At 71.8% G+C, this 48,440-nt stretch carries 38 protein-coding genes and 1 tRNA gene; 17 read left to right on the top strand and 22 right to left on the bottom strand.

Features of this window, described 5'->3' with window-relative positions:
• Nucleotides 1–160 precede the first annotated feature (160 nt).
• Nucleotides 161–703: a bacterial proteasome activator family protein gene (locus ACLF6P_RS01605; RefSeq protein WP_415947462.1), complete on the bottom strand. Its 543-nt coding sequence runs from the start codon at nucleotides 701–703 to the stop codon at nucleotides 161–163.
• A 549-nt stretch (nucleotides 704–1,252) separates the two neighbouring features.
• On the opposite strand from ACLF6P_RS01605, the gene ACLF6P_RS01610 reads away from it, so the two are divergent.
• Nucleotides 1,253–1,522, top strand: coding sequence for a hypothetical protein (locus ACLF6P_RS01610; protein WP_415947463.1), 270 nt, complete (start codon nucleotides 1,253–1,255; stop codon nucleotides 1,520–1,522).
• 306 nt (nucleotides 1,523–1,828) lie between these two features.
• Here ACLF6P_RS01610 and ACLF6P_RS01615 read toward each other — a convergent pair whose 3' ends face one another.
• The 7 genes from ACLF6P_RS01615 to pdhA all read right to left on the bottom strand — a co-directional run bounded on the left by ACLF6P_RS01615 (nucleotide 1,829) and on the right by pdhA (nucleotide 10,488).
• Nucleotides 1,829–2,806, bottom strand: a complete 978-nt coding sequence (locus tag ACLF6P_RS01615) for an NAD(P)H-quinone oxidoreductase (protein ID WP_415947464.1) — start codon at nucleotides 2,804–2,806, stop codon at nucleotides 1,829–1,831.
• A gap of 31 nt (nucleotides 2,807–2,837) precedes the next feature.
• On the bottom strand, nucleotides 2,838–3,944 hold the full coding sequence (locus tag ACLF6P_RS01620) for a potassium channel family protein (RefSeq protein WP_415947465.1): 1,107 nt from the start codon (nucleotides 3,942–3,944) through the stop codon (nucleotides 2,838–2,840).
• Nucleotides 3,932–5,593: a molybdopterin molybdotransferase MoeA gene (locus ACLF6P_RS01625; RefSeq protein ID WP_415947466.1), complete on the bottom strand. Its 1,662-nt coding sequence runs from the start codon at nucleotides 5,591–5,593 to the stop codon at nucleotides 3,932–3,934. The genes ACLF6P_RS01620 and ACLF6P_RS01625 overlap by 13 nt, the downstream gene beginning before the upstream one ends.
• Nucleotides 5,590–6,606 (bottom strand): DUF6457 domain-containing protein, encoded by a 1,017-nt coding sequence (locus tag ACLF6P_RS01630; protein WP_415947467.1) that lies wholly within the window; start codon nucleotides 6,604–6,606, stop codon nucleotides 5,590–5,592. Before ACLF6P_RS01630 ends, ACLF6P_RS01625 begins: the two co-directional genes overlap by 4 nt.
• Before the next feature lie 140 nt (nucleotides 6,607–6,746).
• Nucleotides 6,747–8,276: a dihydrolipoamide acetyltransferase family protein gene (locus ACLF6P_RS01635; protein WP_415947468.1), complete on the bottom strand. Its 1,530-nt coding sequence runs from the start codon at nucleotides 8,274–8,276 to the stop codon at nucleotides 6,747–6,749.
• Nucleotides 8,276–9,361 carry an alpha-ketoacid dehydrogenase subunit beta gene (locus ACLF6P_RS01640; RefSeq protein WP_415947469.1) on the bottom strand — a complete coding sequence of 362 codons (1,086 nt, stop codon included), beginning with the start codon at nucleotides 9,359–9,361 and terminating at the stop codon, nucleotides 8,276–8,278. Before ACLF6P_RS01640 ends, ACLF6P_RS01635 begins: the two co-directional genes overlap by 1 nt.
• Nucleotides 9,358–10,488 (bottom strand): pyruvate dehydrogenase (acetyl-transferring) E1 component subunit alpha, encoded by a 1,131-nt coding sequence (pdhA, locus tag ACLF6P_RS01645; RefSeq protein WP_415947500.1) that lies wholly within the window; start codon nucleotides 10,486–10,488, stop codon nucleotides 9,358–9,360. The genes ACLF6P_RS01640 and pdhA overlap by 4 nt, the downstream gene beginning before the upstream one ends.
• A 230-nt stretch (nucleotides 10,489–10,718) precedes the next feature.
• On the opposite strand from pdhA, the gene ACLF6P_RS01650 reads away from it, so the two are divergent.
• On the top strand, nucleotides 10,719–11,276 hold the full coding sequence (locus tag ACLF6P_RS01650) for an Lrp/AsnC family transcriptional regulator (protein ID WP_415947470.1): 558 nt from the start codon (nucleotides 10,719–10,721) through the stop codon (nucleotides 11,274–11,276).
• 25 nt (nucleotides 11,277–11,301) lie between these two features.
• Here the strand turns inward: ACLF6P_RS01650 and ACLF6P_RS01655 are convergent, their stop codons facing one another.
• Nucleotides 11,302–11,994 (bottom strand): TetR/AcrR family transcriptional regulator, encoded by a 693-nt coding sequence (locus ACLF6P_RS01655; protein WP_415947471.1) that lies wholly within the window; start codon nucleotides 11,992–11,994, stop codon nucleotides 11,302–11,304.
• Nucleotides 11,991–13,559 carry a 3-hydroxyacyl-CoA dehydrogenase gene (locus ACLF6P_RS01660; RefSeq protein ID WP_415947472.1) on the bottom strand — a complete coding sequence of 523 codons (1,569 nt, stop codon included), beginning with the start codon at nucleotides 13,557–13,559 and terminating at the stop codon, nucleotides 11,991–11,993. Before ACLF6P_RS01660 ends, ACLF6P_RS01655 begins: the two co-directional genes overlap by 4 nt.
• A gap of 198 nt (nucleotides 13,560–13,757) precedes the next feature.
• On the opposite strand from ACLF6P_RS01660, the gene paaN reads away from it, so the two are divergent.
• Entirely contained in the window at nucleotides 13,758–15,479 is a 1,722-nt protein-coding gene (gene paaN / locus ACLF6P_RS01665) for a phenylacetic acid degradation protein PaaN (protein ID WP_415947473.1), read from the top strand.
• A 47-nt stretch (nucleotides 15,480–15,526) separates the two neighbouring features.
• On the opposite strand, the gene ACLF6P_RS01670 is transcribed toward paaN, so the two are convergent.
• The 3 genes from ACLF6P_RS01670 to ACLF6P_RS01680 all read right to left on the bottom strand — a co-directional run bounded on the left by ACLF6P_RS01670 (nucleotide 15,527) and on the right by ACLF6P_RS01680 (nucleotide 18,553).
• Nucleotides 15,527–16,306, bottom strand: coding sequence for a TrmH family RNA methyltransferase (locus ACLF6P_RS01670; protein WP_415947474.1), 780 nt, complete (start codon nucleotides 16,304–16,306; stop codon nucleotides 15,527–15,529).
• Between the two features lie 10 nt (nucleotides 16,307–16,316).
• Complete coding sequence (locus ACLF6P_RS01675; protein WP_415947501.1) at nucleotides 16,317–17,549, bottom strand: HTTM domain-containing protein; 1,233 nt, start codon at nucleotides 17,547–17,549, stop codon at nucleotides 16,317–16,319.
• Nucleotides 17,550–17,632: 83 nt separating this feature from the next.
• Nucleotides 17,633–18,553 (bottom strand): DUF5819 family protein, encoded by a 921-nt coding sequence (locus ACLF6P_RS01680; RefSeq protein ID WP_415947475.1) that lies wholly within the window; start codon nucleotides 18,551–18,553, stop codon nucleotides 17,633–17,635.
• A 267-nt stretch (nucleotides 18,554–18,820) separates the two neighbouring features.
• Between ACLF6P_RS01680 and paaA the strand changes: the two genes are divergently transcribed.
• From paaA to ACLF6P_RS01710, 6 genes are all read left to right on the top strand, one after another.
• Nucleotides 18,821–19,804: a 1,2-phenylacetyl-CoA epoxidase subunit PaaA gene (gene paaA, locus ACLF6P_RS01685; protein WP_415947476.1), complete on the top strand. Its 984-nt coding sequence runs from the start codon at nucleotides 18,821–18,823 to the stop codon at nucleotides 19,802–19,804.
• Nucleotides 19,801–20,085, top strand: a complete 285-nt coding sequence (paaB, locus tag ACLF6P_RS01690; RefSeq protein ID WP_415947477.1) for a 1,2-phenylacetyl-CoA epoxidase subunit PaaB — start codon at nucleotides 19,801–19,803, stop codon at nucleotides 20,083–20,085. The genes paaA and paaB overlap by 4 nt, the downstream gene beginning before the upstream one ends.
• The gene (paaC, locus tag ACLF6P_RS01695; RefSeq protein ID WP_415947478.1) at nucleotides 20,082–20,822 is read left to right on the top strand and encodes a 1,2-phenylacetyl-CoA epoxidase subunit PaaC; all 741 of its coding nucleotides are present in this window, start codon (nucleotides 20,082–20,084) and stop codon (nucleotides 20,820–20,822) included. Before paaB ends, paaC begins: the two co-directional genes overlap by 4 nt.
• Nucleotides 20,816–21,352 (top strand): 1,2-phenylacetyl-CoA epoxidase subunit PaaD, encoded by a 537-nt coding sequence (gene paaD, locus ACLF6P_RS01700; RefSeq protein ID WP_415947479.1) that lies wholly within the window; start codon nucleotides 20,816–20,818, stop codon nucleotides 21,350–21,352. The genes paaC and paaD overlap by 7 nt, the downstream gene beginning before the upstream one ends.
• Nucleotides 21,352–22,428 (top strand): 2Fe-2S iron-sulfur cluster-binding protein, encoded by a 1,077-nt coding sequence (locus ACLF6P_RS01705; RefSeq protein WP_415947480.1) that lies wholly within the window; start codon nucleotides 21,352–21,354, stop codon nucleotides 22,426–22,428. Before paaD ends, ACLF6P_RS01705 begins: the two co-directional genes overlap by 1 nt.
• Nucleotides 22,429–22,582: 154 nt before the next feature.
• On the top strand, nucleotides 22,583–23,716 hold the full coding sequence (locus ACLF6P_RS01710) for an acyl-CoA dehydrogenase family protein (protein WP_415947481.1): 1,134 nt from the start codon (nucleotides 22,583–22,585) through the stop codon (nucleotides 23,714–23,716).
• 109 nt (nucleotides 23,717–23,825) lie between these two features.
• Here ACLF6P_RS01710 and ACLF6P_RS01715 read toward each other — a convergent pair whose 3' ends face one another.
• The 6 genes from ACLF6P_RS01715 to aspT (ACLF6P_RS01740) form a co-directional block, all read right to left on the bottom strand.
• Complete coding sequence (locus ACLF6P_RS01715; RefSeq protein WP_415947482.1) at nucleotides 23,826–24,173, bottom strand: rhodanese-like domain-containing protein; 348 nt, start codon at nucleotides 24,171–24,173, stop codon at nucleotides 23,826–23,828.
• An 81-nt stretch (nucleotides 24,174–24,254) separates the two neighbouring features.
• The gene (locus ACLF6P_RS01720; RefSeq protein WP_415947483.1) at nucleotides 24,255–25,091 is read right to left on the bottom strand and encodes a J domain-containing protein; all 837 of its coding nucleotides are present in this window, start codon (nucleotides 25,089–25,091) and stop codon (nucleotides 24,255–24,257) included.
• 147 nt (nucleotides 25,092–25,238) lie between these two features.
• Nucleotides 25,239–26,756, bottom strand: a complete 1,518-nt coding sequence (locus ACLF6P_RS01725) for a DUF2252 domain-containing protein (protein ID WP_415947484.1) — start codon at nucleotides 26,754–26,756, stop codon at nucleotides 25,239–25,241.
• 134 nt (nucleotides 26,757–26,890) lie between these two features.
• Nucleotides 26,891–28,540 carry a bifunctional aspartate transaminase/aspartate 4-decarboxylase gene (locus ACLF6P_RS01730; RefSeq protein ID WP_415947485.1) on the bottom strand — a complete coding sequence of 550 codons (1,650 nt, stop codon included), beginning with the start codon at nucleotides 28,538–28,540 and terminating at the stop codon, nucleotides 26,891–26,893.
• Between the two features lie 120 nt (nucleotides 28,541–28,660).
• Complete coding sequence (aspT, locus tag ACLF6P_RS01735) at nucleotides 28,661–30,364, bottom strand: aspartate-alanine antiporter (protein WP_415947486.1); 1,704 nt, start codon at nucleotides 30,362–30,364, stop codon at nucleotides 28,661–28,663.
• Nucleotides 30,361–32,046: an aspartate-alanine antiporter gene (gene aspT, locus ACLF6P_RS01740; RefSeq protein ID WP_415947487.1), complete on the bottom strand. Its 1,686-nt coding sequence runs from the start codon at nucleotides 32,044–32,046 to the stop codon at nucleotides 30,361–30,363. Before aspT (ACLF6P_RS01740) ends, aspT (ACLF6P_RS01735) begins: the two co-directional genes overlap by 4 nt.
• A gap of 406 nt (nucleotides 32,047–32,452) precedes the next feature.
• Here aspT (ACLF6P_RS01740) and ACLF6P_RS01745 point away from each other — a divergent pair, with 406 nt between their 5' ends.
• The 6 genes from ACLF6P_RS01745 (at nucleotide 32,453) to ACLF6P_RS01770 (ending at nucleotide 38,553) form a co-directional block, all read left to right on the top strand.
• Entirely contained in the window at nucleotides 32,453–34,204 is a 1,752-nt protein-coding gene (locus ACLF6P_RS01745; RefSeq protein ID WP_415947488.1) for an ATP-binding protein, read from the top strand.
• Nucleotides 34,201–34,647: a roadblock/LC7 domain-containing protein gene (locus ACLF6P_RS01750; RefSeq protein ID WP_415947489.1), complete on the top strand. Its 447-nt coding sequence runs from the start codon at nucleotides 34,201–34,203 to the stop codon at nucleotides 34,645–34,647. The genes ACLF6P_RS01745 and ACLF6P_RS01750 overlap by 4 nt, the downstream gene beginning before the upstream one ends.
• Nucleotides 34,644–35,000, top strand: coding sequence for a DUF742 domain-containing protein (locus tag ACLF6P_RS01755; protein ID WP_415947490.1), 357 nt, complete (start codon nucleotides 34,644–34,646; stop codon nucleotides 34,998–35,000). Before ACLF6P_RS01750 ends, ACLF6P_RS01755 begins: the two co-directional genes overlap by 4 nt.
• Nucleotides 35,001–35,190: 190 nt before the next feature.
• A complete protein-coding gene (locus ACLF6P_RS01760; protein ID WP_415947503.1) occupies nucleotides 35,191–35,751 on the top strand; it encodes a GTP-binding protein in 561 nt (186 codons plus the stop codon).
• A complete protein-coding gene (locus tag ACLF6P_RS01765; protein ID WP_415947491.1) occupies nucleotides 35,748–37,196 on the top strand; it encodes a cytochrome P450 in 1,449 nt (482 codons plus the stop codon). The genes ACLF6P_RS01760 and ACLF6P_RS01765 overlap by 4 nt, the downstream gene beginning before the upstream one ends.
• A 106-nt stretch (nucleotides 37,197–37,302) precedes the next feature.
• Entirely contained in the window at nucleotides 37,303–38,553 is a 1,251-nt protein-coding gene (locus ACLF6P_RS01770) for a cytochrome P450 family protein (protein WP_415947493.1), read from the top strand.
• Nucleotides 38,554–38,589: 36 nt separating this feature from the next.
• Here ACLF6P_RS01770 and ACLF6P_RS01775 read toward each other — a convergent pair whose 3' ends face one another.
• On the bottom strand, nucleotides 38,590–43,608 hold the full coding sequence (locus ACLF6P_RS01775) for a DNA repair ATPase (protein ID WP_415947494.1): 5,019 nt from the start codon (nucleotides 43,606–43,608) through the stop codon (nucleotides 38,590–38,592).
• 133 nt (nucleotides 43,609–43,741) lie between these two features.
• A complete protein-coding gene (locus tag ACLF6P_RS01780) occupies nucleotides 43,742–45,814 on the bottom strand; it encodes an SPFH domain-containing protein (RefSeq protein WP_415947496.1) in 2,073 nt (690 codons plus the stop codon).
• 470 nt (nucleotides 45,815–46,284) lie between these two features.
• Between ACLF6P_RS01780 and ACLF6P_RS01785 the strand changes: the two genes are divergently transcribed.
• Nucleotides 46,285–47,352, top strand: a complete 1,068-nt coding sequence (locus ACLF6P_RS01785) for a PucR family transcriptional regulator (protein WP_415947498.1) — start codon at nucleotides 46,285–46,287, stop codon at nucleotides 47,350–47,352.
• A 91-nt stretch (nucleotides 47,353–47,443) separates the two neighbouring features.
• Here ACLF6P_RS01785 and ACLF6P_RS01790 read toward each other — a convergent pair.
• A tRNA-Leu gene (locus tag ACLF6P_RS01790) sits at nucleotides 47,444–47,527 on the bottom strand.
• A gap of 475 nt (nucleotides 47,528–48,002) precedes the next feature.
• Here ACLF6P_RS01790 and ACLF6P_RS01795 point away from each other — a divergent pair.
• The coding region (locus ACLF6P_RS01795; RefSeq protein WP_415947499.1) for a DUF3662 domain-containing protein at nucleotides 48,003–48,440 on the top strand (438 nt) is incomplete at its 3' end.

A 48,440-nucleotide genomic window follows, 5' to 3' on the forward strand; every position in this document is an offset into this window, starting at 1 on the left:
CGTTGATCACGCTGCCCCGCCGGGGATCCTCAAGATCCCCGACAGAGTCAGCGTCGAATCCTTCATCCGGCCGGGCCTCCCGCGTCACACTTCGACCTGAAACTCCCACCAGGCCTTCAAGGCGCCGCAGTCCGATGGCGGCCTGATCCGCCGGACACCCCTAGAGGTACGGGCCTCCGGTGCGGCCCGCCGTTCCGCCCTCTTCCTCCTCGTGGCCGCCGGCGCCCGGGGGCAGGGCGCGGCGCATCTGCTCCAACTGGGCGCGGGCCGCCATCTGCTGGGCGAACAGCGTGGTCTGGATGCCGTGGAAAAGACCCTCCAGCCAGCCGACCAACTGGGCCTGCGCGATCCGCAGTTCGGCATCCGTCGGGGTCGCCCCGTCGGTGAACGGGAGGCTCAGGCGCTCCAGTTCCTCGACCAGCTCGGGCGCGAGGCCGTCCTCGAGCTCCTTGACCGAACTCTTGTGAATGTCCTTGAGCCGCGCGCGGCTCGCCTCGTCCAGAGGTGCCGCCCGCACTTCCTCCAGAAGCTGCTTGATCATGCTGCCGATGCGCATGACCTTGGCGGGCTGCTCGACCATGTCCGTCACCGGGACCTCCCGGGACTCCTCGTCGCCATCGCCCCCGCCGAGAGCCATTCCGTCCTGGCCCACGACCAGGATCTGAGGGTTCTCCGGTGACCTGTCGTTCCTCGGCATCTCCATACCGCCATTCTGTCCCACACCGACCCCCCGCTGGGGCGGCACCCCACTGTCGGGTGACCAAGGCGCTCTGGGCACAACCGTCAGCGCCCGCCCGGGCTTCCAGGACAGACCCGGTCCAGCAATCTCAGCCCGCCCCGGAGCCCAGAACGAGCCCGGTCCAGCAATCTCAGCCCGTCCGGCGTTTGAGGACGAGCGCGTTCAGCGCGAGAGGGGGCAAGGGGCGAAGCCCCAGGTGTCCCACCCACCCCGTGGGTGCCCCGCACAAGCGGACCCGCCCACCCCTGGGCCCCGCCCACCCCGTGGGTGCCCCCAGAGGTCCGGGGGCTACGCCCCCGGCTTCGGGAAGGGGCGGGGTGGGGAAAAACTCATCCGCGCCGAAGCCGCACCGCCAGCGACCCCAGCCCCAACCCGATCAACACCAGCCCCGTGCCCAACGGCAGAACGACCGGGGCCGCATCCCCCCGCCCCATACCGGCCCCCGACGCACCGCCCATGTCCTGAGCCGCCGCACCCCGGGGAACCTGACCGAGACGCTGAGGCAAAGCCTCCGTGTCCACAGTGGACGTGGACGCGGGCGTCGCCCTCGGCACAACGGGCACGGACGTGGGCGTGGGCACAGGCGCGGACGTGGACGCGGGCACCGACATGGGCGCGGGCACCGACGTGGGCTCGGGCGCCGACGGCGGCTCCGACGACGCCCCCCGCCGCACCTCCCGCCCAGGCCGCTCCCGCCCCTCACCCGGCCGGCTCCCCGCCCTGGATGCCTCCACCCCGGGCGTGGCCGGCCGTTCGGAGCGGGCGGCCGACTCACCCACGTAGGAGCCGCTCCCATGCACCTGAGAGATCCCGTACGCCCGCGGGAGGGGCAGACAGACCAGCGCGACGGGCAGCAGGACGAGCCCCACCATCAGCAGCAGATCCCTGAACCGTCCGCTCATGGTCCGCCCCCTCCCGGTCCGGATCGCCAAGAACGCAAAGAACGCCAAGAAGCCGTACCGCCAGCGTCACATGACGTGAGATTTCCGGCATCTCGGCCGATTCTGGGCCACCAGGACCGGGGGGCGCCCGCACGGCGCATGCCTCAACCCACGACCGGCACCGCCTCAACGTATGACCCGCACCGCCTCAGCGAATGAGCAGCACCTTCCCCACATGCCCGCCCTGCTCCAGGACCCGGTGCGCCTCGGACGCCTCGCTCATCGGCAGCGTCCGGTCGATCACCGGCCTGATCCGCCCCGCGCCGATCAGCGGCCACACATGCTCCCGCACGGCCGCCACGATCGAGGCCTTCTCGCCGAGCGGACGCCCCCGCAGCGAGGTCGCGGTGATCGCGGCCCGCTTGCCGAGCAGCGTGTTGAGGTTCAGCTCGCCCTTCACCCCGCCCTGCAGCCCGATGATGGCGAGCCGACCGCTCACGGCCAGGGCCTGCACGTTCCGGTCGAGGTACTTCGCGCCCATGATGTCGAGGATGACGTCCGCGCCCGCGCCGTCCGTCGCGGCCTTCAGCTCTTCGACGAAGTCCTGTTCGCGGTAGTCGATCAGGATGTCCGCGCCGAGTTCCGCGCAGCGCTCCAGCTTCTCCTTGCCGCCCGCCGTCACCGCGACCCTCGCGCCCACGGCCTTCGCGAGCTGGATGGCCATCGTGCCGATGCCGCTGGCCCCGCCGTGCACCAACAGCGTCTCGCCGGGGCGCAGATGGGCCACCATGAACACGTTCGACCAGACGGTCGAGACGACCTCGGGCAGCGCGGCCGCGGTCACCAGGTCGACCCCGTCGGGAATCGGCAGCAACTGCCCGGCCGGTACGGCCACTTGCTCGGCGTAGCCGCCACCCGCGAGCAGCGCGCACACCTCGTCGCCGACCGCCCAGCCGCTCACGCCGGGCCCGAGTGCGGCGATCCGCCCGGAACACTCCAGGCCCGGGTACGGGGACGACCCGGGCGGCGGGTTGTAGAAGCCCTTGCGCTGCAGCAGATCGGCACGGTTGACCGCACTCGCGGCCACCTCGACGAGCACCTCGCCCTCGGCCGGCACGGGATCGGGGACCTCGGCCCACTGGAGCGCTTCGGGTCCACCGGGTTCAGGGATCGTGATCGCAAACATGAGGCCGAGGCTACTCGTCGGCCCCTGCCTCCTACTGCTGCGGCAACGGTCGCGTATCCGGCCGCTGCGGAGCCGAAGGCGTCGCGCGGACGATGGTGATGAGACGGTCCGTCAGCTCCAGTGGGGAGGCCGCCGGGTCGTCGTAGGCGAGCAGCCGGTGCCCGCGCAGAACGCTGACCACCAGGTCCTCCGTCTCGCGCACGCTCTTGCCGACCTCGGCCTTTATCACCGGCCGCTCCACCAGATCGAGCCCGGAGCCCTGCTGGATCAGGTCCTCCATGACCGTGCCCGCACTGGGGCTGAGCACCGAGAGGCCGAGCAGCCGCCCGGCCGCGCTCGCGCTGGTGATGACCGCGTCGGCGCCGGACTGGCTCAGGAGCGGTGCGTTCTCCTCCTCCCGTACCGCCGCGACGATCTTCGCGCGCCGGTTCAGCTGGCGGGCGGTGAGCGTGACCAGGACCGCCGTGTCGTCGCGCTGGGGTGCGACGACGATCTGGTTGGCCTTCTGCAACTCGGCGTGGAGCAGGACATCGCTGCGGGTCGCATCGCCGACGATGCCGACGAACCCCTCGGCGGTGGCCGCCTCGATCACCTTGCTGCTGGGGTCGACCACCACGATCTGCGTCTTCTTCAGACCCGTGGCGCACAGGGTCTGGATCGCCGAACGGCCCTTGGTACCGAAGCCGATGACGACGGTGTGGTCACGCAAGGAGGACCTCCAACGGTTCAGCCGCCACTCCTCCCGGGTGCGCTCGGTGAGGACCTCGAGAGTGGTGCCGACCAGGATGATCAGGAAGAACACACGCAGGGGTGTGACGATGAAGATGTTGACGATACGGGCGAAATCGCTGGCCGGGGCGATATCGCCGTAGCCGGTGGTGGAGAGGGTGACCGTCGCGTAGTAGAAGGCGTCGAGCAGGTCGACCTCGCCGTCGACGCTGTCGCTGTAGCCGCCGCGGTCCAGCCAGACGAGCATCGCTGTCGTGAACAGGATCGTCAGCGCCATGCCGACGCGCTTGGCGACCTGCCGCAGCGGCCGTTCGACGACGCGTTTGGGCAGATGGACGCGGGCGTTGACGAGGCGTTCCTCGGCCTCGCGCGCCATCACGTCTCTGCCGTGCTGTTTCACGTGAAACATCCCTCCGGTGACAGCTGCAACAGCGGTGACAGCGCCCATGGCAGGTCGAGGATCTCCAGTTCCTGCCCGGGCATCGCCCCGCCCGGCGGCACCACCGCGAGCGCGTCGGCGGCAGCGATCCCGCGCAGCATCGCGGGCCCGTTGTAGTGCAGCGGTACGGCTTGTTCCGGGCGCTCGCCACGCAGGACGACCGGCACGAGGCGGGTGTCGTACGGGTGGCCCTGGATCTCGTCCCGGGTGGGAGCGTAATACGGCGCGGGGGCCGGGCGGCCACCGAGGCGGCGCAGCAGCGGCTCGGCGAGGGTGAGCAGACCGGAGACCGCGGCGAGCGGGTTCCCGGGCAGGCCCACGAGGTGGCGGCCGCCGGGCAGAGCGGCCAGGAGCATCGGATGGCCGGGGCGCACCTGCACGCCGTCCACGAGGAGTTCGGCGCCGAGCCTGCGCAGGGTCGGGTGCACGTGGTCGACCGGTCCTGACGCGGTGCCGCCGGTAGTCACGACGAGGTCCGCGGGGGACTCCTCTACCGCCTTGAGCAGGGCGTTCGCATCGTCGCCGAGGCGCCGTACGGAGATCACCTCGGCGCCGAGGCTGCGCAGCCAGGGCGGCAGCATCGGGCCGAGTGCGTCCCGGATCAGCCCCTCCTGGGGAAGCCCCTCGGTCAGCAGCTCATCGCCCAGGATCAGCACCTCGGCCTTCGGCCGGGCGGCGACCTCGAGACTGTCGTAGCCCGCGGCGGCCGCGAGGCCGAGGACGGCGGGCGTGACCAGGGCGCCCGCGGGCAGCAACTGCTCACCGCTGCGGCACTCCTGGCCGCGCGGGCGGATGTCCTGGCCGGGCACGACCTCGCGCTGCGGGTGCAGCCCGCCGTGTTCGTCCATCACCCCGTGCTCGCTGCGCAGGACGGCCGTGGCCTCCTGCGGCACGCGGGCGCCGGTGGCGATCCGTACCGCCTCGCCGTCCGCAAGCGGACTGGGGCGGTCGTGCCCGGCGAGAAGCGCGTCGGGACGCACATCCCAGGGGCCCGGCCCCGCCACGGCCCAGCCGTCCATGGCGGAGGTGTCGAAGGAGGGGAGGTCGGTGAGGGCGGTGAGGGGGGTGGCGAGGGTGTGGCCGAGGCTCGCGTCGAGGGGGAGGGGGGTCGGGGTGGCGGTGTGGGTGTGGGAGCCCTGGGTGGTCCGGGGGGTGGCGAGGGAGCCCTGGGTGGTCCGGGGGGTGGCCTGGGTGGCCTGCGCGGCGGGTCGGGTGGCGCGGGCTGCCTCGGCGGCGGCTCGGGTGGCGCGGGTGCGGGCTTGCGGCCAGGGGGTGGCGTGCGGGTGACGGGGTTTCCGGTGAGCCGAGTCGCCGGAGTGGCCGTGCTGACCGGAGTGGCCGTGCTGACCGGAAGGCGGCTGGTGGCCCGGGTGGGTGGGGTGCGGCTGGTGTTCCGGACGGTCGGCGTACGTGGGGTCCGGGTCCTGGGCGGAACGCCCAGCCGGACCAACAGGCGAACCCCTGTGCCCGGACACCTCGTTGACCAGGGCGAGGGCCTCGTCGACCTCCGGGTCGGAGTCCTCGGCGGGGAGGTGCTCACTCGGTGCCGAATACCGGCGCGGCGGCGCGCTGTCCGGGCTGCGGCGGCGGCCCGGACCGGGCACGGGATGCGCGGTCATTCGGCGGCCGGCTTCTGCCCGGGACGGTCCACGTCCGGCTGGTCCGCGGCCGGGCGGTCCGCGGCCGGGCGGTCCGCTCGCGCCTGGTCCCCGTCCGGTCGGTCCTCGTCGGCCCAGCGGGCCGCGAGGGCCACGGCCTTGCGGCCCGCCTCGGCGACCGCCTCGGGGCCGCCGCCCGCGCGGGCCGCCGCGTAGCCGACCAGGAAGGTCGTCAGCGGCGCCGCGGGCCGGGCGACGCCGTGGGCGGCATCGCGCGCGAGGTCGAGGAGCAGGGCGGTGTCGACGTCCAGGTCGAGACCCAGTTCGTCCTTGACTGCGGTGATCCATTCATCCAGCACGCGTTCATGCTCCCTGATCCGTGCCCGGGCTTCGGCGATGTCCTCCCAGGTGTCGCAGTCGAACGCGGCACGGGAGTCCTCCGGCTCGCTCACCCGGGTGAGCGCGAGTCCGGTGGTCAGCAGTCTGAGCGGCAGCCCGGTGAAACCATCGTGCTCGGCGTACAGCCGGTCGAGCCCGCGCCGCAGCGCCGAACGCCGGTAGACGGCGACGAGAGGCTGATCACGCCCGCCCGCATCGGTGAACAGCGCACCGTCGACGGGCGTCCCGGCGGCTTCGAGCGCGCCGAGGAGAAGGCCGACAGTGGAGTCGGCGAGGAAAGGGAGGTCGGCGGAGAGCACCAGGACGAGAGGGTCGGCCGCCTGTCCCCGCACGGCGTCTGCCCGCTCCCGCACAGGCTCTCCCCGCGCCCGCAGGGCCTCCGCCCGCTCCAGCGCCTCGACGCCCGCCGCCAGCGCGGCCAGCGGCCCGCCGCCCGGCGGGTCCTCGCGCGCCCATACGACGGGCCGCGACGTGGACCGCGGCGGCGCGACGACGACCGTGGTGCCCGCCGCCGCGCAGGCGGCGAGCACCCGGTCGAGCAGGGCACGCCCGCCCACCTGCACGGCGGGCTTGTCCACACCGCCGAGGCGCTTGGCGGCGCCTCCGGCCAGCACTACGGCGTCATACGCGGTCACCCGACGAGTATGAAGGCACGGTGGATCTCTGCGGCCCCCTCGGGCGGTCGGACGCGGAGGGACTTACGTCACTACGTGCCCGCACCCGGTGCCCCACAGGAAACGGCACCGGTGCCCCACGGGCAACGGCAGCCGCCGCCTCACAGGCTCCGCAGCAACACCGCCGGCTGCTCCACACAGTCCGCCACGTACCGCAGGAACCCGCCCGCCGTACCCCCGTCGCACACCCGGTGGTCGAAGGTGAGCGACATCTGGACCACCCGGCGCACGGCCAACTCCCCCTGGTGCACCCAGGGCCTGGCCACGATCCGCCCGATGCCGAGCATCGCTGCCTCGGGGTGGTTGATGATCGGTGTGGAGCCGTCGACGCCGAACACACCGTAGTTGTTGAGCGTGAACGTGCCGCCCGTCAGCTCGGCGGGCCCGAGCCGCCCCTGTCTGGCCTGCTCGGTCAGGCGGGCGAACTCGGCGCTCAGCGACTCGGCGTCCCTGGTGTGCGCGTCCTTCACCACGGGCACCACGAGACCGCGTTCGGTCTGCGCGGCGAAGCCGAGGTGCACCCGGTCGAGCCGGATGATCTCCCGGGCGCCCACGTCCACCGTGGAGTTGAGCTCCGGGTAGCGGGCGAGCGCAGCCGTGCAGATCCGCCCGAACAACGCGAGCAGCGAGATCTTCGGCCCGCCCGCCGCGTTCATCGTCGTGCGCGCGGCCATCAGCTCCGTGGCATCGGCGTCCACCCAGACCGTGACGTCGGGTATCTCGCGCCGGCTGCGCGACAGCTTGTCGGCCACGGCACCCCGTACGCCACGCAGCGGGATCCGCGTACCCTCCGCGCCGCGGTGCGTCACGGGCGCGCTGGAGGAGGCGGTGGAGCCGGTGGCCGAGGCGGCGGAGGGGGCAGCGGCGTGGGCCCGCTGCTCGGCCGCCCGTACGGCGGATTCGACATCGGCGCGCAGGATCAGCCCCTCGGGCCCCGATCCGGTCATCTCCCGCAGATCAAGACCGTGCTCCCGTGCCAGCCTCCGTACGAGAGGGGAGATCACGGGGACGGGCCCCTCGAAACCGGCATCCACGGATCCGGCGCCCGTGAACGCGGCCCCCGGCCCGGCCGCGGACGCAGACGCAGACGCAGACGAGGGCACGGAAGCAGACGCCGCCGCGGGCGCAGGCGCCGACTCGGGTGCGGCGACGGACCTGGACGCGGGCGCGGGTGAAGCCCCGGAGTCGGGCGCGGAACCGCCCCCCGCCCCCGAAGCCGCCCGTACCCGCCGCCGACGCGCGGGCGCGGCTCCCGTGCCGTACCCGACCAGAACGTTCCCGGACCCCTCGGCCTCACCGGCCTCGGCGCCCCCGGCCGCCCCCTTGGCAGCACCCGCAGCACCATCCGAGGCCCCGGTACCGGCCTCGACATCCGCCCCGGACGAAGCCCCGACGGCCACCGTCAACAGCGGTGCGCCCACCGGGAGTTCCGCCCCCTCCTCACCGAAGCGGGCCGTCACCACCCCGGCGTATGGGCACGGCACCTCGACCATCGCCTTGGCCGTCTCCACCTCGACCACCGGCTGGTCGATGGTGACGACATCGCCCACCGCCACCAGCCAGCGGACGACCTCCGCCTCGGTGAGCCCTTCACCGAGATCGGGCAGCTTGAACTCGAGCACCTGCGCCATCAGCCGACACCCCCCGTGGAATCCGACAGGCCCGAGGAGGCCGCCGGGCCGACCGGCCCCTCCGCCTCCCACTGCAGCCGCGCCACCGCGTCCAGAATCCGGTCCACGCCGGGCAGATGATGCCGCTCCAGCATCGGCGGCGGATACGGGATGTCGAAGCCTGCGACCCGCAGCACCGGCGCCTCCAGGTGGTGGAAGCACCGCTCGGTGACCCGCGCGGCGATCTCGCCGCCGGGCCCGCCGAACCCGCTCGACTCGTGCACGATCACCGCCCGGCCCGTGCGCCGCACGGAGGCGCAGACCGTCTCGTCGTCGAAGGGCACGAGCGAGCGCAGGTCCACGACTTCGAGATCCCACCCCTCCGCCTTCGCCGCCTCGGCCGCCTCCATGCAGACCGGGACCGAGGGCCCGTACGTGATGAGTGTGGCGCTGCGCCCCGTCCTGCGCACCGCCGCCTTGCCTATCGGTTCAACGGCCGTCGGCGCCTCGGGGTTCCAGGAATCCTTCGACCAGTAGAGGCGCTTGGGCTCCAGGAAGATCACCGGATCGTCCGAGGCGATGGACGCCCGCAGCAGCCCGTAGGCGTCCTCGACCGTGGCCGGGGCGACGACATGCAGGCCGGGGGTGGCGATGTAATACGCCTCGGAGGAGTCGCTGTGGTGCTCGACGCCGCCGATCCCGCCGCCGTACGGCACCCGGATGGTCAGCGGGAGGCCCATCGCGCCCTTGGTGCGGTTGCGCATCCGCGAGACATGCGAGATCAGCTGCTCGAAGGCCGGGTAGGCGAAGGCGTCGAACTGCATCTCCACGACGGGCCGCAGCCCGTACATGGCCATGCCGACCGCGGTGCCGAGGATGCCCGCCTCGGCGAGCGGGGTGTCGGTGACGCGGTCCTCGCCGAACTCCTCGGCGAGTCCGTCGGTGATCCGGAAGACGCCGCCGAGCGTGCCGACGTCCTCGCCCATGACATGGACGTTCGGGTCCTCGGCGAGCGAGTCCCGCAGCGCCCGCTGCAGGGCCTGCGCCATCGTGGCCGGCTTGCTGCCGGCCTTCTTGGCGGTGCCGGCGGTGGTGGCCGTGGTCATCGCTGCTGCTCCGCTTCCGATTCCGCATCCAGCTCGGCCCGCAACTGGGCTGCCTGCTCACGCAGTTGGCTGGTCTGCTCGGCGTACACATGGGTGAACAGGTCCATGGGATCGAGCACCGGATCCGCGTTCATCCCCTGGCGCAGCCGGGCCGCGAACTCCTCCGCGTCCTCCCGTACGGCCTCGATCCGCTCTTCGTCGAGCAGTCCGCGGCCGGTCAGCTCGCGCTCCATCAGATCGATCGGGTCATGTCCGCGCCAGGTCTCGACCTCGGCCTCGCTGCGGTATCGACTCGCGTCGTCGGCATTGGTGTGCGCGTCCATGCGGTACGTGACTGCCTCCACGAGCGTGGGGCCCTCGCCGGAGCGCGCCCGGCGCACGGCCTCGCCGAGCACTTCGTGCAGCGCGGCCGCGTCGTTCCCGTCGACCAGGCGGCCCGGCATCCCGTAGCCGACGGCCTTGTGGGCCAGCGACGGGGCGGCGGTCTGCTTGGCGAGCGGTACGGAGATCGCGAAGCCGTTGTTCTGGACGAGGAAGACGACCGGGGCCTTCCACACGGCCGCGAAGTTCAGCGCCTCGTGGAAGTCGCCCTCGCTGGTGCCGCCGTCGCCCACCATGGCGAGCGCCACGACGTCATCGCCCTTGAGGCGGGCGGCGTGGGCGAGGCCCACGGCATGCGGGAGCTGGGTGGCGAGCGGGGTGCTCAGCGGCGCGATGCGATGTTCGTACGGGTCGTAGCCGGTGTGCCAGTCGCCGCGCAGCAGGCCCAGCGCCTGCACGGGGTCGAGGCCGCGGGCCACGGCGGCGAGCGTGTCGCGGTAGGAGGGGAACAGCCAGTCCCGCTCTTCCATGACCAGCGCCGCGGCGATCTCGGCGGCCTCCTGGCCGGTGGTCGACGGATAGACGGCGAGGCGGCCCTGCTTGGTGAGGGCGGTCGCCTGCGCGTTGTATCTCCGCCCGCGCACCAGCTCGCCGTACAGCTTCAGGAGCAGCTCGGAGTCGGCTTCCTTCGCCCTGCCCGTGCCGAGCACCCGGTAGGGCTCCGGGTCCGGCAGCAGCGGAGCGGGGTCCGTGCGGGGCTTCCAGGCGGGCGGCGGCGTGGGGCGGCCGGCCTCCCGCTGCTCCATCACCGGTGTGCTGTGTTTCGTGCGCGTGGACACCGCTTGCACCTCCTTGTGGGAGCGGTGTGGCCGCTCCTCGTGGGAGCAGCCTTCGGCAGCGCGGTTGTGATGCGCCTCACCAACCGATTGTTCGGTCGTCGGCACATTTTGGCTACAGGCCCCTCCAGGCTGTGGACAAACGGTTCTCCACAGCCTGGGATAGACGCATAACGTCCATGGTAGGGAGGCGGGGGGACATGGCATCTGAACGAATGGCCGAAGACGGAAGCGGAACCGGATCCGGAACCGGACGGGCACCCGAGCAGCCCGCCGCCCTCGCGACGGACGGCATGGAGGAACCGCCGCGACCGCTCGACTCCATCGACCGGTCGATCCTGCGGATACTGCAGACGGACGGTCGCGCCTCGATACGCTCCGTGGCCGAACGCGTCCACGTCTCCCGCGCCAACGCCTACGCCCGTATCAACCGCCTCATCGACGACCGGGTGATCCGCGGCTTCGGCGCCCGCATCAACCACGAACGGGCAGGCCAGGGCGCCTCCGCGTACATCACCCTGAAGATCGTCCAGAACTCCTGGCGCACGGTCCGCGAGCAGCTGCGCGCCCTGCCGGGTGCGGCACACATCGCGCTGGTCAGCGGCGATTTCGACGTACTGCTCCTCGTCCACACCCCGGACAACCGCACCCTGCGGGAACTCGTCCTGACCCGGCTGCAGTCGATCCCGGAAATCCTGAGCACGCGGACGCTGCTGGTGTTCGAGGAGACGGACCTGGATCCGGCTCCTCAGGGGTGAGATCCGGCTCCTCAGGGGTGAGCGGTCAGTCCTCCACCCGCAGGCCGCGGAAGGCCAGCTGGATGACGGCTTCGGCGATTTCCTCGCCGTCCGTGCCGCGAGGGTCCGGGCGGAACCACTCCACCAGGGAGTTGATCATGCCGAAGAGGAGGCGGGTCGCCAGGCGGGCCTCCACATCCCCGCGCAGGTCGCCCTCCGCGATCGCGGACTTCAGGAGGTCGGCGACCCGGTGGTCGAAGTCGCGGCGGCGCTCCATGGCCCAGCGTTCGGTCCCGGTGTTGCCGCGGACGCGCAGCAGCAGCGTCACGTACGGCAGTTCGTCGGTCAGGACGCGGACCATGCGCCGCGTCACGTATTCGAGCCGCTCCACGGCCCGGCCCTCGCGTGCGCCCTGTTCGTCGAGGATGCCGAAGAGACCGTCGAGCGCGCGGCTCACCGCGCGGCGCAGCAGCTCCTCCTTGCCGGAGACATGGTGGTAGATCGAGGACTTGGAGATCCCGGCCGCCTTGGAGAGGTGCTCCATGGAGGTGCCGTCGTAGCCGCGCTCGTTGAAGACCTGGACGGCCACGGCGAGGAGGGTCTCGGGCGTGTACGTATCGCGCTTGGCGCCGCCTGCCGGGCCAGGCCCCTGGCCCGTCGTGCGGCTTGTCGCGTGGCCGGCCGCCTGGTTCGTCGTGTGGTTCGCCGCCTGGTTCTTCGTGTGGTTCGTCGGTTTCATCGGGAGGACCGCTTCTCATACAGGGCCGCGTGGCGGTGCAGGGCGGGGCTCGGGGCGTAGCAGCCGTCGGACCGGTGACACCGGTGCATGGCCTCGAGGAGATCGCGCACCCAGGGCGAACCGAGCCCCTCGGCCCACTCCAGCGGGCCGAGGGGATAGTTGACGCCCAGTTTCATCGCGGTGTCGATGTCCTCGGCGCTCGCCACACCCTGCGCCACGGCGTCCATGGCGAGGTCGACCAGACGGGCGACCGTGCGCGCCACGATCATGCCCGAGGCGTCACCGATGACGCTGACCTTCTTGCCGAGCTTCTGGAAGAGCCCGATCGCGTACCGCAGGTCGCGTTCCACGACCTCCTGGCCCGGTGCCAGGGCGATCCGCGTACAGCTGCGGTAGTCGAGCGCGAGGTCGAAGAGTATGTGGTCGTCGGGCACCTGGCCGGTGGACAGACTGCCGTCGACGAGGCCGAGTTGGGTGCCGTACGGGAGGGTGATCGTCCCCTGTCCCGGGGAGACCTCGAGTACGTCGTCGAGGTTCACCTTGATCCCGGCCTCGCGAATCAGCTCGGTCAGCTCGGCCGCGGGGCCGAGGTCCGGACGGATCGTGACCGCCTCCGGCGCCTCGCACAGCGGTTCGGTGCGCGGTACGGGCGGCTGCGCCGGCTTGCGGTCCGCCGCGTTCTTGCCGTCCGCCGCGCCCGTCCCGTACGAGAACCAGCCCTGCCCCGACTTCCGCCCGAGCCGCCCCGACTGCACGAGCCTGCGCTGCGCGAGCGAGGGCGGGAACTTCGGATCGTGGTGGAAGGACTCCCAGACGGAGCGCGTCACCGCCTCGTTGACGTCCTGGCCGATCAGGTCCGTGAGCTCGAACGGCCCCATTTTGAAGCCGCCGCTCTCACGCAGGACCGCGTCGATCGTGGCCGGATCGGCCACGCGCTCCTCGTAGAGGCGGAACGCCTCCGCATAGAAGGGGCGCGCGAGGCGGTTGACGATGAATCCGGGGGTGTCGGAGCAGCGGACGGGTGACTTGCCCCAGGCCAGCGCCGTCTCGTACGCGCGCTCGGCCGCCTGTGCGTCGGTCGCGAAGCCGCTGACGACCTCGACGAGCGGAAGCAGCAGCGCCGGGTTGAAGAAGTGCAGACCGACGAAGCGGCCGGGCAGCCGCAGCGCGCCCGCGATCTGTGTGACGGACAGCGAGGAGGTGTTGGTGGCGAGCAGACAGTCGTCGGCGACGGACTCCTCCAGCTCCCGGAAGAGCGCCTGCTTCGCCTCGACGTGTTCGAGGATCGCCTCCACGACGAGTCCGCAGCCCGCAAGCTCGCCGATCGCGCCCGTCGGGATGAGCCGGCCGCGCGCGTCGTCCCGCCTCTCGGGCGTGATCCGGCCCTTCTCGACCATCCGCTCCAGACGGCGGGAGATCACCTCGGCGGCTTCGGCCGCGCGCCCGGGCAATGCGTCATACAGAAATACGGGATGCCCGGCGAGCAGGGCGACATGGGCGATGCCCTGGCCCATCGTGCCGGTGCCGACCACGGCGACGGGTGTGGTGCGGTCGAGTGCTGTCATGTTCGCGATCCTCCCGCACTGAGTTATCCACAGGCCAAGCGGTCCCGTTGTCCACAGGTTCGACGGACCCTCTTGTCCCGACCGATCGTTCGGTTACTCTAGCTCTCGTCGCACGTTCCTGCCCAGCAGCCGTCACACACATCACCGCCCCAGCTCGCCGGTCCGGCGTCGAACCGGCAGGAGGAGGAGTTGGTCTCCATGGCCGCCGCCCAGCTCACCGCACACCAGCTGACCGAGAAGCACAGCCCCACCCTCTTCAAGGCCCTGGACGCGATCGCCACCCGCGCGTACTGGTCCCCGCACCCCGAGCACCCGAAGGCGTACGGAGAGGGCTCCGGCCCGGAAGGAAGCCTGAGCGCGGCCGAGGGCAAGGCCGCCTTCGACGCACTGCTCGGCAGCCGGCTCGACCTGGGCCAACCGGGCACCGACGGCTGGGTGGGCGGCCAGGGCTCCGGCGGTGAGATGTCGCCGTACGGGATCGAGCTGGGCGTCGAGTACCCGCACGCCGATCCGGATGTGCTGCTCCCTGCGATGCGCGCGGCGATCCCGGCCTGGCGCGACGCGGGCCCCGAGACCCGGGCCCACGTGTGTCTGGAGATCCTCGCCCGGATCAGCGCGCGCACCCACGAGTTCGCGCACGCGGTGATGCACACCAGCGGCCAGGCCTTCATGATGGCCTTCCAGGCGGGCGGCCCGCACGCGCAGGACCGCGGCATGGAAGCGGTCGCGTACGCGTATGCCGAGCAGACCCGAACCCCGGCCGCCGCGGACTGGAGCAAGCCGCAGGGCAAGCGGGATCCGCTGAACCTGCGCAAGCAGTTCACGGCCGTACCGCGCGGCATCGCGCTGATGATCGGCTGCAACACCTTCCCCACGTGGAACGGTTATCCGGGCCTCTTCGCCTCCCTCGCCACCGGCAACCCGGTCCTGGTCAAGCCGCACCCGCGCGCGGCGCTCCCGCTCGCGCTCACCGTGCAGGTGGCGCGCGAGGTGCTCGCCGAGGCGGGCTTCGACCCCAACCTCGTCTGCCTGGCCGCCGAACGGCCAGGCGAGGGCATCGCCAAAACGCTCGCGGTGCGCCCCGAGGTCCGGATCATCGACTACACCGGCTCGACCGCCTTCGGCGACTGGCTGGAGACCAACGCCCGCCAGGCGCAGGTCTACACGGAGAAGGCCGGCGTCAACACCGTCGTCATCGACTCCACCGACGACTACAAGGGCATGCTCGCCAACCTGGCCTTCTCGCTCTCCCTCTACAGCGGCCAGATGTGCACCACCCCGCAGAACCTGCTGATCCCCCGCGAGGGCATCACCACGGACGCGGGCCCCAAGTCCTACGACGAGGTGGTCACCGACCTCGCCGGCGCGGTCTCCGGCCTCCTCGGCGACGACGCCCGCGCCAACGCGCTGCTCGGCGCGCTGGTCAACCCGGACGTCAAGTCCCGCCTCGACGCAGCGCCCGGACTGGGCGAGGTCGCCCTGCCCACCCGGGAGGTGACGAACCCCGAGTTCCCGGGCGCGGTGGTCCGTACGCCTGTGATCGTCAAGCTCGACGGCACCAAGCCCGATGCCGAGGCCGCGTATCTGAACGAGTGCTTCGGCCCGGTCTCCTTCGCCGTCGCCGTCGACTCCTCGGCCGATGCGGTGGAGCTGCTGCGGCGGACCGTGCGGGACAAGGGAGCGATGACCGTCGGCGCGTACACCACCTCCGAGGAAGTGGAGCGCGCCGTGGAGGAGGCCTGCCTGGAGGAGTGCGCCCAGCTCTCGCTCAACCTGACGGGCGGGGTCTACGTCAACCAGACCGCCGCGTTCTCCGACTTCCACGGCTCGGGCGGCAACCCGGCGGCGAACGCCGCACTGTGCGACGGGGCGTTCGTGTCGAACCGCTTCCGGGTGGTGGAGGTGCGCAGGGAGGCATAGGGGGCGTCCGGCCCCCTCACCCGCGGCGCCTCATCCTCACTGTCACCTCACGTGAGCTGGTGCCCGGCCGACCAGTGGAACAGCGTCATGCCGACGCTCGTCGCCAGGTTGTAGCTGGAGACCTGCGGACGCATCGGCAGCGCGACCAGATGATCGGCCCGGGCGCGCAGCTCGGGCGAGATCCCGCTGCGCTCCGAGCCGAAGGCGAGCAGCGCCTCGTCGGGCAGCGCGAAGGAGCGGATGTCTTCGCCCTCGGGATCGAGGGCGAAGACCGGCCCTTCGGGCAGCTCCGGGACGTCCAGGTGCTCCACGGCCGTCGCATAGTGCAGCCCGGCCGCCCCCCGTACGACGGTGGGATGCCATGGATCGAGCGTGCCCGTGGTCACCACGCCCGTCGCCCCGAACCCGGCGGCGAGCCGGATCACGGCCCCCGCGTTGCCGAGGTTGCGCGGACTGTCGAGCACGACGACCGGCGCGGTACGGGACGGGGCCGACAGGGCCGCAAGCTGCGCGGTACGCGAAGGGCGCACCGCCAGCGCGGCGGTGCGCGTCGGATGCAGCCGGGGGACGAGAGCGCGCAGCACATCCTCGGGTACCGGCACAGCCCGCTCGGCCAGCTCACCGGCCACGTCCGGGGCGAGCTCCGCGGCGAGCCCCAGTGCGCCGTCCGGGTCCGAGGTGAGCACCAGCGGGATCTCGGCGCCGAAGCGGAGGGCGTGCTTCAGGGCGTGGAAGCCGTCGAGGAGGACGCAGTTGTCGGCGGCGAGGGCGCGCCAGGCCCGTACGGCCCGCTCACCGCCGCCGCTCTCGGCCTTGCTGGTGCTCATGGCGAGCAGCCTACGCGCGGGCGTGCTCCGTACCGTCCTGCTCCAGGTGGCCGCCGTCCCCGTCGCCCACGGCGGCAGCCCGCTGCCGCGGCAGCTTCGCGTACCGGCGCGGCAGGATCCCCTCGTACAGCACCCGCGAGGAGAAGCGGCCGAGACGGCGCAGGAACGACGTCGGCAGGAAGACCGCGTCCGCCGCGATCATCGCGAGCGAGAAGAACGGCAGCCCGAGCAGCACCGCGATCGCCGCATGCTCGCTGATCATGGCCACGAGCAGCACGTTCTTGACCCGCCGGTTGAACAGCGTGAACGGGAAGGCGACCTGGACCACGACCGTGCCATAGGTGATCAGCATCAGCGGCAGGGCGTAGGAGGCGAGCAGTTCGGAGAGGGCGGGCCAGGGCGAGAAGTAGTCGAGGTGCAGCGGGTAGTGCACCGCGGTGCCGTCCTGCCAGCGGCTGCCCTGGATCTTGTACCAGCCGGCGGTGGCGTAGATCAGACAGGCCTCGGCCATGATCACCACGAGTGCGGTGTTGTGCAGCAGGTTGCGGACGATGTCCGCGAGGATCCGCGGCTGCTCATCCCCGTACCGTCGGATGCACCAGCTCAGCGCGGTGCCCAGCCACACAGCCCACAGGAGATACGGGACGACCGGCCAGTTCCACGGCAGCTCGGTGTCCCAGTCGAATTTGCCGGTGAGCGAGGCGAAGACGAGCACCGCACCCAGCGCGGACCACAGGGCGGGCCCGATACGGTCCACCCCGCCGGGCTCGCGGCGCGCGCGGCGGGCGTCGAGCGACCAGACGCGGCCGCACTGGGTGAAGACCAGGTAGATGGACATCAGGTGGATGACGTTGTCGCCGCCGTCGCCCATGAAGACGCTGCGGTTCTGCAGCGACAGGACACCCACCATGAACAGCACCGACATGGTGCGGGTGCGCCAGCCGAGCAGGAGCAGGGCGCTGGAGAGGACGGCGAGGAAGTAGACGGCCTCGAACCAGCCGCGCCCGGAATCCCACATCAGCACGGTGAACGCGTGGTTGTCCGCGATCAGCTGCTGCGCCATGTCCCAGCCCCAGGGGCCGTCGGGGCCGTAGAGCTCGTGGCGGTAGGGGATTTCGCGCAGCAGGAAGAGCAGCCAGGTCAGCGAGAAGCCGATCCGGATGATCGCGCTCTGGTACGGGCCGAGCGCGGCTCCCGTCACGCGCAGCACGCCGTCGGCGAGGGATCTGCCGAGGCGGGCCAGGGGGCCGGTGGGCTCCAGGGGGCCGGTGGACTCCAGGGGGCCGGTGGGCTGGGGTGCTGGGCGGGGCGCGGGCCGCATGGGGCTCATCGGGCGCTCACCTCGCGGTCGCGGGACGTGATCGTCCACCAGGGCAGTACGCGCCGGGACGGCTCCGAATCGACCTTCTCGTCACTCCACTGAGGCGGCTGGACGACGGTCGTAACCGAGCGCAGCTGGATGCGCTCGACGGTCCCCTCGATCTGTGCACGCTCGAAGCGGAGGACGGCGATCCGGCGCAGATAGCGCTCGGAGAGGTCGCCGCGCAGGCCCGTGGAGACGTTCTCGCCGGTGTGCGAGCCGACGAAGAAGTCCCAGGCCCGGCGCAGTTCGTTCTGCTGGCTGTGGCTCGGCACGATGTTGTGCCTGATGGCGGCGCCGTCCTGCGCCGAGAGGTTGATCCAGCCGGTCTCGCGCAGCTTCCCGCCCTCGGAGCGCACCTGGGCGCGGGCATGGACGGCGACGTTCTGCTGCAGCGGGTTGGGGGCGAACAGCTTCCAGTTCTGCTCGAACTCCGGGTACATCCAGCCGTCGATCGCCTCTCCGTACTCCTTGGAGGCGGTGTTCGACGGGGCCACATGCAGGAACACCATGCCGAGGTGCACGGCGCCGAAGACGGCGACCAGGGCGAGGACCAGGGCGGCGGCCAGCTGATAGGGGAGGGTCAGGGCGGTGAGTCCCGTGGCGCGGGTGGTGGGTGTGGTGGGTGTGGCCGGAGTGGTCCCGAGATCGGTCCCGGTGGGGCCGGCCGGGACGGGGTCGAGGTCGGCGACCGGGGCGGGGGCGGGGGCGGGGTGCTCGGCGGGGGCCTTCCCGTCCTGGTCCCCATCCAGATCCCCGGACAGTCCCCTCCCTCCCGGGGGCCGAGCCCCTTTCAGGCTATCGGTCCCCACTGACAACGCCGGCCGCGTCGCACCCGCATCCGCACCCTCTTCGCCCGCGTCCATTCCGCCTTCGTCCGCGTCCATTCCGCCCCGATCCCCATCCGCCGCTGCCGCCGTCCGAGCCGCCACCTCTGCCGCTACGGGTCGGAACGGTACTCAGCGGCGGTGGCCACGCACAGCCGTCGTGACTTATCCACAGCCTCGTTATCCACAGGCTTGACACCCTACGGGCGCCGGTCCCACCATGGAAACCAAGCGAACCGAACGATCGGTCGGTAGATTGATCAGGGCAAGCGCGGCCGCCGCGGAAGGCGACCGGAGTGATCGAGCGCCGAGGCAAGGGGGCCGGGCATGGCGACGGTGACAGACGCGGGACAGGCGGCGCAGGACGCCACCCGCACAGCGGCGTTCGACGCGGCCGTGGCCGCGGACGAGCGCATCGAGCCGCGGGACTGGATGCCCGATGCCTACCGGGCCACTCTCGTGCGCCAGATCGCCCAGCACGCGCACTCCGAGATCATCGGCATGCAGCCCGAGGCCAACTGGATCACCCGCGCCCCCTCGCTGCGCCGCAAGGCGATCCTGATGGCCAAGGTGCAGGACGAGGCGGGCCACGGCCTCTACCTCTACAGCGCGGCCGAAACCCTCGGCACCGGCCGCGAGGAGCTCCTCGACAAACTGCACGCGGGCCGCCAGAAGTACTCCTCGATCTTCAACTACCCCACTCTGACCTGGGCCGACGTCGGCGCGATCGGCTGGCTCGTGGACGGCGCGGCGATCACCAACCAGGTGCCGCTCTGCCGCTGTTCCTACGGGCCGTACGCCCGCGCGATGGTGCGGATCTGCAAGGAGGAGTCCTTCCACCAGCGCCAGGGATACGAGCTCCTCCTCACCCTGAGCCGCGGCACCGAGGCACAGCACGCGATGGCGCAGGACGCGGTGGACCGCTGGTGGTGGCCCTCGCTGATGATGTTCGGCCCGCCGGACGACGAGTCCTCGCACTCGGAGCAGTCCATGGCCTGGAAGATCAAGCGGCACTCCAACGACGAGCTGCGCCAGCGCTTCGTCGACATCTGCGTCCCGCAGGCGGAGGCGCTCGGCCTCACCCTCCCCGATCCGGACCTGAGGTGGAACGAGGAGCGGGGGCAGCACGACTTCGGGGCCATCGACTGGACCGAGTTCTGGGATGTCCTCAAGGGCAACGGCCCCTGCAATGAGCAGCGGATCACCCAGCGCCGCAGGGCCCATGACGAGGGTGCCTGGGTACGGGAGGCGGCGGCCGCACACGCCGCGAAGCACGCAGCACGTACGACGGAGCAGGAGGCGACGGCATGAGCGGGGACTGGCCTTTGTGGGAGGTGTTCGTGCGCTCGCGGCGCGGGCTCTCGCACACCCATGCCGGCAGCCTGCACGCACCGGATGCGGAGATGGCGCTGCGCAACGCACGCGATCTGTACACGCGGCGCAGCGAGGGTGTCTCGATCTGGGTGGTACCGGCCACCGAGATCACCGCTTCCTCTCCGGACGAGAAGGACCCGTTCTTCGAACCGGCCGCCGACAAGCCGTACCGGCACCCGACGTTCTACGAGATCCCGGACGGGGTGAAGCACCTGTGACCACGCCCGCCCCCACCGCGGCCACTCCCGCCGTGCCCACCACCGCCGTGCTCGCGCTCGGTGACGATGCTCTGGTGCTCTCGCACCGCCTCGCCGAGTGGGCGGGCCATGCGCCCGTCCTGGAGGAGGAGGTCGCGCTCGCCAATATCGCGCTCGACCTGCTCGGCCAGGCCCGCGTCCTGCTCTCGATGGCGGGCGACGAGGACGAGCTCGCCTACCTGCGGGAGGAGCGGGCCTTCACCAACCTCCAGCTCGTCGAGCAGCCGAACGGCGACTTCGCCCACACCATCGCCCGCCAGCTCCTCTTCTCCACCCACCAGCGTTTCCTCTACGAGGCGTTGACGGACGACGAGGTGTTCGGACCGCTGGCCGTGAAGGCGGTCAAGGAGGTCGCGTACCACCAGGACCATGCCGAGCAGTGGACCCTGCGGCTCGGCGACGGAACCGAGGAGAGCCGGGAGCGGATGCAGCGCGGGCTCGATGCGCTGTGGCGGTTCACCGGCGAGATGTTCCGCCCGGTCGAGGGCCTGAACGTCGATGCGCAGGGGCTGGAGGCGCGCTGGCTGGCCTCCGTCACCGCGGTGATCGAACGTGCCACCCTGACCGTGCCCGAGGGCCCGCGGACCGGTGCGTGGACGGCGGGTGCGGGGCGCGAAGGCCTGCACACCGAGCCGTTCGGGCGGATACTCGCCGAGATGCAGCATCTGCACCGCAGCCACCCGGGGGCGACATGGTGACCGCCGAACGGGAGCACACGACAGCCAAACCGCAGCGACAGCTCACCGCCGCCGAGCAGCGGCTGTGGGAGCTGGCGGGCGCGGTGCCCGATCCCGAGCTGCCCATGGTGAGCCTGCTCGACCTGGGCATCCTGCGCGATGTCCGGATGCAGGCGCCGGGGCGGGTACGGGTCGAGATCACCCCCACCTATACGGGCTGCCCGGCCGTCGAGGCGATGTCCGCGGACATAGAGCGGGCCCTGCGCGCGGAGGGTCTCGCCGAGGTGACCGTGGAAGCGGTCCTGGCCCCGGCCTGGTCCACCGACGACATCACCGCGGAGGGCCGGCGCAAGCTCGCCGAGTCCGGGATCGCCCCGCCGCGTTCCCAGCCGGCCGGCGGCGGTCCGATACCGCTGAGTCTCGCCGTGCGCTGCCCGCACTGCGGCTCCACGGAGACGGAGCTGCTGAGCCGCTTCTCGTCCACGGCCTGCAAGGCGCTGCGGCGCTGCGTCAGCTGCCGTGAACCCTTCGACCACTTCAAGGAGTTGTGATGGGAGCGGCTGCCACCTCCCGTTTCCACCGTCTGTGGGTGACCGCGGTCGACCGGCTCACGGACGACTCCGTCGCCCTGACGTTCGCGGTGCCGCCCGAGCTCCGCGAGGAGTACCGCTTCGCACCGGGCCAGCACCTGGCGATCAGACGGTACGCGGAGGACGGCGCCGAGATCCGCCGTACGTACTCGGTGTGCTCGCCCGCGCTCGGTACGAGCGGGCCCGCCGAGGTGCGGGTCGGGGTGCGGCTGGTCGAGGGCGGCGAGTTCTCCCCGTATGCGCACAAGGAGCTCGCCGTCGGCGATGAGCTCGAAGTGATGACGCCCGCGGGCCGGTTCATCCTGGAACCGCGGCCCGGGCACTTCGCGGCGGTCGTCGGCGGCAGCGGGATCACCCCGGTGCTGTCCATCGCTTCCACGCTCCTCGCGCGCGAGCCGGAGGCCCGGTTCTGTCTGATACGCAGCGACCGCAGCGCCGCCTCGACGATGTTCCTGGAGGAGGTCGCCGATCTCAAGGACCGTTATCCGCAGCGGTTCCAGCTGGTCACCGTGTTGTCGCGGGAGGAGCAGCAGGCGGGGCTGCCGTCCGGGCGGCTCGACGAGGAGCGGCTGACCGGGCTGCTGCCCGCGCTGCTGCCGGTCGGGGAGATCGACGGATGGTTCCTGTGCGGGCCGTTCGGCCTTGTGCAGGGCGCGGAGCGTGCGCTGCGCGGGCTCGGTGTGCGGCGGGCGCGGATCCATGAGGAGATCTTCCATGTGGACGCCGCTCCGGCGCCGGTGAGTTCCCTGCCGACGCCCGCGCACAGCACGGTGACGGCACAGCTCGACGGGCGGGCGGGGAGCTGGCCGGTGCAGGACGGGGAATCGCTTCTGGAGACCGTGCTGCGCAACCGTCCGGATGCCCCGTACGCCTGCAAGGGCGGTGTGTGCGGCACCTGCCGGGCTTTCCTCGTCTCGGGTGAGGTGCGGATGGACCGCAACTTCGCGCTGGAGCCGGAGGAGACGGAGGCCGGGTATGTGCTGGCCTGCCAGTCCCATCCGGCCACGGAGCAGGTGGAGCTGGACTTCGACCGCTGAGTCCGGGGTTCTGCCGTTCCGTGGGTGAGACCGGGGTTCCGTGGGCTTCGGCATTCCAATCCGCTAGAACCTGTTCTATCTTGACGCTCCGTCAGTTGACGGGGTCCACGTTCCCGGGCGCCGTCGTTCAGAGCCGGCGCACGGGAGGACAGGCGTGGACTTCGACTTCACCGAAGAGCAGCAGGCGGCCGTCGAGGCGGCCAAGGCCGTCTTCGCCGGGGTGGACCTGGACGCGGTGCCGAGCCCGGCCCTCACCGCGACCGCGGTCGCGGAGGACTTCGACCGTGCGCTGTGGGCGAAGCTGGCGGATGCGGATCTGCTGAGCCTGCTGCTCTCCGAGACGTATGACGGCGCCGGGCTCGACGCCATCGCGCTCTGCCTGGTCCTGCGCGAGTCCGCGAAGGTGCTCGCACGGGTGCCGCTGCTCGAATCCAGCGCGGCCGCCAAGACACTGCAGAAGTACGGAGGTATCGAGGCCAGGGAGAAGATCCTGCCGGATGTGGCCCGCGGGAGCGTCGTCCTGACCGTCGCCGCCAACGGCCGCACCGGCCACGACGGGGCCGAACTCGCTGTCTCCGCCCGTGCCGACGGCACCGACTGGGTGTTCGACGGTGTGCAGACAGGGGTGCCGTGGGCGCAGAGCGCCGACTACACGGTGGTCCCCGCGCACACCGCCGAGGGCCGCTCCGTCCTCGCGTTCGTGCCCCGTGCGCAGGAGGGGGTCAGGTACGCCGAGCAGTACTCCACGTCCGGCGAGCGCCATGCCGAGCTCCGCCTCGACGCCGTACGGATCCCCGCCGCCGACGTCATCGACGACGGCGCCGCCTGGGAATCGCTGCGGCAGCTGCTCGCCACCGGCACTTGTGCGCTGGCGCTCGGGCTCGGTGAGGGCGTGCTCAGGATGACCGGCGAATACACGGGCAAGCGGGAGCAGTTCGGCCACCCGGTGGCCACGTTCCAGGCGGTGGCCGTGCAGGCCGCGGACCGCTATATCGATCTGCGGGCCATGGAGGTCACGCTCTGGCAGGCGGCCTGGCGGATCGCCTCCGGAGCGGGGGGCAGCCTGCCCGTCGACGGCGATATCGCCGTGGCGAAGATCTGGGCCTCGGAGGGCGTGCGCCGGGTCGTCCAGACCGCACAGCATCTGCACGGCGGCTTCGGCGCCGATACGGACTATCCGCTGCACCGCTACCACGCCTGGGCCAAGCAGCTCGAGCTGTCGCTCGGACCGGCCGCGGCACACGAGGAGAAGCTGGGCGAACTGCTCGCGGCGCACATGCTGGGCTGAGCACGGGCGCCGTCCCGGCCACCCATGCCGTCCGGGCCACCCATGCCGCCCGGGGCTCCCGTGCTCCCCGGACTCCAGTGCCCGCCGTGCTCCCCGGCCCCCGGACTCGTCAGATGACGGAGCCCGGCTGCCCCTTCTCGTCGACGACCTGGCGGCCCGCCGCGTGCCAGGCCTGCATGCCGCCGTCCACGTTCACGGCGTCGATGCCCTGCTGGACCAGATACATCGTGACCTGCGCCGAGCGTCCGCCGGAGCGGCAGATGACGTTGACCCGGGCATCCTGCGGGGCCGCCTCGGTCAGCTCGCCGTAGCGGGCGACGAACTCACTCATGGGGATGTGCAGTGCGTGCGCCGCATGTCCCGCCTGCCACTCGTCGTCCTCACGGACGTCGAGCAGGAAGTCACTCCCGGAGAGGGAGTCGACGCCGACGGTGGGCACACCAGAACCAAGAACCATGCCCTCGACGCTACCGGACCGCACCACGGTCTCCCGCCGGACGGTCCCCCACCGGGCGGTCCCCCACCTGGGCGGCTCGCCTCACCCAGGCTGCTGGCTCAGCCCCGCCAGCTCCGTCTCGCGCTCGCCGACCTGGGCGAGCAGCTGATCGGCGATCTGCTCCAGGAGACGGTCCGGATCATCCGGTGCCATCCGCAGCATCGACCCGATCGGGCCCTCCTCCAGCTCACGCGCGATCGCGGAGAGCATCTCCTTGCGCTGCGCCAGCCACTCCAGGCGGGCATACAGCTCCTCGCTCTCGCTCGGCTGCTGCGAAGGCGGTACGGGACCGGCCGCCCACTCCTCGGCAAGCTCACGCAGGAGTGCCTCGTCACCGCGGGCGTAGGCGGCGTTGACGCGTGAGATGAACTCGTCGCGCCGGGTGCGTTCCTTCTCGTCCTGGGCGAGGTCCGGGTGGGCCTTGCGGGCGAGGTCGCGGTAGAGCTTGCGGGCCTCGTCGCTGGGGCGCACCCGCTCCGGCGGGCGCACCGACTGCTCGTTGAGCATCGCGGCGGCCTCGGGGGAGAGGCCGTCGGTGTCGATCCAGTCGTTGAACAGCTCGGAGACCTCGGGCATCGGCAGCACCTGGGCCCGCAGCTCCTGCGCCCGCCGCAGATCCTCCGGGTCCCCGCTCCGCGCGGCCTTCGCCTCGGCGATCTGCGCGTCGAGCTCTTCGAGCCGCGCGTACATGGGCCCGAGCTTCTGGTGATGCAGCCGGGAGAAGTTCTCCACCTCAACCCGGAACGTCTCGACGGCGATCTCGAACTCGATCAGCGCCTGCTCAGCGGCCCGCACGGCCCGCTCGAGCCGCGCCTCGGGCCGCTCCGGCGCGTCATCGGGCGAGGAAGGCGTGGGTTCGGCAGCATCCGGGGTCGTCACCCACCCAGCCTAGGCCACGAGCCGTCTGTGCCGCCGCGGCGCGGCACCGCGCCGAGTGGTCCGGCGACTGCGGCCGGGCGGACCGAGCGACCCGAGCGACCCGACGGACCGAGCGACCGGACGGACCGAGCCCCGGCAGTCACCCCGTCATACCCCCACCTCCGCCGCGATCCGCCCCTCCCGCACCGCCGCCGCCAGGACCGCGTGGTCCGCCTCCGTGCGGTTTGCATAGGCGCCGGCGAATGCGGCGACCGCTTCGTCGAGTTCGTCCGTCTTGCCGCAGTAGCCGGCTATCAGGCGGGGGTCCGCGCCGTGGGCGTGCGCGCGGGCCAGGAGGGCGCCCGTCATGCGGGCGTAGTCGTCCAGCTGGCCGTCGGTGAGCTCGGCGGGGTCGACGCTGCCCTTGCGGTTGCGGAACTGGCGTACCTGGAACGGGCGGCCCTCGACTGTGGTCCAGCCGAGCAGGATGTCGCTGACGACCTGCATCCCCTTCTGTCCCAGCACGACACGACGGCCCTCGTGGTCCACCTCGGGGGTCTTGAAGCCCGCCACCGGCAGATGCGGGATGAGAACCGAGGGCCGGGCCTCCTTGACCTGCAGGATCAGCGGCTCGCCCCGGTGGTCCTGGAGCAGCACGACATACGAGCGGGTGCCGACCGAGCCCGTGCCGACCACGCGGAAGGCCACGTCCTGGATCGCATGTCGGGCGAGCAGCGGCAGCCGGTCCTCGCCGAGGCTCGCGGCGTACTCCTCGAGCGAGGCCGCCACCGCCGCCGCCTCGGCGTCCGGCACCCGACGCAGCACCGGCTGCGCGTCGACGAAGCGCCGGCTGCCGTCCTCCAGTGCCTCGGTGGACTTGGCCGCGAAGCGCCCGCTCGTGTTACGGCGGGCCTTGGCCGCGACCCGCTCCAGGGTGCCGAGCAGGTCGTGGGCGTCGGTGTGCGAGACGAGTTCCTCGTCGGCTATGGCGTTCCAGGCGTCGAGCGCCGGGAGCTTGGCAAGGAACCGCATCGTGTGCCGGTACGCCCCCGCCGCGTCGGCCGCCGCCTCACGGCAGGTGGCCTCGGGCACGCCCGCCACGCGCCCGGCGACCACGAGCGAGGTGGCGAGCCGCTTCAGGTCCCATTCCCAGGGGCCCATGACGGTCTCGTCGAAGTCGTTGAGGTCGATGACGAGGCCGCCACGGGCATCGCCGTAGAGTCCGAAGTTGCCCGCGTGAGCGTCACCGCAGATCTGGGTGGCGATGCCCGTGACCGGGGTGCGCGCCAGGTCGTACGCCATGAGCCCGGCCGAGCCGCGCAGGAACGCGAACGGGTTCGCGGCCATCCGGCCCACCCGCAGCGGGGTCAGCGCGGGGATGCGGCCCGCGCTCGACTCCTCGACGGCCGTGAGCGCGTCGGGCCGGCCCGGTGCCGGGGCGAACCCGGCGTGCTCGGCTCTCGGGATCTGCTCGCGCAGCGCCTTGCCCTGGCGCTTCGGCGAGTCGGCGGACGGCCACTGCGCAAAGCCGGGCACCCGCGGAATCCGCGCGCACCTCCGTGCCTCCGTGCCTGCCTCCGCACGCGCACCCGCGCCTGCCTCCGCACGCGCACCCGCGCCTGCCTCCGCACGCGCACCCGTGCCTGCCTGCGCACGTGTGGAGGCGCGTGTCTCCGTCTCGGTCACGACGGACCCCTCCCCGCTGTCCCAGGTCCGCCGTACGCGGACATCGACTGCCCAGACCGTACGCCCGAGCGGCGAAGGCCGTCAGGGCCTGTGGACAACTCCACAGGCCCCGACCCACGTACGGCGCCCCGCGCTCACCCCTTCGAGGCCCGCCACTCCGCTACATAGTCATCGAAGATCGCCCGGAGGTGGTGGCCGATCTTCAGGTAGTCGAGATCGTCGAGGTTGGCGAGCGAAGCCCGTACCGACCACTCGGGCCCGTCGAAGCCGCCGCCGTTGAGCAGCACCACCCCGGTCTGCTCCGCGAGCCGGAACAGCGGGTCGACGGGCTCGTAGTTCTTCTGCAGGAACGCCGCGAACTCCTGGCCGTGCTCCCGCTCCGCCTCCGCGAGCAGATCCAGCTCGATGTAGTAGCCCGCTCGCTGCGCGTCGTCGGCGATCTTCATCCGGGCGCCTTCCAGCAGCAGATCGAGCCGCTGCCGCACGATCTCGCGCAGCCTGAGTTTGTAGGCCTGGCCCTCGTCGAGCATGTCGAACAGCGAGAACAGCGAGATCATCACCTGCTGCGGCAGCGAGAGTCCGGCCGTGTGGTTGAGCGCGACCTGCCGGGAGTCCGCGACCAGCCGGTCGATGAACTTGATCTTCCCGGGCTCCAGTGTGAGCGACCCGTAGCGCTTGTCGAGCCGCTCCTTCTGCTCCTGCGGGAAGGCGGCGATCTGTTCGTCGAGCACGTTGTCGTCGTTCAGGCCGATGACGCCGATGCGCCAGCCGGTGCACCCGTAGTGCTTGGAGTAGGAGTACACGAGGAGGGTGTTGCGGGGCAGGTCGGCGGCGATGGACCGGAAGCCCTCGACGAAGGTGCCGTAGACATCGTCCGTGACGATGACGAGGTTCGGGTTCTTCGTCGCGACGATGTCCGTGATCTGCTCCACGACCCGCCGGCTCAGCGCGAGGGACGGCGGGTTGGAGGGGTTGACCAGGCAGAGCAGTCTGATCTCCGGGTCCGCGAGCTTGGCGACCTCCTCGGTGGGGTAGCGCCATTCCCGTACACCCTGCTCGGCGAACATGCTCGCCTCGATCAGCGTCACATCGAATTCGTAGGTGTCGAGTTCGGGGATCTCCAGATACGGGGTGAAGACCGGCACCATGAGCGCGATCTTGTCGCCCTTCCGGAGCAGCCCGTTCTTCATCAGGGAATCGAAGATGTAGCACATGGCGGCGGTGCCGCCCTCGGTCGCGAAGAGCGAAAGGTTGCCGGCCGGCGGCCGCTTGTCGAACATCTCGTCGGCGAGATACCCCTGGATGACCTTCTCGGCGTGCGGCATGATCCGGTCGGGCACCGGATAGTTGTCGCCGATCGAGCAGTCGGCGAGCTCGTGCACGAAGGCGTCCTTGTCGAAGCCGAACCGGTCGAGGGCGTGCTCCACACACTTCTGCAGCAGCTCGACCCCGTCGAGGTCGCGGTGCTTGCGCACGAAGGCGTCGAACCGGTCTCCTGCGCCCGCCTTCTCGGGCATCCCGCCGAGGTTGTCCGCGGTCCACACGCGGCGCGACTCGTGGAGGGCGAAGTAGCCGAGCGCGTGGAAGGCTTCGCGCGGCCCGGTGGCCACCCAGTTCGGGTTGCCGCGCCCGGCGTTGAGCATCTGCACGGAGGACTTGCCCCGGTGCCCGGACGGTCCGTCCTGAACCTGCTGGGCGAGCTCGATGAAGACGTTCTTCAGCTCGAACGGGGACAGCTGCGCGTACTTACTGATCTGTTCGCGGGTGAGGGTTCTCTTCGGCATGACGACTCCTTGTCGGATGCGGGGCCGGCGACTGCGGGGTGACCAGTGGTGAAACCGGCGATGGCGGAGGACCGTTGGTGAGACGGCGATGGCAGGGGACCAGTGGTGAAACCGGAGTGATCAGTGGTGCAGCAGAACGATGACGGCGCCCCAAATGGTCAGGAGCACGTTCCCGATGGCGTACGGGACGGTGTAGCCGAGCGTCGGAACCTGTGACCGGGACTGTTCGTTGATCGCCCCGATCGCGGCCGTGGTGGTCTGGCCGCCCGCCAGGACGCCCATCAGGATCGGGAAGCGGATCTTCTGGATGTGGTGGCCGACCAGGAACCCGACGAGCAGCGGCACCACCGTCGCGACCGCGCCCCACAGCAGCAGCCCCCAGCCGGCGCTGGACAGCCCGGAGGTGAAGCTCGGCCCGGCGTTCAGGCCGACGACGGCGACGAACAGACAGAGCCCGAGCGTGTCCATGAACCACTGTGCGCCCGGCGGTACGTTGCCGAAGGTCGGGTACTTGCCGCGGATCCATCCGAAGACCAGGCCCATGATCAGCGCGCCGCCCGAGGTGGACAGGGAGATCGGCACACCGCCCGCGGTCAGCGCGGGGATCCCGATGCAGCCGCCGAGGAAGATCCCGAGCCCGACCCAGATCATGTCGGTCGCGAACGACGTGGGCACCGGCTTGCCGATCGCCGTCGCCGCCGGGTCGACAAGGCGCCTGGGCCCGGTGAGGACCAGGGTGTCCCCGCGTTCGACCTTCGTCGCGAGGCGGTACGGGAACTCGGCCCCCGAGCGGTAGAGCTTGTCGATGTAGACGCCCACCATGAACGGCTCGCCGCGCAGCTCGGCGATGCTCTTGCCCAGTTGCTCCTTCTCGGACGCGATGACGTGCAGCGTCTCGGTCTGGTAGCCGAGCAGTTCCACGTCGTCGGCCTCGGGACCGATATGCGTACGCGCGTCGTAGCCGACGAGATCCCCGCGCAGCGCGCTGACCGCGACGATGTCGCCGTCGGCGAGCACCCGCTGCTGATCGTGTTCGAGCACCTTGCCGCCGCGCCGCACACCGGTGAGGTAGATCCGGCGGCCCAGCGCCTTCTGCTGGTCCTCGAAGTCCTGCACGGTGCGGCCCACCACATCGGGCCGCCGCACGGTGTACGCGCGCAGCACCACCTCGTAGTAGCCCTCGCCGAGATCGGGGTCGCCGGAGGGCACGTCCAGTTCGGCGGCCAGCCGGGCGGATTCCGCGGCCAGGTCCCTGCGGTAGAGCCTGGGGAGGATGTTGGCGAGCAGGATCGCGCAGAGGATGGTGCCGAGCGGGTAGCAGACCGCGTAGCCGACGGCGACGAAGTTCTGCTCGTCCTTGATCTGGTCGGCGGACAGGCCCGGCAGGCTGCCGATGGCGTCCTGTGCGACACCGATCACCGCGGACTGGGTCAGCGCCCCGCCGAGGAGCCCGGCGCTCAGCCCCGGCCCGTATCCGAGCATCCAGACGAACAGCCAGGACACCAGCAGGCCGGTCACGCAGACCACGACGGCGTTGACGGCCTGCGGGATGCCGTCCTTCTTCAGGCCCTGGAAGAACTGCGGTCCGACCCGGTAGCCGAGGGCGAACAGGAACATCGTGAAGAACAGGTTCTTCACGGTCCCGTCGATCGTCACCTCGAACTGCGCGCCGAACAGCAGCCCGACGATCAGGCAGCCGGTGACCGCGCCGAGCGCGATCGCCTTCCAGCGCAGCTTCCCGAAGAGGAAGCCGATCGCCACGGTGAGGAACACCAGGAGCTCGGGGTGGGGCTGGAAGATGTTCCGGTCGAGGAAATCGATCACGTCTGGGCCCCCAGGATCCCGACAAGGAGCGGACCGGTCAGCGGCAGCAGGAAGTTGGAGAGGGCGTACGTGATCGTGTAGCCGAGCATCGGCACGGAGCTCTGTGCCGTCTGGGTGACCGAGGTGATCGCGGGCGTGGAGCACTGCTGGCCCGCGATGGCGCCGATGAGCAGCGGGCTCTCGATCCGCAGCAGCTTGCGGCCGACGAACAGCGAGATCGTGGCGGGGACGAGCACCATCGCGATCCCGGCGAACGGCAGCAGCGCCCCGTACTCCTTGAGCAGCGGCCAGGCCTGCGGCCCGGAGACCAGGCCGGTGCAGGCGATGAAGACCGCGAGCCCCATGTCCTTCAGGGTGGTCGCGGCCTGCGGCGGGAACGCGCCGAAAGTCTGCCTGCGGGAGCGGAACCAGCCGAAGAGCAGCCCGGAGACGAGGCAGCCGCCGCCGGTACCGAGCGACATCGGCACATCACCGAAGCGGACGACGAGCTGGCCGAGCAGTGAACCCGCCGCGATGCCGAGCCCCAGATAGATGAAGTCGGTGGCGTCGTTCCTGACGACCGCACCGATCTTCGCCGTCAGTCTGCCGAGGCCCGAGCGGGCTCCGGTCAGGGTCAGGACGTCACCGCGGTGCACCACGGTGTCACCGTTCGCCGGCATCACCTGGTCACCGCGCAGTACCTCGGTGATGTACACACCGTCCCTGATGAACTCCGGGTGGTCGGCCAGGAGCTGGTCGAGGCTCTTGCCGTGGGTCGCCTTCTCGGTGACGGCGACCTGCGTGGTCGCGAGCGGCGAGTCGATGCCGGGCACGCCGGGTGTCTCGATGCCGATGGCTCGTCCGGCTTCGATGACGTTGCCCCGCCGGCCCACGACGAGGACCAGGTCCGACAGCGTGAGGGCGAGATCCGGCTCCGGCGTGAGGAGCTTGCTGCCGCGTTTGATCTGCTCGACGGTGATCCGGCCGTTCATGGACCGCTCGAGTTCGCCGACCGTACGGCCGTCTGCGGCGGTCACCAGGTATGTACGCCCGACGAGCCCCGGCAGCGCGGGCCGCTCGTCGGCTTCGAGGGAGGCGGAGCCGCCGCGCATCCGCTCCCACAGTTCGCGGGAGGCCTGACGCAGATCGATCCGGAGCAGCCTGGGCATGATCTGACTGGTGTAGAGGACGATCGTGACCAGGCCGAAGAGGTAGCAGACGGTGTACGCGGTGGCCACATGCCCCTGGTACTGGGTGATCTGGTCCGGGGTGAGCCCGTCGAGCTTGCCGATCGCCTCGGTGGCCGTGCCGACGACCGCGGATTCGGTCGCGGCGCCCGCGAGGATGCCGGAGGCGGTGCCCACGTCCAGGTCGAAGGCCTTGGCGAGGGAGATCGCGATGCCGAGGACGCAGACGACCTCGATGGCGCAGAGCGCGAAGAAGCGCAGGCTCCTGCGGTTGAGGTTCGCGAAGAACTGCGGGCCCGCCATGTAGCCGAGCGCGAAGATGAACAGCGCGAAGAACACCGTCTTCACATCGTCCGAGACCGAGGCCTTCGTCCACGCCCCGAGCAGCAGGGACACGATCAGCGTGCCGCAGATGCCGCCCAGGGTGATGGGGCCGACGCGGATCCTGCCCACGAGGTAGCCGAGGGCGAGCGAGATGAAGAGCGCGAATTCCGGATGGTCCTTGATGACGCCCATGGCACCTCAGCGCTGGTACGGCGTGCGGGCGCACACCGGAGTGGCGCGGAGCGGCATATATCCCATATGCGGAAGATATGCGGGGGCACGGAAGGCGGCGATGCGACGGCGCCGTTCGGGTGCCGTTCGAGTGCGTTCCGGGTGCGATTCGGGTGCGATTCGAATGCCCTCACGGCCGGGGTGCCGGGCGGGCGGCGATTTCACGTCAGGCCGACCGGAGAAGAGGCCGCGGGATGCGGGACGTTCGGTTCCATTTCCGAGCACATCCGCCTGGATCCGACCATCGATTTTCGGCCTCCCTTCGGCCAACAAGGTTTGGCGGGAACCGTGTTGATCTAGTGTCGGGCTCCGGTCGTATGGGCGTTCGGTGTCAGGGAAGGGTTCACTCCTCGTGACAATTAGGCCGGTGCTCCGCCACCCCCTGGTCGGAACGGGTCTCGCGCTCCTCGCCGCGGGCGCGGTGAGCCTCGGGGCCATCGCCGCGGACCAGGACTGGCAGCCGGCGCTCGCGGGGGGACTCGCCGCGGCCGCCGTCCTGCTCTTCGCCTGGGTGCTGCTCGCCGCACGGCATCTCACGGCCGAACGGGCCGAGCGCGAACGCCTCGCCCGGCTGCTGCAGGCCCGGGACGCGGAGCTCGCGCACCTGGTGTCGGCGCGCCTGCCCGCCATCCGGGAGCGGGTGAACGCGGGCCGCGGCCTGGACGGCGTCCCCGGAGCGCTGCGCACGCCCGAGGAGACCGGCCCCGAATTCGCCGCGTCACTCGGCACGCTCGTCACCGCGCTCGGCTCGGACGAGGCGGTACGCCGCGAGCGGGTGCTGCGCGACTCGGTGCAGGCGGCGTTCGAGTCCGTGGCCCGGACGATGCACGCCATGGCCACCGTGCAACAGCAGGTGCTCGACCAGGTCGAGCGGTCCATCGACCACAACCCGGCGCTCATGACCGACGTCATGAAGGCCGACCACGCCGCCGCGCAGATGACCCGCAAGGCGCAGACTCTCCTGGTGATGTGCGGGGTCTGGCCCGCCCGCCGCGAGACCCGTCCCGTCTCGCTCTACGACTGCGTACGCGGGGCGATGTCGCGGATCGTCGAGTTCTCGCGGGTCGAGGTGCACGGCGGGCAGACGCTGTACGCGGTGCCGCCCGCCGTCGAGGGCCTGATGCACACACTGGCCGAACTCCTGGAGAACGCCACGGTGTTCTCGCCCTCGCCGTCCAACGTCATCGTGTCGGTACGCGAGGTGGGCGCCGGTGCCGTCATCGAGATCGACGACGCGGGGCTCGGCATGCCGCCGGATGTGCTGGCCCGGGCCACCGCGCAGCTCCGCGACGACGTCGACCTGGCGCGCCTGGGCGCGGTGCCGCGCCTCGGACTCGCCTGCGTGGGCCGCTGGATGCGGGAACTCGGCTTCGACGTGCAGCTCTCGGGGGCTTCGGCGTACGGGGGGACGCGGGCGGTCGCGTTCATCCCGTTCCGCCTCCTGACGGAACCACTGCCCCCGCTGCCGGAGTCCCGCCCCGAGCCGGAGGCCCGCACGGCCGCGGACGCCCTTGCGGCCACCTCCGGTTCGCCGGCCACCACGGGCCTGGTGGCAACCGCCCGCACGTCGGTCCCGCACCGGCGCGCGGACGAGGTTCCCTCGGTGGACCACCCGCCCGTACCTCAGGGCGCCACGCCTGCGGAGGGGAGCGGGGAATCCGCCCCGAGCCCGCAGGCACCGGCCCCCGCCTCCGCACCCGCTTCCACCACCCCCACCGGCCTCCCCCGCCGCCGCAGCCGGCGCGCCGCTGGTGCCACCACCGGGTCCTTCCGCCTGCCCGCGCCCGCGCCGTCCGGCGCACCGGCCCCACCGGCCGCCGGAACCGCACCCGCCGCACCCGCCGCACAGCCCTGGACCCCCGAGGCCGCCAAGGCCTCCATCGCCAGCGTGCTGTCCGGCTCGCGGCGCGGCCGGTCCGTGACCGGGCAGTACGACGACGCCGCGCCGTCCGCCGACCACGGCAGCCGGGACGGCGACCACGGCCACGGCCACGGCCACGCACCCGGCACCGACCACCACCGCACACCCGCACCCGCACCCGCACCCGACCACGGTCCCGCAACCGGTGCGCCACCCCCATCCCGTACCCCCAACTCCCCCGACGGAGGCCAGCCGTGACCGGCACCATCGCTCGACTCCCCGATCTGGGCTGGATGCTGCGCCCACTGACCTCCATCCCGGGGGTGCGGCATGCGGTGGTGGTCTCGGAGGACGGGCTGCGGCTCGGGCACGCCTCCGCCGAGAACCTGCGCGGCCCCGTCGCCGATCTGAGCATCGCCGAGGCGGAGGCCCTGGCCGCGGCGAGCGCGGCGCTGACCATGACCGGACGGTCCACGGCCGGGCTGGTCTTCGGCGAGTCGGCCGCGGTGCGCCAGATCATGGTCGAGTCGGACCTCGGTTTCGTCCTGTTCACCCACGCGGGCGTGGGCGCGCAGCTCGGTGTCGCCACCGACACCGAGGCGGATGTCGCCCTGGTCGCCCAGCAGATGCAGCTCCTGGTGGCGAAGATCGGCGAACAGCTGAGCAGCCGGCCGCGGGAGCAGACCGCCGGCTCGTCATGACCGACGGGCCGGTCGAGCGGACCTCCCCGATCCGCCCGTATGTGATCACCGGCGGGCGGGCCGAGTCGGAGGGCGAACCGCTCGCGTGGGAGTCCCTGGTGATGGCGACCGACGCGCCGTTCCCGGCCGCCATGCAGCCCGAGCACCAGGCGATCCTGAGCCACTGCCAGGGTCTGCTGTCCGTTGCCGAGGTGGCCGCCCACATCGGGCAGCCGCCCTCGGTCGTGCAGGTGCTGCTCTCCGACCTGCGGCAGTGGGGTCTGGTCGTGACCCGGCCGCCGATCGCCCCCGCCGAACGTGCCGATGTGACCATGCTCAGAAAGGTCCTCCGTGGTCTCGAAAGCCGCCTCTGAGAGGCCGACGCCGGCTTCCGGCCCCTGGCCCGCCACGCCCACGCCGCCCGCCACGCCCACGCCCACGCCCACGCCGCCTGGGGCACCCGGGCAGTCCGCAGCAGCCGCGCCGCCCGCACCCCCTGCCGCGTACGACTCCACCCCGCACGCCCCTGGTCCGTACGGCTCCGATCCGGTCGGCGGCAAGTACGTGCCCTCCAGCGTCGCCCGCGCCGCGAAGATCCTGATCGTCGGTCCGCTCGGCGTCGGCAAGACGACGCTGATCGGCACGGTCTCCGAGATACGGCCGCTGGCCACCGAGGCCGTGATGTCGCAGGCCTCGCTCCGTGTGGACCACCCGGCGGACCGCGGCAAGACCACGACCACCGTCGCCCTGGACTTCGGCCGGATCACCATCGACCAGGACCTGGTGCTCTACCTGTTCGGCACCCCGGGCCAGCAGCGTTTCCTGCCCGCCTGGCGCGATCTCGCCAAGGGCGCGCTCGGCGCGCTCGCCCTCGTCGACACCCGTGATCTGGCCGCATCCTTCGACGCGCTCGGCCATCTCGAGGATCTGGGCCTGCCGTTCGCGGTCGCCGCGAACGTCTTCCCGCAGAGCCCCCGCTACCCGGACGACGAGCTGCGCACGGCACTCGACCTGCTGCCCGAGACCCCGCTGGTGTCCTGCGACGCCCGTGATCCGAGGTCGTCCATCAAGGCGCTGATCGCCCTCATCGGTCATCTCGTCCACACCACCGAGGAGCCCCGGTGACCACACCCCCGCACGTCAACGGGACCACCCCGCAACCTCACCCGGCGGCCACGTCGTCGCCCCACCCGACCGCATCGTCGCCCCACCCGCCGGCCACCGGGGCGCCCCACCCGCCGGCAGCCGCACCGCACCACCCCACAGGCACCCCCGCCGCACCGCCCACGGAGGCGCTCGCCGCCCCGGGCCCCGCCCCCACCTGCCCCGTGACCGGCGCCCCCGCCGACCGGGCGACGGGCGCGACCGCCCTGTACGGCCCGGGTCTCGACGGCGACATGCTCCCCGCCCTGTACGAGCGGCTCCGCGCCGCCTACGGCCCGGTGGCCCCGGTCTCGATCGCGCCGGGCATCGGCGCCTGGCTGGTGCTCGGCCACCGCGAGCTGCTGCAACTGACCCGCGAGGAACAGGACTTCTCGCACGACCCGCGCCGCTGGACCCTGCTGCGCGAGGGCCGGGTGCCCGCAGACTCGCCGCTGCTTCCCATGGTCGGCTGGCGTCCCGCGCTGCTGTTCACCGACGGCCAACAGCACCGCCGTATGCGCTCCGCCGTGTCCGACGCCCTCGACGGCATCAACGGGCACGAGCTGCGCCGCCAGGTCCGCGACACCGCCGAAAGCCTGATCTCCGCCTTCACCGCACGCGGCGAGGCCGACCTCGTCGCCGACTACGCCCGGCTGCTGCCCATGCAGGTCATCACCGGTCTGCTCGGTGTGGACCGGCAGACCGGAAAGGCGCTGGTCGAGGCAATCGCGCAGACCGTCGCCGCGACCGCCGCCTCCGCCGAGGCGAGCAAGCGGATGGGCGGCATCCTCATGGCGCTGATCGAGGAGAAGCGGCGGCAGCGCGGCAACGACATCACCTCCGCGCTGCTGCACCACCCGGCCCGCCTCACCGACGAGGAGGTCCTGCACAACCTCGTCGTCATGTTCGTGGCGGGCAACCAGACCACCGTCAACTGGATCGCCACCTCGCTGCGCATCCTGCTGTGCGACCCCGGCTTCCGCTCCTCGTTCACCGGCGGCCATATGACCGTGGACGACGCGCTCGACCTGGTGCTGTGGAAGTTCCCGCCCACGCAGAACTTCCCCGCCCGCTACGCCACCCGCGACATGACCTTCGGCGGCAGGCACGTCCGCACGGGCGACATGCTCATCCTGGGGCTCGCCGCCGCGAACGCCGATCCGAAGATCCTCCCGGAGGCCGGCCGCCCGGTGACCGGCAACCGCTCCCACCTCGCGTTCAGCGCCGGACCACACACCTGCCCGGCGCAGGACCCGGCCCGGCTCATCACCCGTACCGCCGTCGACACCCTCCGCCACCGGCTGCCCGACCTCGAACTGGCCTGCCCCGAGGACGAACTGCAGTGGATCAAGTCCCCGTGGAGCCGCGGCCTGGCCGCCCTCCCGGTCCGCTTCTCCTCCGCGACCGCGGCACCCGAGCAGCCCTGAACCCAGCACCTCCGCACCTCCGCACCCGCCTCTCACCCCACCCACGAGCCCATACGAGCCCGCCTCTCACCCCACCCACGAGCCCACCTCACCTCAGGAGCCCCCGTTGACCACGGATTCCCCGCACACCGCCACCCCCGCCCCCCACCGCCTCGACCCGGCCGGCGGCTGCCCGCACGCGGCCAACGCCCGGCTGCTCGCCGAGGGCGCGGTCGCCCCCGTGGTGCTGCCCGGCGAGGTGGCGGGGATGGCGGTCCTGGGGCATGACGCGCTCAAGGAGTTCCTCGCGCATCCCGATGTCGCCAAGAACGCGGCCCACTTCGCCGCCCTGCAGGCCGGTGAGATACCCGAGGGCTGGCCGCTGAGGACCTTCGCGACCGTGCAGGGCATGACCACTGCGGACGGCGCCGATCACAAGCGGCTCAGGTCGTTGATGAGCCGCGCCTTCACGCCGCGCCGCATCGAGGCGCTGCGCCCGCGGATTGAGGAGCTGACCGCCGGTCTCCTCGATCGGCTCGCCCGCGCGGCCGAGGACTCCGAGGACGGTGTGGCGGACCTGCGCACCCACTTCGCGCTGCCGCTCCCGATGAGCGTCATCTGCGAACTTCTCGGCGTGGACGAGGCGCACCACGACCGCCTGCACCACCTGTCCAACCAGATCGTCGCCACCGACATCACCCCGGCCGAGACCCTCGCCGCGAACCGCGAGATGGTCGAGGTGCTCGGCCAGGTCGCCGCCGCCCGCACCGCCGAGCCCGGCGACGACCTCACCTCCGCCCTGATCGCCGCCCGTGACGACGACGGCGACCGGCTCAGCCCGCCCGAGCTGCTCGGCACCCTGATGCTGATGATCATCGCCGGGCACGAGACCACCCTGAACCTGATCACCAACGCGGTCCGCGCCCTGTGCACCCACCGCGAGCAGCTCGCCCTCGTCACCTCGGGCAAGGCCTCCTGGGCGGACGTGGTCGAGGAGACGCTGCGCTGGGACGCCCCGGTCAGCTACTTCCCCTTCCGCTACCCCACCCGCGACCTCAGCGTCGACGGCACGGTCATCCCGCAGGGCACCCCGGTCCTGGCCGGCTACTCGGCCGCGGGCCGCGATCCGAAGGCGCACGGACCCGAGGCCGACCGCTTCGACCTCACCCGCGAGCGCGGCAACCGGCACCTCTCGCTCGGCCACGGCGCCCACTACTGCCTGGGCGCGCCGCTGGCCCGGATGGAGGCCACCACCGCCCTGGAGCAGCTCTTCACCCGCTTCCCCGGCCTCGATCTCGCCGTCCCGAACGCCGAACTGCCCCGCCACGCCTCGTTCGTCGGCAACAGCGTCCGGCGACTGCCGGTGCGGCTGGGGTAGGGCCCCTCACTCAGGGCCCCCTCACCCAGGGCCCCCTCACCCGTCCTGCTCACCCACCGCGGGCCGGGCCGCATGCCGCCCCGACGGGTTCGCGAGCAGCTGCCGCGGATCCGTCGCCCGGGTGATCGCCGCCTCGACGGCGGTGATCCGGTCGGCGAGCAGCCCGAGCGCGGCGACCGCGCGTACGACGGGGTCCTCCTCGGAGCCGCCGAGCGTGCGCTGCCGCACGTGCGCGGCCTTGATCTGCGTCCAGCGGGCGGCCTGCGCACCGGTCAGCGTGCCGCGCAGCTCGGCGAGCTTGAGCAGGTTGGCCTCCGCGTCGCCGGTGAGCGTCTGCGCCTCGGCCGTGTAGTGGTCCTGGATGACGGCGGTCAGCTCCTCCTCGTTCATGACCGGCGAGATACGGGCCGCGATCTTGTTCATGTTGCGGTACGAGCCCTGCAGCCGGAAGGCCGGTTCGGTGCGGGCCGCGTCGTCCTGCGCGGCCGAGGCGATGTATGCCTCGTTGACCGCGAGCACGGTGGCGCGGGCGGTGAGCAGGTGCCGCAGCACGGCGAGGACCGCGTCCAGCTCCGCGGGCGCGTACGGGTGGCTGAGCTGGTCGCGGCGCGCGGCGGACTCACCGGCGGCGAGCCGTACGAGCAGGTCGAGGTCGCCGCGGTCGCGTCCGGCGAGCGGCGCGAGGTGCGGGTTGGAGGTCAGCGCGTTCTCGACGAAGCTGAGCGCGAACGCCTTCTCCTTTCCGGTGAGTACGTCGCCGAGGTTCCAGACGTCGGCCCGGTTGGCCAGCATGTCGGGGATGCGGAAGCGGCTGCCGGACTCGGTGTACGGGTTGCCCGCCATGCACACGGCGAAGCGCTTGCCGCGCAGGTCGTGCCCGTTCAGGGTGCGGGTGGCGTCGCACAGCGGGATGAACTTCTGCAGCAGCTCCGGCGAGACATGCTGGATGTCGTCGAGGTAGAGCAGCGTGTTGTTGCCGGCGGCGAGCGCGAAGGCGATCTTCTCCAGTTCCCTGCGGGCGGCGTCGTTGGTGGCCTCCGCCGGGTCGAGCGAGGTGACGGTGTGCCCGAGGGCGGGCCCGTCGACCTTGACCAGGAGCATGCCGAGCCGTTCGGCCACGTACTCCATGAGCGTCGTCTTTCCGTAACCGGGCGGCGAGATGAGCAGCAGCAGACCGCTGCTGTCGGTGCGCTTGGCGTCGCCCGCGGCGCCGATCTGCTTGGCGAGGCTGTCGCCGATCAGCGGCAGGTAGACCTCGTCGACGAGCCGGTTGCGCACGAAGGAGGACATGACGCGCGGGCGGTGCGCGTCCACGTCGAGCCGGGCGTGCTCGGCGGCCACGAGGCGCGTGCGCTGCTTCTGGTACGTGCGGAAGCCGGGCACGTCGCGTGCGGCGAACTCCCCTGTGCGCGCGAGGAATTCGTCGAGGCGCAGGCTCAGGCTGCGCCTGCTGATGCGCGGGTGCGTGCCGAGCAGACCGGTGACGGTGACCGCGTTCTCACCGTCGGCCTCGTACCGGTCGAGGTCGGGGCACAGCTCCACGGCCACCGCCTCGGCGAGGTCGCCCTCGTCGGCGTCCTCGCCCGAGGAGGCGGCGTACGCGTGCAGCCAGCCCTCGACCAGCTGCTTGCGCTCGGTCAGCCCGGTCAGCGCGCCCAGGTCCGCCGCGTAGGCCGAACCGTCCACCGCACGGCGGAACTTGTCCAGGAGCGCGCGGGCAGCGGCGGACACGGCGAAGCCCTGCGGCGAGCAGCTCAGCTCCTCGAAGAGGTACGCGGCGGCCTCGGCGCTGCCCGCCTCGGCCGCCAGCTCCGCCTCGAAGGCGGCGATGGCGGGCGAGAGCCCGAAGGTGTCACGGGCGCGCGCGAGCGAGACGGCGCGGCGGGCCAGGACTTCCCGCTGCTCCGCGCCGATGCCGTGCGCCCAGAACAGCACGGCCTCGGCCCGGGCGCGCGGGGTGTGCCGCAGCTGCCCGGCGCTGTCGTGCAGCCGCAGCAGCGCCGTGAGGATCGCGGTCGCGTCCTCGTCGTGCACCCCGCGCTCATAGCCCTCGTCGTACGCGGCTTCGGCGGCCTGCCGTACCAGCGCGGGCAGTTCACCGCCCGTGAGCGCGCCGGACAGCGCCCCGGCGCCGTGCTCGGCGAGCAGCCGGGCGGCCAGGTACTCGGCGCGGTAGACCTCGGGCGACTCCGAGGGCAGCTGCCGCTGCCAGTGGGTGCGGTGCGCGGCGAAGCCCTCGTCGGTGACCGGGGAGCGGTAGTCGGTGCCGGTCAGCGCGAAGGCGAGCGTGTCCTCGTACGGGACGAGGGTGAGCTCGGGCGTCTGCCGGTTGACGGCGAAGCGGTGCCGGCCGAGGCGGATCGTGGCGCCGCCGTCCGCGAACAGCTCGGAGCGGTCGAGCAGCGCCCGCCCGGCCTCCTGACGGGCGGACTTCAGGCGCCCGTCAAGCTCCTCGGCCCTCACCTGGTCACCGAGTTCGCGCAGCTCCTCGGCGGTGCGGCGGACCTTGGCGACCATCGGGTCGGAGGCGAAGTACGTGGCGACCGCGTCCGTCGTCTCCAGGGCGGCCGCGCGGCGCGCGATCGTCTCCAGGACCCGGGCGGCCGAGTCGGCGAGCTGCTGGGCACGGCGGGCGCGGGCGTCCTGCAGGGACTGCTTGCGCGCCGTGAACGCCTCGTAGATCTCGGTGCGCTTGGCGCCGAGCTCGGCCAGCAGGTCGTCGTGCTCCGCGAAGCGGGACTCCAGGCCCTCCACCTGCGCGAGCAGCGCGCCGAGCTGGTCGTCGCAGGCGTCCGGGTCGGCGGCCGCGGCGAGCGCCCCCGTGACGGACTGGCCGAGCAGGGCCAGTTCGGCGGTGAACTCCGCGCGGCCCTCGGTCTCCAGGAGCTCCTCGCGGCGGGCGGCGAGCGCGGCCCGGGTGCGGTTGACGCCGCCGAGCACGGCGGCGATCCGCTCCAGGACGGCGGTGCGCACGGTCGCGTCGCCGATGTCGAGGCCGGTGACGACCTCGGTCAGGGTCCGCAGACCGGTGCTCAGGGTGTCGATGCGCTCGGCGATCGCGGCGGACTCGGCGACCGTGGCGATCTGCTCGGCCTCCGTGGTGAGCCGCTCGATGTCCTCCTCGTAGTCGGCGAAGGCGTCCTCGCGCCGCAGGAAGGCGATGGCACGCCGGGCCGCCGCGTCGATGTCGGCGCCGACGTCCTCGCTCAGCGTGTCGATGCGGACGGTGTCCGCGTAGCGCATCTCCTTGAGGGTCACCAGGTGGCCCTGTGCCTGGCGCAGTTCGGTGATCCGCGAGACCCACTCCGCGGCGGTGGCCGGCGCCTCGCCGCGGACCCTGCGCACGAGCCGGGCGATGTCCGCGGCGGACTCGGCGAGCGCGTCGGCGGCGCGGCGGGTCAGCGTCTGCACCGTCTCGAACTCGGTGAGCACCTGCTCCGCGGTCGCCCGCAGCTCCCGCAGCGGCGTCGCGAGGTCGCCGACCTCGTCCGCGTCGAGCCAGTGGTGCTGGTCGGCGGCGCGCACGCAGGCGGCGGCCAGCGTCTCGTACATGCCGCTGGTCGCGGTGGTCCCGGTGGCCTGGCGGGCGATCGACAGGCAGTCGGAGATACCGCGTACGAGGTCGGCGTTGCCGAGCCGCGCCAGCGGGCCGCTGCCGACGGGGGCGGTGTGGGTGTCGGCGACGTACGGGGTCCGCCAGATCTGCAGCGGGTGCAGCTGCACGGGCTCCCCCGCGCCGGCGGCGCCGCGCAGCACGGCCATGGTGCCGTCGTCGAGCAGCGCATGGCCCACGCAGCCGACGGGTGTGGCGATCTCCTTGCGGATCTGGTTGTACGGAAGCAGCAGACTGCGGCCCGTCTCGCGCGAGTGGTAGGCGTAGAGCACGTCCTCACCGTTCGGGGAGCGCACGGCGCGCTCGAACTCCAGGCCGGACGTGTCGGAGTCGGCCGTCTCGAAGGTCTTCACGGCACCCGTGGCCAGGCAGTAGCCGCCGGGGAAGACGATGCCCTGCTCCTCGGGCAGCCGGCGGCAGGAGCGGCCGATGCCGTCGAGGCGCACCACGGCGCGGGTGACGGTGTTGAACACGAGGTGGCGGTACACCTCCTCCTTGTACGGGCGCACCCGCAGCAGGACGAGCACACCGACGCGCGCGTAGGCGATCTCGGCGTCGGCGAGCGCCTGCAGCGGCTCCTCGACGGGCTCGGCGTGGATGCCCTCGCCGCTCTCGGTGTCGTCCTCGGTCCTGACGGTCAGCGAGCCGCCGACCGTGGAGACATAGGCGGCGCCGGAGTCGATCCGGACGTGCGGGTGGCGGCCCAGGACGTGGTCGTCGCGGGTGGTCTCGATCCACTCGAAGTCGTGGGGCGCGGGGAAGACATGGTCCTTCTCGCCGCGCGCGTCCAGGAAGCGCACCTCGTCCGGGGTGACGGCCCAGCGCAGCACGCGGATGTCGCCCGGCTGCTCGCCCGCCTGGAAGACGGCGAGGAGCTTGCCCTCGACGTGGCGCAGCTGCAGCAGGCGGGCACCCTGGAAGTAGCGGTGCAGCGCGGTGAACTCCCGTACGAAGGCGGGGTCGTCGAGCAGGCCCGGGACCGCGTCGTCGGACAGCGGGTTCAGGTCGCGGTCGTAGAGCGTGAAGACGTCGGCGACGGTGGGCGAGGCGCCCGGCGCGAGCGGGGTGCGGGCGCCGACCAGCAGCCGGTCGCGGACGGCGACGAGGTCGCGCGCCACCCGCGCGGTGGCGGAACGCAGCTGCTCGCTGCCGACGAGGCTGAGCTCGGTGGAGCCGAACTCGGCGATACGGGCCGTGTTGAGGGCCTCGGTGCGGCGGGCCAGCTCGGCGGCCTGCGCGGTGAGGCGGTCACGGAGGACCTCGTAGGTGCCGGCGTCGATCCCGGAATCCGTACCGGCGCTCTGCGCGGCACCGTTCACGCCCTGCGCGGCACCCGCACCCTGGCCGGCACCCGCGGCGGTGTCCCGGGCGGCACCCGCGTCCGCCGACTGGGTCATCTCCGCCATCGCCGACACCTCCGCCGCCTGCCTGCCGGTGCTCATCCGATCCCACTCCTTCGTATGCCGCCCTCCGGTGATGCTCCCGGCCGGGCGAATCATGAATGAGGTGCCGGAGCTGCCGCCCCCCGTACGGCAGCTCCGGCACCCTGACCGCTCCCCCCCCCCTTGGGCGCGGTCAGCCCTTGACGGCCCCGTTGAGGGAGGCCTTCGGTGCGGCTTCGGTGGCGAGCTCGCTGAGCGGCATGTCCGCCAGGCCCAGCTGGCCGGCCTTGGCGAGCAGCTCCTTCAGCGCGCCGCTCTGCCCGCCGTCACCGCTGTTCATCAGCTTCATCAGCAGCGCGGAGACCGTCAGGTTCTGCACGTCCGCCGTGGACACCGAGCCAAGGACAGTCGTCAGGTCCTCGGTGAACGAGGCCGAACCGTCCAGCCACGGACCGGCCAGAGCCTGCGCGGTCTGCGAGTTCTGTACGAAGCCGTCGACGCCCTTGCCGAGCGCGATGGACGACATGAGGCGGTCGAAGAAGACCGACTCGCCGCCGACGATGTTGATGTCGGCGCTCTCCAGACCGGTGGCGAGCACCGTGGCCTGCGCCTCGGCGACCTGCCGCTGGACGTCCAGACCGGCCAGCCGGATGTCCTTCTCCGCCTCCAGGCGCAGCCGGTACTCCTCGTGCTCGCGCGAAGCCTCGTCGAGCGCGGCCATCGCGGCGGCCTTCTGGTTCAGGCCCTCCGCCTCGGCCTTCAGCTTCTCGCCGATCGCCGTGGCCTCCGCCAGCGCCTTGTGCTTCGCGCCCTCCGCCTCGGCCCGCAGCCGCGCCTCGGTGGCCTCGGCCTCCGCACGGCCCGCCTTCTCGATCACGTCCGCCTCCTTCTCGCGGACCTGTACGGCGGCGAGTCCCTCCGCGGCGGCCTCGGCCTGGATGCCCTCGGCGAGCCGGGTCTTGGCGCGTGCGTCGAGGTCGGCGGACTTCACGCGGGCCTCGGCGAGCGTGACCTCCTCCTTCGCCCGGTGTACGGCGGCCGCCTCCGCGGCCTCGGCGGCCTTGATGTCCTTGACCAGCTTCTCCTGCGCCTCGGCCTCGGCGGCGATGATCACGGCCTGCCGCTGCCGCTCGGCCTCCTCGACCGCGCGCAGCTTCAGGATCGACTCCTCCTGCTCGGCGACCGTACGGTCCACGGCGACCCGCTCGCGTACGACCTCGGCGATGTCCCGCTTCTCTGTCTCGACCTCCTTGTTCGCGGAGATCCGGGTCAGCTCCGTCTCCCGCTCCCGGGCGATGACCTCGAGCATGCGGTCCTTCTCGATCCGCTCGTTCTCGATGGCGATGACCCGCTCGCGGTTCTTCGCGGCGACCGCGACCTCACGCGCCTGGTTCTCGCGCTGCACCCCGAGCTGCTCCTCGGTCCGCAGAAACGCCCCCTGCGCCCGCAGCCGCTCCTCCTCGACGACCTTCGCCGTCTCGGCCTCCTCACGGGCCCGCACGGTCTCGATCTCGCGGCGCTGCTTGATCTCCGCGTCCGCCTGCCGGCGCTCCAGCTCCAGGACGGCCTCGCGGGCGTCCACGTTCTGGCGGGTGATCTCCTTCTCCTCGTGGCGCTGCGCCTCGTTGGTGCGCACATGCTCCACGGCGGTCAGCTCGGTGATCTTCCGGATGCCCTGCGCGTCGAGGACGTTGGCCGGGTCGAGCTGCTTGAGCGGGGTCTGCTCCAGGTAGTCGATCGCGGCGTCCTCGAGGTGGTAGCCGCTGAGGTCGACACCGATCAACTCGATGATCTTGTAACGGAGTTCCTCACGCTTGGTGTAGAGGTCCGTGAAGTCCATCTGTTTGCCGACGGTCTTCAGCGCCTCGGAGAACTTCGCGTGGAACAGCTCCTGCAGCGTGTCCCGGTCGCTGGCCCGCGCCGTGCCGACGGCCTGGGCGACCCTGATGACATCGCCCGCGGTCTTGTTGACCTTGACGAAGAACGAGATCCGGATGTCCGCGCGGATGTTGTCGCGGCAGATCAGGCCCTCGCGGCCGGCCCGGGTGATCTCGATGGTCTTCACCGAGATGTCCATGACCTCGGCCCGGTGCAGCACGGGCAGCACGACCTGCCCGGTGAAGGTGACATCCACCTTGCGGAGCTTGGAGACGATCAGCGCCTTGCCCTGTTCGACCTTGCGGAAGAGCCGGCTGACGGCGAACAGGACCACGGCGACGAGCACGATGACGGCAACGGACAAGCCGATGCCTGTGGTGGCATCCATGAGGAATCCCCCGGTGAGAGGCGAGAAGGCTGAGCGGGCGCGGCAGGGCGTCGCGCGGGCGCCACCGGGCATGCGGGTGGCGCGGGAGGTACTGAAGGCGGGAAGTGGCGGGTCAGGCAGGCGCGTTCGGCGGCCGCGTGGGACCCGCGGGTCGAACGGGTTCGTCAGGAGGGAGCGCGGAGCGTCTCGTCCGCAGGATCAGCGGCATGGCCGGCGGATCGAGCAGAAGCGCGGCGGGGACGGCGCTGCCGGTGAATTCCCGCATGGTCCCCTCCTCGTTCCGTGATACCCGCCAGGGGCGTAACTGCCGTTGTCCGGCACCAAGTTCTCCCCGGCGCCGCTCCACATGCATCTTGGCATGGGCCCCTTCGCCCGCTCATTGCCGTTGACCGGCAGTCTTCACACGCCTTTAATGCCGGGAGCACTCGGAACCGGACCGGGCGCGGCGCACAGGCGGCAAAGGGGGAGGCATGACAGTGGTGACCGAGGCGGAGACGGCACGGGACTACCTGGCCGGGTACACCGAATGCCTCCGGGACGCCTGCGCGACCGGACGGCGCCTGACCCGCGAGGAACTGGAGGCGCACCGCGCCCGCGGCGAACAGGCCGCCGAGGCCGGCCTCGGCCTGCGCGCCCTGGTGCGTGCCCATCTGACGGCCGCCGAGGAACTGCGCACCCGGCTGCCCGCCCCGCACGCCGCACACCTGCTCGCGGCCGTCGGCCAGGCCGTCGACGCCTCCGCCGAGGGCCACGAACGCGCCCAGCGCCTCGCGATCCGTCAGGAGGAGGCGATCCGGCGGGAGTTCATCGACGACCTCCTGTACGGCCGCAGCGACCTGGGCCGCCTGTCGGAGCGCGCCGAACGCTTCGGACTGCTCCTCTCGCACGCCCACGCCGTCGCGGTGGCGCAGGGCCCGGAACCGTACTCCGAGGGCTCGGCGGTGAGCCGCCGGGTCGAGGCCGCGCTGACCGCCCGCTTCGACAGCCGCAACATCCTCCTGACCACCAAGGAGGACCGTCTCATCTGCATCGCCCCCGGCGACCAGGGCGACGTCATCGCCTACTTCGCCAAACAGGCCTACGCGGCCGCCGCCGACGGGGCCCGCATCGGCATCGGCCGCGCCCACCCGGGCGCGGGCGGCGTCGTCCACTCGTACGAGGAGGCGCTCGGCGCCCTCGACCTGGCCTCCCGCATGGGCCTGGAGGGCCCGGTCCTGCACGCCTCCGACCTGCTCGTCTACCCCGTCCTCACCCGCGACCGCCAGGCCATGAGCGACCTCGTGGAAAGCACCCTGGGCCCCCTGCACCAGGCCCGTGGCGGCGCCCAGCCCCTCATCGACACCCTGAGCGCATACTTCGACAGCGGCTGCGTCGCCGCGGAGGCGGCCCGCCGCCTGGCCCTGAGCGTCCGCGCGATGACCTACCGCCTGGAACGCATCCACACCCTCACGGGCTACGACCCCGGCAACCCCGCCCACCGCTACACACTGCAGACAGCGGTCATCGGCGCCCGCTTCATGGGCTGGCCGCAGGCATGAGATAGCTCACCCCGGGGCACCGGCCCCCGGGCAACGAGAAACGGGCCCCCGCCGTGACTTCCATCACCGGCGGAGACCCGTGTCTCCTGTGTGCGCGAGGGGGGAGTTGAACCCCCACGCCCTTGCGGGCACTGGAACCTGAATCCAGCGCGTCTGCCTATTCCGCCACCCGCGCATTGGGTGTTGCCGCCTGGCTTCTGCTCCGTGGAGCGCCTGTCGACATCTGAAGATTAGCACGCCGGACGGGGTGCGTTCACATCCCTTTCCGCGGGCCCCCGACCTGCGAGGCAGCGCCCCTGATCGGCTCGTAGGGACGCGATTCCCGGCCGCCGGGTGCAGGGCGGCCGGCTGCGGGGTATCGGAGTCAGCATGCCGTCGCGTGCATGTCACTCGGTCGCCGCGTACGGGACCGCCCTCGCCCCGAGTGCGGGACACTGTCCAAGGCCCCCCTCTACGATCCGGTGGAGAAGCGGGCGGCGGAACTGGAAACAGGCGCGCAGACGTGGCACCAACCGGCGGCCCCGGCCGTTGTGAGAGGCGACACCCCTGCGCCGGGCAGAGAAGGGGAACCAGCCGATTTCCCGGCGCGTGGATACGATCAGCAAGCGGTACGAAGACAACAACGGCAACCAGCACGGAGGAGGTGCCCCATGGGAGTCCTGAAGAAGTTCGAGCAGCGACTCGAAGGTCTGGTCAACGGCACCTTCGCCAAGGTGTTCAAGTCGGAGGTCCAGCCGGTCGAGATCGCGGGCGCGCTGCAGCGCGAGTGCGACAACAACGCCACGATCTGGAACCGCGACCGCACCGTCGTGCCCAATGACTTCATCGTGGAGCTCAGCCCGCCCGACTACGAGCGCCTGAGCCCGTACTCGGGACAGCTCGGCGACGAGCTGTCCGGCATGGTGCGGGACTACGCGAAGCAGCAGCGCTACACCTTCATGGGCGCCGTCAAGGTCCACCTGGAGAAGGCGGACGACCTGGACACGGGCCTGTACCGCGTCCGCAGCCGCACCCTCGCCTCCTCCAGCTCGCAGCCGGACCTGCGGGGCTTCTACGAGCAGCGGATCAAATGGGGCACGTGCACGGGC

This window comes from Streptomyces lothianensis (genome assembly GCF_047779955.1).
Classification (GTDB): domain Bacteria; phylum Actinomycetota; class Actinomycetes; order Streptomycetales; family Streptomycetaceae; genus Streptomyces.

Bases quoted from the DNA above. Each gene is read 5' to 3' on its own strand.
- ACLF6P_RS01680 (WP_415947475.1), bottom strand. From the start codon at position 18,553: ATGGACGCGGACGAAGGCGGAATGGACGCGGGCGAAGAGGGTGCGGAT.
- ACLF6P_RS01705 (WP_415947480.1), top strand. From the start codon at position 21,352: ATGGGAGCGGCTGCCACCTCCCGTTTCCACCGTCTGTGGGTGACCGCG.
- ACLF6P_RS01620 (WP_415947465.1), bottom strand. From the start codon at position 3,944: ATGTTTCACGTGAAACAGCACGGCAGAGACGTGATGGCGCGCGAGGCC.
- ACLF6P_RS01655 (WP_415947471.1), bottom strand. From the start codon at position 11,994: ATGAAACCGACGAACCACACGAAGAACCAGGCGGCGAACCACACGACG.
- ACLF6P_RS01785 (WP_415947498.1), top strand. From the start codon at position 46,285: ATGACAGTGGTGACCGAGGCGGAGACGGCACGGGACTACCTGGCCGGG.
- ACLF6P_RS01650 (WP_415947470.1), top strand. From the start codon at position 10,719: ATGGCATCTGAACGAATGGCCGAAGACGGAAGCGGAACCGGATCCGGA.
- ACLF6P_RS01635 (WP_415947468.1), bottom strand. From the start codon at position 8,276: ATGGCGCAGGTGCTCGAGTTCAAGCTGCCCGATCTCGGTGAAGGGCTC.
- paaD (WP_415947479.1), top strand. From the start codon at position 20,816: ATGGTGACCGCCGAACGGGAGCACACGACAGCCAAACCGCAGCGACAG.
- paaN (WP_415947473.1), top strand. From the start codon at position 13,758: ATGGCCGCCGCCCAGCTCACCGCACACCAGCTGACCGAGAAGCACAGC.
- ACLF6P_RS01625 (WP_415947466.1), bottom strand. From the start codon at position 5,593: ATGACCGCGCATCCCGTGCCCGGTCCGGGCCGCCGCCGCAGCCCGGAC.
- ACLF6P_RS01755 (WP_415947490.1), top strand. From the start codon at position 34,644: ATGACCGACGGGCCGGTCGAGCGGACCTCCCCGATCCGCCCGTATGTG.
- ACLF6P_RS01670 (WP_415947474.1), bottom strand. From the start codon at position 16,306: ATGAGCACCAGCAAGGCCGAGAGCGGCGGCGGTGAGCGGGCCGTACGG.
- ACLF6P_RS01715 (WP_415947482.1), bottom strand. From the start codon at position 24,173: ATGGTTCTTGGTTCTGGTGTGCCCACCGTCGGCGTCGACTCCCTCTCC.
- pdhA (WP_415947500.1), bottom strand. From the start codon at position 10,488: ATGGAGCAGCGGGAGGCCGGCCGCCCCACGCCGCCGCCCGCCTGGAAG.
- ACLF6P_RS01640 (WP_415947469.1), bottom strand. From the start codon at position 9,361: ATGACCACGGCCACCACCGCCGGCACCGCCAAGAAGGCCGGCAGCAAG.
- ACLF6P_RS01730 (WP_415947485.1), bottom strand. From the start codon at position 28,540: ATGCCGAAGAGAACCCTCACCCGCGAACAGATCAGTAAGTACGCGCAG.
- ACLF6P_RS01615 (WP_415947464.1), bottom strand. From the start codon at position 2,806: ATGTTTGCGATCACGATCCCTGAACCCGGTGGACCCGAAGCGCTCCAG.
- ACLF6P_RS01780 (WP_415947496.1), bottom strand. From the start codon at position 45,814: ATGGATGCCACCACAGGCATCGGCTTGTCCGTTGCCGTCATCGTGCTC.
- ACLF6P_RS01775 (WP_415947494.1), bottom strand. From the start codon at position 43,608: ATGAGCACCGGCAGGCAGGCGGCGGAGGTGTCGGCGATGGCGGAGATG.
- ACLF6P_RS01605 (WP_415947462.1), bottom strand. From the start codon at position 703: ATGGAGATGCCGAGGAACGACAGGTCACCGGAGAACCCTCAGATCCTG.
- paaB (WP_415947477.1), top strand. From the start codon at position 19,801: ATGAGCGGGGACTGGCCTTTGTGGGAGGTGTTCGTGCGCTCGCGGCGC.
- paaA (WP_415947476.1), top strand. From the start codon at position 18,821: ATGGCGACGGTGACAGACGCGGGACAGGCGGCGCAGGACGCCACCCGC.
- ACLF6P_RS01660 (WP_415947472.1), bottom strand. From the start codon at position 13,559: ATGACAGCACTCGACCGCACCACACCCGTCGCCGTGGTCGGCACCGGC.
- aspT (WP_415947487.1), bottom strand. From the start codon at position 32,046: ATGGGCGTCATCAAGGACCATCCGGAATTCGCGCTCTTCATCTCGCTC.